We start from the raw sequence: 55,518 nt of genomic DNA, 5'->3' as shown, positions 1-55,518 counted from the left end.
ACGAGATGGCGGCCGAGCAGGTCGAGCTCGCCTCGGTGCCGTTCCTCACCTTCGTGGCCAACAAGACCGCCAAGGCCGAGACGGCGAACTACTCGTTCGTGTTGCGGGGTTACGTGCGCTACTGGCTCAGCCACGTCTGGGCCGAGTACGACCGCATCAAGCTGTCCGAGCATCTCGGCCCCCGCGACGTGGTTCCCCTGCGCGCCGGCCAGACCGGCTGAGGCGAACGCCGCTCCGCTTCGTTCGCCTCTCCGCGCGAGCCTCGTGCCCCGGACAAGGCGCAGCAGGCCGCAGGCCTGATGTGCCGCCGAGCCGGTTTCCAAGGGCGGCACGACACGCGCATCCGCGAGCGGCAGACCCAGAGCCTCATCCGGACGCCCTGGGTCCCGGGTCACGGCGCGGTGCGCCGCGCCCGGGACACGAGGCGTTCCGGTGCCGCGGCTTCAATCCGTGGAGAACGCCCCGTGCGGGCCCGCCCGGTGCGGCATCGGCCTTGCATAGTGGCGACCCGGTCGCGATAACGGCGCGCCTGCACCGCGGCGCCGGCCGTCGGGGGGCCGTGGCGGAGGCGACCCGTCGCAACCGCCCGATCGAAGATGCACGATTTCCTCTATCGCCTCGCCCGCCCGGCCCTGAAGCTGCTCGATCCCGAGCAGGCCCACCGGCTCGCCGTCGTCACGCTCCAGCGCGGCCTCCTGCCCGCCAGCGCCTCGGCCGACGACCCGATCCTCGCGACCCGCGTGCTCGGACTCGACTTCGACAATCCGATCGGGCTCGGCGCCGGCTTCGACAAGCACGCCGAGGTGATCGACGCGATGCTCGGCTTCGGCTTCGGCTTCGTCGAGGCCGGCACCGTGACGCCGCAGCCGCAGCCCGGCAACACCGGCCAGCGGCTGTTCCGGCTCGACGAGGACCAGGCGGTGATCAACCGCTTCGGCTTCAACAGCGAGGGCCTGGCGCCCTTCGTCGCCCGCCTGAAGGCGCGCCGCGCCGGCACGCCGCATCGCGGCGTCGTCGGCGCCAATATCGGCAAGAACCGCACGAGCGAGGACGCCGCCGCCGACTACGAGACCTGCCTCGCCGCGGTCGCGCCGCTGGTCGACTACGTGGTCGTCAACGTCTCCTCGCCCAACACGCCCGGCCTGCGCGGCCTGCAGGCGCGCGCCCCGATCGAGGCGCTGATCGGCCGCGTGCTCGCGGCGCGCGACCGCGCGGCCGGCCCCGGCGCTTCGGGCGAGGCGTCTGCGCCGAAGCGGCCGCCGATCCTGATCAAGGTCGGTCCCGATCTCGACGAGGACCAGCTGCGTGACATCGCCGAGGTGACGCTCGACACCGGGCTCGACGGGCTGATCGTCGGCAACACCACGGTGACGCGGCCGCCGACGCTGAAGAGCCGCTGGCGCGACGCCGAGGGCGGGCTCTCGGGCCGCCCGCTGATGGGGCTCGCGACCGACTGCCTGCGCGCCATGTACCGGCTCACCGAAGGCCGCGTGCCGATCATCGGCTGTGGCGGCGTCGCCAGCGGCGAGGACGCTTACGTCAAGATCCGCGCCGGCGCCTCGCTGGTGCAGCTCTACTCGGCGCTGGTGTTCCACGGCCCCGGCTTCGCCGTGACGGTCAAGCGCGACCTCGCGAAGCTCCTGCGCCGCGACGGCTTTGCCAGCGTGACCGAGGCGGTGGGCGCCGATCATCGCTGAGGCGAACCGTCGTCGCGCGGCCTGGTTGCAGGCGCCCGGTCGGCGCCCTATCCTTCCTGTACCGATCGGGAAGGACGCCGGTGACCCTGAACATTCGCAACCCTCGCGCCGACGCGCTCGCCAGACAGATCGCCGAGATCGATCGCACGAGCGTGACCGAAGCCGTGGTCGGGGCCTTGGAGGAGGCGCTCGCGGCGCGGCTCCGGAAGGAAAGCCCGCGGGAGACCGCGCGGAGAATTCTCGAACGGCGCGGCCTCGCTTTCGTGGCGGATCGGAAGCCGGTTCCGCCCGCGGCTTATCACGATCTCGATCACGAGAGAGATGGAGAGCATTGAGTGTTCGTCGACGCCTGCGCGATCGTATCGATGATGGCAGGCGACGACGATGCCGACGCCTACGAGGCGGCCCTGGCGGACGCGACGGCTCCAGTGACTTCGGCGCTCGCCGCCTGGGAGGCCATCATGGTCCTCGCCCGTCCCGACCAGCTGAACTGCCGCTACCGCGACGCCGAGGGCGCGGTAGTAGAATGGCTCGATGCGCGCGGCATCGCTCTCGTCGACACCACCTCGCCGCGCCGCGTCCTCGCGCATGCCGTCGCTGTCGCGGAGAAGCATGGCATCGGCAGGCGTGCGCTCAGCAACTTCGACTGCTTCCATTACGCTTACGCCAAGGATGCGGGCCGGCAGCTCCTCACGCTCGACAAGCTGTTGAGGGAGACGGACGTCGAGACCCGTCCATGACGTTTCTCACCGCGGCGGCGTGCCGTTGGCCGCGAGCACTTCGCCGGCGAGGTAGAGCGAGCCGGTGATCAGGATGCGGGGCGGCGGCTCGAGGTCGAGCGCGCCGACGCGGGCGAGCGCCTCGTCGAGGCTCGCGCAGGCGTCCGCGGCGAGGCCGAGGCCGCGCGCCGTGGCGGCGATCTCCTCGGCTGGCCGGCCCTTGTCCTGATGGATCGGCACCGCGATCAGTCGCAGCGCCAGGCCGAGGAAGTTCTGCAGGAAGCCTTCCACGTCCTTGGTCGACAGCATGCCGACGATCAGCACCAGCGGCCGCGACACGCGCTCTTCCAGATCGCCGAGCGCCGCCGCGACGGCGCGACCGCCCTCGGCGTTGTGGCCGCCGTCGAGCCACAGCTCGCTGCCGGCCGGCGCGCGCGCGACCAGCGTGCCGCCCGCGAGGCGCTGCATGCGGGCCGGCCATTCGGCCCTCACCAGCCCCTCCTCGAAGGCGGCGACCGGCAGGGCGAGGCCGGCCGCCCGCAGCGCCGCGATCGCCGTGCCGGCATTGTCGAACTGATGACGACCGAACAGGCGCGGCGCCGGCAGATCGAGAAGCCCGTCGGCGTCCTGATAGACGAGCCGGCCGCGCTCCTCCGCCGCCATCCACTCCTGCCCGGCGACGAACGGCACGGCGCCCACCGCATCGATGCGCTCGACCAGTACGTCGCGCGCGACGTCGATCTGACGGGCGATCACGGCCGGCACGCCGCGCTTGAAGATGCCGGCCTTCTCGACCGCGATCTTCGCCAACGTGTCGCCGAGGAATTCGATGTGATCCATCGACACGGGCGTGACGACGCTGGCGAGCGGATGGGCGATCACGTTGGTGGCGTCGAGCCGACCGCCGAGCCCGACCTCGAGCAGCAGCACGTCGGCCGGGTGGCGCGCGAACAGCAGAAAGGCCGCCGCCGTCTCGATCTCGAACACCGTGATGGGCGCACCGCCGTTGCGGCGCTCGCAGGTCTCGAAGACCTCGGAGAGCTCCTCGTTCGATACCAGCTCGCCGCCGCCCTCGCGGCCGAGCCGGAAGCGCTCGTTGACGCGCACCAGATTGGGCGAGGTGTAGACGTGAACGCGCTTGCCCGCCGCCTCCAGCATGGCGCGCATGAAGGCGACCGTGGAGCCCTTGCCGTTGGTGCCGGCGACGTGGATCACGGGCGGCAGGCGGCGCTCCGGGTGATCGAGCGCGGCGAGCATCCGCCACATGCGGTCGAGCGTCAGATCGATGCGGCGCGGATGGAGCGCGAGCAGGCGCGCCAGAATCGCGTCCATGGGGGCGGGCGAGGTCATGACGCCGGCCGCTCGCGCGGAAGCGGCTGGGCACCGCCTTGCTCCTCATGGTGAGGAGCGCTCCGCGGGAGCGCGTCTCGAACCATGCGGCCCCGATCGACAACGACGGGGGCCGCCCTCGCCCTTCGAGACGCCGCCTTCGGCGGCTCCTCAGGGTGAGGGCGGAGAGAGAGAGTCGCGATCCCTGCGATCACGCCGCCGGCTCGGGCGCCGGAGCGGCCTGCTGATCGGCGACGGCCGGCAGGTTGTTCGGCGGCTCGGGCGCCGGCTGCTTGGTGAGCAGGCGGCAGATCCGCGCGATGGTGGTGCGCATCTCGTGGCGATGCACTACCATGTCGACCATGCCGTGGGCCTTAAGATACTCGGCCTTCTGGAAGCCGTCGGGCAGCCGCTCGCGGATCGTCTGCTCGATGACGCGCGGGCCGGCGAAGCCGATCAGCGCGCCGGGCTCGGCGATGTGGACGTCGCCCAGCATCGCGTAGGAGGCCGTCACGCCGCCCGTCGTCGGGTTGGTCAGCACGACGATGTAGGGCTTGCGCACCTCGCGCAGCCGCTGCACCGCGACCGTGGTGCGCGGCATCTGCATCAGCGAGAGAATGCCCTCCTGCATGCGGGCGCCGCCCGACGAGACGAACAGGACGAACGGCGTCAGCTTGTCGATCGCGGTCTCGATACCGGCGACGATCGCCTCGCCGGCCGCCATGCCGAGCGAGCCGCCCATGAAGTCGAACTCCTGGACGCCGATCACCACGGGCTGGCCTTCCAGCTTGCCGTAGCCGAGCTTCACCGCATCGCCGAGACCGGTCTTGGCACGGGCGTCCTTCAGGCGGTCGGTGTAGCGGCGCGCATCGCGGAACTTCAGCGGATCGGCCGGCACGGCCGGCACGCCGACGTCGAACCAGGTCTCGCCGTCGAACATCGCCTTGAGGCGCGCGGTGGCGCCCATGCGCATGTGATAGTTCGAGCCCGGGATGACGAACTGGTTCGCCTCGACGTCCTTGTAGAAGACGAGCTGGCCGGTCTCCGGGCACTTGATCCAGAGATTCTCCGGCACCTCGCGGCGATTGAGGAAGCTGCGGATCTTCGGACGGACGACGTTCGAGATCCAGTTCATCGACGTGATGTCCATATCACCTACTCCGCGGCCGGACGCCGCGCGCTGCGCACGCCGGAGGCGAGCTCGCGCACCAGCCCGGCGGCAGCCTGGACGGTCGCGACCGTCGCGGCATCGTTGCTGTCGAGAGACGACTTGATCGCGGCGACCAGCGCCGAGCCGACCACCACGGCGTCGGCCCCTTGCGCGATCGCGAGCGCGTCGTCGGCGGTGCGCACGCCGAAGCCGACCGCGACCGGCAGCGGCGTCCTCGCCTTGATGGACGCGACGGCGCGGCCGACCGCGGCGAAGTCCGGCTTCGCCGTGCCGGTCACGCCGGTGATCGAGACGTAGTAGAGAAAGCCCGACGTGTTGGCGAGCACGGCCGGCATGCGGGCCGCGTCGGTGGTCGGCGTGAGCAGACGCACGAAGTTGATGCCGGCCTTCACGGCCGGCACGCACAGCTCGTCGTCCTCCTCGGGCGGCAGATCCACCACGATGAGCCCGTCGACGCCGGCCGCCTTCGCTTCGGCGAGGAAGCGATCGACGCCGTGCACGTAGATCGGGTTGAAGTAGCCCATCAGCACGATCGGGGTCGCGTCGTCGGTCTCACGAAAGGCGCGGACCAGATCGAGGGTCTTCGCCAGCGTCTGCCCTTTCGCGAGGGCGCGCTGCGACGAGGCCTGGATGGTCGGGCCGTCCGACATCGGATCGGAGAACGGCATGCCGAGCTCGATCACGTCGGCGCCGGCGGCCGGCAGCGCCTTCAGGATGGCGAGCGACGTCGCGGGATCGGGATCGCCGGCCGTGACGAAGGTCACGAGCCCGGCCCGGCCCTCGCGCTTGAGCGCCGCGAAGCGCGTGTCGATGCGGGTGGTCACAGCTTGCCCCCCAGGTGGCGCGCGACGGCGTCCAGATCCTTGTCGCCGCGGCCGGAGAGGTTGACGATCATCAGGTGGTCCTTGGGCTTCGTCGGCGCGATCTCGATCGCCTTGGCGAGCGCGTGGGCGGGCTCGAGCGCCGGGATGATGCCCTCGAGGCGCGAGCACAGCTTGAAGGCGTCGAGCGCCTCGTCGTCGGTCGCCGCGAGGTAGCTCACCCGGCCGACATCGGCGAGCCAGGCGTGCTCCGGGCCGACGCCCGGATAATCGAGCCCGGCCGAGATCGAGTGCGCCTCGTCGATCTGCCCGTCGGCGTCCATCAGGAGATAGGTGCGGTTGCCGTGCAGCACGCCCGGCCGGCCGCCCGTGATCGAGGCGGCGTGCTTGCCGGTCATGACGCCGTGCCCGGCCGCCTCGACGCCGTAGATCTCGACCGTCTCGTCGTCGAGGAACGGATGGAACAGGCCCATGGCGTTGGAGCCGCCGCCGATGCAGGCGACGAGCGAGTCCGGCAGGCGGCCCTCGGCCTCCTGCATCTGCGCCTTCGCCTCGATGCCGATGATCGACTGGAAGTCGCGCACCATCATCGGATAGGGGTGCGGACCGGCGACCGTGCCGATGCAGTAGAACGTGTCGGCGACATTGGTGACCCAGTCGCGCAGCGCCTCGTTCATGGCGTCCTTGAGCGTGGACGAGCCCGACGTGACGGGCCGCACCTCGGCGCCGAGCGCCTTCATGCGCAGCACGTTGGGCTGCTGCCGGTCGATGTCGACGGCGCCCATGTAGACGATGCAGTCGAGCCCGAATTTGGCGCACAGCGTGGCCGTCGCGACGCCGTGCATGCCGGCGCCGGTCTCGGCGATGATCCGCTTCTTGCCCATGCGCACCGCCAGCATGATCTGGCCGAGCACGTTGTTCACCTTGTGAGCGCCGGTGTGGTTGAGGTCCTCGCGCTTGAGGTAGATCTTCGCGCCGCCGAGATGGGCGGTCATCCGCTCGGCGAAATAGAGCGGCGACGGGCGGCCCACATAGGTCGCGAGATGGCCGTCCATGGTGCGCTTGAACGCCGGGTCGGCCTTGGCGGCCGTGTAGGCGGCCTCCAGCTCCAGCACGAGCGGCATCAGCGTCTCGGCGACGAAGCGCCCGCCATAGAGGCCGAAATGGCCGCGCTCGTCGGGCCCGGTCCGGAACGAGTTGGGTTTTTGGACGATGGTCATGCGGGTCCTGCGGATGCGGGGCCTGACGCGGCAGGGCCCGACGAAGCTCGGTTGCGCGCCGGTGCGCCGTGGGGAGCAGGCGTCCGCGGACCGCGCAGACCGCCCCGCGCCCGCGCGAGGTCACGCGGCCGTCATGGTCGGCCCCTTGCTAGCACCAAGCCGCCCGTCAGGGGAGAGGCAAACGCGTCACGCCCGCGGCCTTGCGACGGCAGGTGCCGAGGCCGCCGCGGCCCGTGCAGCCCGCACGAAATCCGCGACCTTTTGCGGGTCCTTGTCGCCCGGCGCCCGCTCGACCCCGGACGAGACGTCGACGGCCGGCGCCCGGGTGATCCGCAGCGCCTCGGCGACATTGGCGGGGTCGAGGCCGCCGGACAGCATGTGGACGAGGCCGGGATCGAGGTTGTCCAGCAGCCGCCAGTCGAAGGCTTGCCCGAGCCCGCCCGGCCGGGTCGCATCCTTGGGCGGACGGGCGTCGAACAGGATGCGGTCGGCGACCGCCGCATAGGCCGGCACGCGGGCGAGATCGGCGGCCGCGGCGATCCCGAGCGCCTTCATGACCAGGCGGCCGAACCGCTCCTTCACGGCGGCGACCCGCTCCGGCGTCTCCTTGCCGTGGAGCTGGAGCCAGTCGGGATCGAGCGCCGCGACGATGTCGTCCAGCAGCGCGTCGTCGGCGTCGACGGTGAGGGCCACCCGCAGCAGCCGTCCCTTCGCCTGCGCCGCCAAGGTGCGGCCGCGGGCGAGATCGACATGCCGGGGCGACGGCGGGAACACGACGAAGCCGGCCATGTCGGCCCCGGCCGCGACCGTCGCCTCGACCGCCTCCGATGTGGTGAGCCCGCAGATCTTGATCAGGAGGTTCATGGCGATGGCCGGGTCATGGCGATGGCCCTTCGACCAGAGCGATCAGCCTGTCCAAGCTCGCGACCAGCGGGTCGATCCTGTTCACGAGGACGTCGGCGATGAGCTCCAGGTCGATCTGCCAATAGGAATGCACGATGACGTTCCGTAAACCGACGATCGCTTGCCAGGGAATTTCGGGGGCTGCGGTCTTCACCATGGCCGAGACCTTGTTCAAGGCCTCCCCGCCGACGACCAGATCAAACAGGGCGGCGTGAAGCGGCTGCCTGGCTTCGGCCAGGACGTCCGCATCGAGACCGCCGGCGTTCCCCCAGGTGTACAACGCGAAGCTTCGCGCATCCTTCAGTCGGTCGATATCGGAACGGCTTTCGACCGGGCTCATAGGGGTTCGACGAGCCGTGGGAAGTCCACGGCCTCCCTGCCCTTCAGGCCACTGACGAGCACGAGCCCGACCGGACGCCCGAGGAGCTCGGCCAGATCGACCTCGGCCTGCGCCAGACCGAGCAGATCGAGCCCGGGCCGTTTCTCGGCGAGGAACTCCAGCGCGTTGTCGGCGAAGACGTGACCGATGCTGCCACGTGGCAGCAGCCCGAGGATTTTCAGCGGGTGCTTCGCCACGATCGCGGCGACGTGCATGCGCAGGATCGAGCGGTTGATGTCCGGGGCGTTCATGGCACCACCTCACCGACCGAGACCCGGTCCGCAACCGCGCTCGAACCCTCGGCTCCATCCCCGAGATGAGGACGCGCGATCGCTGCCGCAAGCTCACGGCAGCGATCCGGCGAGAACTATGGCCGAAGCGGACCTTCCGTGCCTCACGCGGCCGGGCGCGAGAGGGCGCGGGGCGGCCAGCGGCGGCCTTCGTCCTCGGCGTCGGCGACGCGCTGCTTGAGCTCGGCGATCTCGGCGCGGGCGGAGCCGAGCTCCCACTCGGCGCGGCGCGCGGTGCGGCGCCACTTGCCCTGGTTGAGCCAGGTCGCGACGCCGCCGACCAGGACGCCGAGGGCGACGAGGCCGAGCACCAGCACGAACAGCGGCACCTGCACGGCGTATTTCAGGTCGCCCGGATTGAAGGCGTCGAGCGAGATCGGCACGGTGTGGCGGTTGACCAGCGCCAGCGCGACGATGGCGATCGCCAGCGGCACCAGGACGACGACGGCGATAATCTTGCGGATCATGTCGAAATCACTTTCGATCGAAGTCCAAACGGGTGGCGCGGCCGACCGGATGCCCGGCGGGGCGAGCCGAGAGCGCGCCGCGAAGGCCGCGGCGGATCAGGACTGCGGCGGCTCCGGACGGTTCAGCCGCTCGCGCATCTCCTTGCCGGTCTTGAAGAACGGCACGCATTTCTGGTCGACCTCGACGTGCTGGCCGGTGCGCGGGTTGCGGCCCGTGCGGGCCGGCCGCTCCTTCACCGAGAAGGCGCCGAAGCCGCGCAGCTCGACGCGATCGCCGCGGGCGAGCGCCGCCGTGATCTCGTTGAGGATGGCGTTCACGATGTTCTCGACGTCCCGCTGGTAGAGATGCGGGTTCTGCGCCGCGATGCGCTGGACAAGTTCCGATTTGATCATCTGTCGTTTCCGCCGATCGTCGACGAGACCGGGCCGTCACGGCACCGCCAAATCTCGGCGATGCCCACCCGGAATGCGCGCGGGCGAAAACCGGCTCGTCCGGCCCGCGTCCCGCCGCCCTAGTCAGCCGCCGCAGGGTGCCAAAGCGCCAGCAGACCGTCAAGACTAAGGCGTTCAAAAGATTGAATTGTCCCGGTCCCCACGAGGCTGCGGGCGAGCGGCCCGAGGCCGACCGCCTCGGCCAGCGCGGCGGTGCCGAGATGCAGGAAGGACAGGTCGCCGAGCTTGGGGTCGAGCTTCCAGTCCTTGACCGGCAGCTTGGGGTCGATGCCCTTCTCCTTGGCGAGCCAAGCGACCGCCGTCTCCTCGGTGCCGATGGCGTCGACCAGCTTCAGCTCCACGCCCTGGCGGCCGGTGAACACCCGGCCGTCCGTCACCTTGGCGAGCAGCTCGCCGTCGAGGCCGCGGCGCTCCTTCACCATGGTGCGGAACCAGTCGTAAGAGTCGGCGACCAGGGCCGCGATGGCGGCGCGCGCCTCCGGGCTGGTCGGCTCGAAGCCGTTCGGCGCCGCCTTGAGGGGCGACGACTTCACCTCCTCCATGCGCACCCCGAGGGTCTTCAGGAGATCGGAGACGTTCGGGTACTGGAACAGGACGCCGATCGAGCCGACGATCGAGTTGCCCTGGGCGATGATGTGGTCGCCCGCCATCGCGGCGATGTAGCCGCCCGACGCCGCCATGCCGTCGACGACGATCACGGTCGGCTTCTTCTGGGCGAGCCGGCGCAACGCGGTGTGGAGCTGCTCGGAGCCGGCCGTCGTCCCGCCGGGGCTGTCGATGTGGACGATGACGGCCTTGGCGGCGCTCGCCTTGGACAGCTTCTCCAGCGCCTCGACGCGCTCCTGGTCGTTGCGGATGACGCCCTTGATGCCGATGCGGGCGATCTGGGCCGACCCCACCCCGCCGAGCCCCAGCTCGCCGCGCCCGCGCATCGCCGCCGTCACGGCGACGATGCCGACGACGGCGACCAGCACGGCCAGCACGCGCCAGAAGGTGAGCTTGCGCCGCATGCGGCGGCGGTCGACGAGAGCATCGGTGTCGAGCGACATCGGGAATTCCCTGGTCCGGCCGGCCCGCGCCCTAGCGCGCCGGCGCCGTCTCCCGCAATTATGCACAAATCGGGCGCCCGAAAGGCGGCCGCGACACGAGGGCGCCCCCGAAAATGCGGAACCGGCCGCTTTCGCGGCCGGTTCCTGAACAATTCGTTGATCTCTCCTCGCTGGTCGTTCCGGGCTCGGCTGCGACAGCAGTCGAGACCCGGAACCCAGCCGAGAGCACCGCGCCTGTTGTTGGATTCCGGGTTCGCGGGCTGCGCCCGCGCCCCGGAATGACAACAGTGCAGCGTTCGATCAGTCCTTCTTCTCGTTGGCGCGCTTGAGCGCGGTGCCGAGAATGTCGCCCAGCGTCGCGCCGGAGTCGGACGAGCCGTACTGGGCGATCGCCTCCTTCTCCTCGGCCACCTCGAGCGCCTTGATCGACACCTGCACCTTGTGCGACTTGCGGTCGAACTGGGTGACGCGGGCGTCGACCTTCTGGCCGACCGCGAAGCGGTCGGGGCGCTGCTCGGAGCGGTCGCGGGCGAGTTCGTTGCGCTTGATGAACGCGGCGAGGTCGGTGCCGACGATCTTCACGTCGATGCCGCCTTCCTTCACCTCGGTCACCTCGCAGGTCACCACGGCGCCCTTGCGGACGTCGCCGGCTTCCGCGAAGGGGTCGCCCTCGAGCTGCTTGATGCCGAGCGAGATGCGCTCCTTGTCGACGTCGACGTCGAGGACCTGGGCGCGCACGTGGTCGCCCTTCTTGAACTCCTCGATCACCTGCTCGCCCGGACGCTTCCAGTCGAGGTCGGACAGGTGGACCATGCCGTCGACGTCGCCGTCGAGACCCAGGAACAGGCCGAACTCGGTCTTGTTCTTGACCTCGCCCTCGACCACCGAGCCGGGCGGGTACTTCTCGACGAAGACCTCCCACGGGTTCCGCATGGTCTGCTTGAGGCCGAGCGAGATGCGCCGCTTGACCGGATCGACCTCGAGCACCTGCACCTCGACCTCCTGGGAGGTGGAGACGATCTTGCCCGGGTGGACGTTCTTCTTGGTCCACGACATCTCGGAGACGTGGATGAGGCCCTCGATGCCCGGCTCCAGCTCGACGAACGCACCGTAGTCGGTGATGTTCGTGACGCGGCCGTTGAGCCGCGTGTGGACCGGATACTTCGCCTCGATACCCTGCCACGGATCGGCCTGAAGCTGCTTCATGCCGAGCGAGATGCGGTGGGTCTCGTGGTTGATCTTGATGATCTTGACCTTGACCTGCTGGCCGATGTTCAAGACCTCGGACGGGTGGTTCACACGCCGCCAGGCGATGTCGGTCACGTGCAGCAGGCCGTCGATGCCGCCGAGGTCGACGAACGCACCGTAATCGGTGATGTTCTTGACCACGCCGTCGATGACCTGGCCTTCCTCGAGGTTCTGGACCAGCTCCTGGCGCTGCTCGGCGCGGGTCTCTTCCAGCACGGTGCGGCGCGACACCACGATGTTGCCGCGGCGCCGATCCATCTTCAGGATCTGGAACTGCTGCGGCACGTTCATCAGCGGGGTGACGTCGCGGATCGGGCGGATGTCGACCTGCGAGCGCGGCAGGAAGGCGACGGCGCCGTCGAGATCGACCGTGAAGCCGCCCTTGACCTGGTTGAAGATGACGCCCTGGACCTTCTCGTTGTTCTGGAACGCGCGCTCGAGCTTGCCCCAGCTCTCCTCGCGGCGTGCCTTGTCGCGCGACAGCACGGCCTCGCCGAGCGCGTTCTCGACGCGCTCAAGGTAGACCTCGACGGTGTCGCCGACCTTGACCTCGTTCTGCCGTCCGGGACCCATGAACTCGCGGAGCGCCACGCGCCCCTCGGTCTTCAGCCCGACGTCGATGACCGCGAGATCCTTCTCGATCGCGACGACGGTTCCCTTGATGACGGTGCCTTCGTGCAGGTTGCCCTGCGTGAAGGATTCCTCGAGCATGGCCGCGAAATCTTCGTGAGCGGCGTTCGTGGCGTGAGCGGTCTGAGCCATGTAGTCTCCTGACGGGACAGCCGGCGGGCTGGTGTTGGCGAAACGTCCGCATGACCGCTCGGGCCGAAGGCCCCGTAGCCTTCGGCTGCCACGCCGTCCCTTCCCTCCCGTCATGGGATGGGTCGAGATGCGTGGGCCGGCCCGATCTACCGAGCGGTCGGGACATGCTGAGCCCGGGTGCCGCAGCGTCGAGGCCGCGGGAGCCGGATCGATCCGTCGTGAGGAAAGACGATCCGTTTTCAACGCGACCAGCCGGCCTCGTCCGGCGGCGCCCTCGTGGGAGGCTCCGGACAGGTCGGCGCGGATGCGTCGGCTCGGGGCGCGCATCGAGGTTGTCGGCGGCCCGGACTGCGGCGTCTATATCGTATCCGCCGGGGTCCGAGCAAGGCGTCGCAATCGCCGTGGAAGACGTTAAGTTGTGCGCGCACTGTGCGCTGCAGCGCCGACCGACGCTCGGAGGCGCGAGCGCCGCACCCGACTACCGGAACGAGACCGCCGAGGCCATGACCGTCCTGAAGGTGCGCCACCTCACGACCTACCGGTATCGCAGGCCGGTCGGCTTCGGCGAGCACCGGATGATGTTCCGGCCGCGCGACTCCTACGACCAGCGGCTGATCGAGGCGACGATGACGATCTCGCCGCGGCCGAGCGCGCTGCGCTGGGTGCACGACCCGTTCGGCAACGCCGTGACGCTGGTCCGTTTCGATCGCGACGCCGACGAGCTCGTCTTCGAGAGCCGGATCGCGGTCGAGCACTTCCCCGACCCGATCGACTTCCAGAGCGAGGAGCGGGCCAAGACCTACCCGTTCTCCTACGCGCCCGAAGAGACGCCCGACCTCGCCCCCTACATGGTGCGCCAGTGCCCCGACCCGGATGGCGAGCTGGAGCGCTGGGCGCGGCGGTTCCTCCGCCCCGGTCAGGACACCCCGACCGGCCGGCTGCTGATGACCCTGACGGCGGCGATCGGCGAGAGCTTCGTCTACAACCGGCGCACCGAATCCGGCACCCAGGACCCGCTGACCACCCTGCATCTCGGCCGCGGCACCTGCCGGGACTTCGCCCTGTTCATGATCGAGGCGGTGCGCGCGCTCGGCTTCGCGGCGCGCTTCGTGTCGGGCTATCTCTATGTCCCGACCCGCGACGGGCCGCGCCATCTCGGCGGCGGCTCGACCCATGCCTGGGTCCAGGTCTACCTGCCGGGCGCCGGCTGGGTGGAGTTCGACCCCACCAACGGCATCATCGGCAACCGCGACCTCGTCCGGGTCGCCGTCGCCCGGCTGCCGTCGCAGGCCGTCCCCCTCTCCGGCACGTTCCACGGCAGCGCCGACGACGAGCTCGGCATGACGGTCGAGGTCCAGGTGACGTCGGAGGACCCGGCCGAGGGGTGAACGGATCTCTCTGCCTCCAAGAAGCTCGGAGCCCTGGGCTCACCCCCCTCCCCACCCCTCCCCCACAAGGGGGGAGGGAGCCGGCTGCGGCGGGCCGCCGGGCCGGAGTCAGACGACAAGACGCGCCGACGACGGAACGTGCACTCGGACCGAACCGCGAATGCGCCGAGGTGGCGCCTCCTGCGTCCCTCCCCCCTTGTGGGGGAGGGACAGGGAGGGGGGTGAGCCACGAGCCTGGCGCTCGATGTGGCCAATTCCGCCGTGCCGTCGAGCAGGGCCGAAACATCAACCGCCAGCTCGGCGTTGGCACCCCGCTTGCATTTTCCGTCGAGACGACCGTGCCCCGCTAACCGGAGACCCTGTCGCGTGAAAATCCGTGCCGGCTACGACATCGCCTTCGACTGTCCGCAGCCCACCCCGATGATCCTCCTGGTGTCGGTGCACGCCTCGCGCATCGGCGACCTCCTGAGCCCGCAGCACATCACCTTCGACCCGCCGCTGCCGACCCGCACCTACGAGGACCCGTTCGGCAATGCCTGCACCCGCATCGTCGCGCCGGCCGGCCGGGTGCGGTTCTCCGCCGACTTCCTGGTGGCCGACAGCGGCCGGCCCGACGAGGTGGCTCCCGACGCCCCCCAGGTCGCCGTCCAGGATCTGCCGGACGACACGCTCGTCTACCTGCTCGGCAGCCGCTACTGCGACACCGAGCATCTCGCCGAGCAGGCGTGGTCGCTGTTCGCCGGGACGCCGCCGGGCTGGGCCCGGGTGCAGGCGATCTGCGACTACGTCCACGACCACCTGACCTTCGACTACATGCAGGCGCGCTCGACCCGCACGGCCGCCGAGGGGCATTCCGAGCGGCTCGGCGTCTGCCGCGACTTCGCCCATCTCGCCATCACGTTCTGCCGCTGCATGAACATCCCGGCGCGCTACTGCACCGGCTATCTGGGCGACATCGGCGTGCCGAAGGACCCGCAGCCGATGGATTTTTCCGCCTGGTTCGAGGCCTATCTGGGCGGCCGCTGGTACACGTTCGACGCCCGCCACAACGTGCCGCGCATCGGCCGGATTCTCGTCGCCCGCGGCCGCGACGCGACCGACGTCGCGATCTCGACCTCGTTCGGCCGCGCCGATCTGGCGAACTTCACGGTGATCACCGACGAGGTGGAGTGAGGACCCGAAGCGCCGAGGGTCACCTCCCCCCTTGTGCGGGGAGAGGTCGACGCGCGCAGCGCGGCGGGTGAGGGGGCGTCTCCACACGACGGCCGGCGCCGTTGCCCCTCACCCGACTCGCCGCTTCGCGGCGAGCCACCCTCTCCCCGCTTCGCGGGGCGAGGGAAACAACCCGCGCAGCGGGGAGAGGGAACGGGCGGCGCCCGTCAGCCCCGCCGCGCCTCGACCAGCGCGATCGCGGCGGCCACCGCCGCCTCGACGTCGAGCGCCGTGGTGTCGAGCACATGCGCGTCGGCGGCGGCGACCAGCGGGGCGACGGCGCGGCCGGAGTCGCGCGCGTCGCGCCGGCGAATGTCGGCCAGCACCTCGGCCTCCTCGATCGCGAGCCCGCGCGCGGAAAACTCCAGCCAGCGGCGATGCGCCCGCGCTTCGGGTGAGGCGGTGACGAAGATCTTCACGTCGGCCTGCGGGCAGATCACCGTGCCGATGTCGCGGCCATCGAGCACGGCGCCGGGCGGGGTCGCGGCGAACTCCTGCTGGAAGTCGAACAGGGCGGCGCGCACCTCCGGGATCGCCGAGACGATCGACGACGCCTCGCCGACGACTTGGCTCTTCAGCACCGTCTCGTCGAAGCCGGTCGGATCGAGCGCCTGCGCGGCGGCCGCCGCCTTCTCGCGGTCGTCCGGGGCGTGACCGGCCGCGAGGACCGCGTGCGCCACGGCCCGATACAACAGCCCGGTGTCGAGATGGCGCAGCCCGTAATGGATGGCGAGGCGCTTGCCGAGCGTCCCCTTGCCGGACGCCGCCGGCCCGTCGATGGCGATGATCATGTCTTGTTCGTCAACCCGTTGCACCAGCCGCGGGGCGCCGGGGGTCGCCGTCGGGCCGGCAGGCTATTCCATGCCGGACACACTTCTGCAATATCCCCCCGCCCGGTTGTATCCCGGGCCGTTGTGAAGGGGGACATCATGGACGCGGCCGCACGGCGCCTCGACAGCTTCGGAAAGCTCCTCGCCCATGCGCGCGAGCGGCTGGCGCTCGACATCGGCTTCGTGCTGTGGGACGGCGCACGGGTGCCGGACGATCTCGCGCCCGAGGCGCTGGCGGTGCGGATCGCCGACGAGGGCGCCGTCGCCGCGCTGGTGCGCCGGCCGAACCTGGAGACGCTCGCGAACCTGTGGGCGGCCGGGCGCATCGCGCTCGTCAACGGGACGATCTTCGATCTCGTCAAGCAGCGCCCCAAGGTGCGCACCAAGGACTTCCTGAAGACCCTCGACAAGACGCTGACGCTGACGACCGCGGCGCGCTTCTTCACGGTGTCGCGCGGCGGCCCGTGGCCGCTCGAGGAGACGCCCGACGAGGCGCCGAGCAGCGGCGCGCCGTCCGAGAACAAGAAGAACATCGCCTATCACTACGACGTCTCGAACGCCTTCTACGCGCTCTGGCTCGACCGCGAGATGGTCTACACGTGCGGCTACTGCACCGACTGGGACAACGACGTCGACACCATCCAGCGCGACAAGCTGGAGCACATCTGCCGCAAGCTTCGCCTGAAGCCGGGCGAGCGGCTCCTGGACGTCGGCTGCGGCTGGGGCGCGCTCTCTTGCTACGCGGCGCAGCACTATGGCGTGATCGCGCACGGCGTCACGCTCTCCGAGCAGCAGGTCGCCTGGGGCCAGGAGAAGGTCCGCCGCCTCGGGCTCGAGGACCGCGTGACGATCGAGCTGCGCGACTACTCGACGGTCGACGGCCAGTACGACAAGGTCGCGGCGATCGGCATCCAGGAGCATATCGGGATCGACAACTACCCGACCTACTACGACACCGTGAACCGCGTGCTGGTTCCGGGCGGGCTGTTCCTGCACCACGCCATCACCCGGCCCGCCAAGCGCGACGACAAGACCTTCCGCAAGAAGCGCGCCGAGTTCGCGCTGCTGACCAAGTACATCTTTCCGGGCGGCGAGCTCGACCACATCGGCAACACCGTGACGATGCTGGAGCGGCACGGCTTCGAGGTGCACGACGTCGAGCAGCTGCGCGAGCACTACTGGAAGACCTGCAAGCTCTGGCACGACCGGCTGGTCGCCAACGAGGCGGCCGCGGTCGCCGAGGTCGGCGAGGTCAAGACGCGGATGTGGATCGCCTATCTGGCGGCCTGCGCGATCGCCTTCGAGCGCAACACGGTCGGGCTCTACCAGACGCTCGCGTCGAAGCGCCGCCGCGGCCCCTCCGGCCTGCCGCCGACCCGGGCGGATCTGTATCGCGACACGGCGGCCGGAGCGCCGTCGGCGGCCCCGAACGGCGGCCGCGCCGTGCCGACCCCGGTGCGATCGAGTGTGAAGCCGCGGTGAGACGGCGGCGTAGCCCGCATGGAGCGCAGCGGAATGCGGGACGGCCCTGCCCCCGCATTCCGCTTCGCTCCATGCGGGCTACGATTCGCTCCTACCCGATGTCGGCGCCGAGCCCGCGCATCGTCTCGACGAAGCCCGGGAAGCTCGTGGCGATGAAGGCGGCGTCGTCGACCGCGACGGGCCTCTCGGTGGCGAGGCCCATCACCAAAGCCGACATGGCGATGCGGTGATCCATGTGGGTGGCGACCGTGCCGCCGCCGGGCGGACGGCCCTTGCCCCCAAACCCCTCGACGATCATGTCGTCGCCGTCGATCGTCACCGTGACGCCGTTGACGCGCAGCAGATCGGCCGTGGCAGCGAGCCGGTCGGATTCCTTCACCCGCAGCTCCTTGAGGCCGCGCATCACCGTGGTGCCGCGGGCGAAGGCGGCGGCGACGGCGAGCACCGGGTACTCGTCGATCATGGCCGGCGCCCGCTCGGGCGGCACCTCGACGCCGGTGAGCTGCGAGAACCGCACCCGCAGGTCCGCCATCGCCTCGCCGCCGTCCTCGCGGGCGTCGACCTCCTCGATCGACGCGCCCATCTCGCGCAGCGTGGCGATCAGCCCGGTGCGCAGCGGGTTGGTCATCACGGTCTCCAGCACGATGTCGGAGCCCGGCACCAGCAGCGCCGCGACCAGCGGGAACGCCGCCGAGGACGGGTCGGCCGGCACCACGACGTCGGCGCCGTGCAGCTCCGGCTGACCCTTCAGGGTGATTCGCCGCCCGTGCGCGCCGTCCGGCACCACCGTCACGGTCGCCCCGAAGTGCAGCAGCATCTTCTCCGTGTGGTCGCGGGTCGCCTCGCTCTCGATCACCACGGTCTCGCCCGGCGCCGACAGGCCGGCGAGCAGCACAGCCGACTTCACCTGGGCGGAGGGCACCGGCGTCGCGTAGACGATCGGCAGCGGGTCGCGGGCGCCGGCGAGCATGATCGGCAGGCGATCACCCTCGGCGGCCTGCAGCACGGTCGCGCCCATCTTCACCAGCGGATCGAGGATGCGGCGCATCGGCCGGCGGCGCAGCGAGGCGTCGCCGTCGAACATCGCCGTCACCGGGCAGCCGGCGACGGCGCCCATCACCAGCCGGGAGCCGGTGCCGGCATTGCCGAAGTCGAGCGTCTCGGGCGGCGCCGCGAAGCCCCCCACCCCGACGCCGTCCACGGACCAGGCGCCCGGCCCGGTGCGGGCCACGGTGGCGCCGAGCAGGCTCATCGCCTTGCCGGTCGCCAGCACGTCCTCGCCCTCCAGCAGGCCCGTGACGGTGGTGCGGCCGACCGACAGCGCGCCGAGAATCAGTGCCCGGTGCGAGATCGACTTGTCGCCGGGCACGCGGACGCGGCCGGCGAGCGGGCGGGCACCGCGGGCGGTGAGAGGCATGAGGGCGGCGGTCGAGGACATGAGCGGGACCCCGGGAAACGGCGGCGAGCAATCGGAAAGCGGGCTGTCTTACCGGGGATCGCCGGTCCCGCCCACAGGAATCTCGGAGCCGCCGCCGGGCGGGACCAGGCCGCCGACTCCGCCGACGTCGACCTTTCACCCGGAGCGCGGCAGCCCCATAGGGCGACCGGCCGACCGACCGCCGGCAGGGCCGGCACGAATCACCCGACATGGCTGTCCGGCACCGCGCCGGCGCTATTGACAGGGGACATCCGAGTCGCCAGACGAAGGGTCCGTTTTTTCCGACTTCCGCTTCAAGGATTTCCGACCGTGGCAAAACCCGAGCTCGGTACGAAACGCCTCTGCGCCTCGTGCGGCGCCAAGTTCTACGATCTGTCCAAGGACCCGATCGTCTGCCCGAAATGCGGCACCGTCTACGAGGTCGCCGCCCCGGTGGCGCCGAGGACGTCGATCTCGACGAGAGCCTCGACGACGACGCCTTCATCGCCGAGGACGAGGAAGAGGACACGGACGTGTCGGAAATTCTCGGCGGCGACATCGAGGACGAGGAAGAGACTTGATGTCCGGCCCAAGGTGTGGTTCTAAGCGCGGCGCCGACGCGCCGGGCCTTGAACCGGCCGGCGACCGGGCCTAGAACGCTCGGGACGACACCCCGGCGGGACGGACCGCCGATCTGGCCGAAAGGCCGGCGGACGACACCGGGGTGAGACGTTCAAGGGTGAGACTTTCGACACGGAACGCCCAAGCCCGTGTCGCGCGTGGGGCCATAGCTCAGTTGGGAGAGCGCTTGAATGGCATTCAAGAGGTCAGGGGTTCGACTCCCCTTGGCTCCACCAAAAATACCTCTGATTATTCACCGGTTTAGGTCGCGGCTCGTATGAGCGACCGCGGCGCGGCTGCGCCGTTTCTCCCTTCTGGAAGCACATTGGAAGCACGGCGCGAATCGTAGGGCAGTCGCAGCCGTTCTTTTTTCAGGGCCGAACGTTCCGAGGCGAATCGCGGATGACGCCCCGGCGGACCGCATACCGGTCCCGCGTCATGGCCGGCAGGGATCCCGAGCCCACCCCATTCGCACCCGCCAGACCCTGGGTTCGTCGTGCGGCGGGGCATACGATTCGCAGCCACGCTCCCCCTTCACGCCAGCATGCGCTCCAGGGCGAGCTTCCGCCTCTCCCACTCCGGCATCATCTGAGCGAGCAGGTCGAAGAAGGCGCGGCCGTGGTTCGGGTGGCGGGCGTGGGCCAGCTCGTGGACGATCACGTAGTCGATGCAGGGCAGCGGCGCGCGGACCAGGTCGCGATTGAGCGTGATTCGGCCTCTGCCGCTGTGGCTGCCCCAGCGGCGCTTCATGGGCCGGATGGCGAGGCTCGGCGTCCGCGCCGCGATTCGCGAGAAGCGCGCGACGATCGCCTCGAAGCGCTCCTGCAGCTTGCAGTCGGCGCGCTCGCGATACCACGCCTCCAGCAGCACGCGAACGCGCTCCGGCGACGGCGTGCCGGCGACCGTGATTCGGAAGTAGCCGCCCTTCAGGCGCACCCCCTCCTCGTCGCCGCTCTCGACCTTCAGCCGGTACTGGCGGCCGAGATAGAGGTGCGTCTCGCCGCCGACGTAGCGCCGCTCGGGCGTGCGCGGCAGGAACTGCTCGAACCAGCGGCGCTGCTGCAGCACCCACCCCGCACGCCGCAACAGCCGCTGTTCGATGACATGCCGATCGGTGCCGGCCGGCGCGACGACCTCGACGGCGCCGTCCGGGTGGACCGAGATCGCGAGCGTCTTGCGGGCCGAGTGGCGGGCCGAGTAGTCGATCCTTTGGCCCGCATAGGCGATCGATCCGTGCATCCTCAGGCCATCCGCGCGCGTGCGACCTTGAGCACGGCATCGACGATCGCGTCGATCTGCTCCGGCTCCAGCGCGATGCCGTGCTGGTCGCGCACGACGTCGAAGAAGTAGTCGTCCATGCGGTTCCGCATGGCATTCTGGACGTCGACATTCTCGGTCCAGTTGACGACCTTCAGCGTCTTGACGATCGACACCAGCTCCAGCGCGGCGGCGGCCAGCACGGGCCGGATATTGCCGCCCTGCGGTCCGGTGATCCCGCTCATGGCGTTCTGGAGCGAGTTGAACACCGCGACGGCATGCTCGTCCGCCCGGACCTCGGCGGGAACGTCGTCGTGCTTGGGCCGCCGGACCTGAGGAGAGTCGCCAATTCCGTCCAGTAAGGCGGCGGGTTACAGGCGCCAACTCGGACAGCCCGTCAAATTCTCTCAACCCTAATCCGTCTGGCCTGCTGCAATCAAGTCGTGGCGCCTCAGCCGCGATTTCTCGCTTTTCTGATCGCCGTTTCCGCGCACGGGTAGATCTCTTCCCAGCAAAGTTAAGGAACAACAGGAGAGATAACCAGTCTTCCCGCCACCTACACCTCCACCCAGCCGAATCGAACCACCGGTTTCACGGGACGTCGCAGCGGCCGGGCTGCAAAAGACCGACCAAGCTCGATGCTTTCGTCGGTAAACGGCACCGAACTTCAAGAGGCGTAGCTGATGCAGCATGCGGCCAGGACGTATGGCCCTTTCACCACCGGACGAAGACGCGCGCCACGCCCCAGCCGACCACGGTCACGACCAAGATCGCGACTGGATACCAGGCGGCGACGAACAGGGGCGAGTCGTCCGGGCAGTGGCTGGCATAGAGGAAGGCACCAAGACCGCCGCCCAGCAGGCCGGCGAACACGCCGGCAAGATCCGGCCGGGTCGGCGCGCCCCTTCTCAGGAACAGGATGACGGCCGCGAGGATCGGAGCCGAGAGCAGCGGGATGCAGAGCAGGCAGGCGACGGCGTTCTCGCCGATCAACCGAGTCCGCCATGCCGCGGCGTCGACCACGGCCAGCTCGACCAGCACGCCGATCGCGAGCAGGAGGGGTGCGATCAGCACCGCCAGCGTGGCGCGCCCGGGCTGCCCGTCCGGCCGCGCGAGCCGCCCGACGATCGGCACCGCAGCGAGGGCGAGCGTGAGTGCGACGATCAGCTTGAAATCGAACCGAGGCTGGAAAAGCGCCGTCGAGAGATCGCGCGGCGCCAGAGTCGCGGCATAGACAAGCAGAGAACCGACCAGCCCGAGTCCCACCGCGCCGGCCAGCGCGCCGGACCCGAACGGCTCACGCGTCTCGCGATCGGCCACGAGGGCTTGAATGAGCTCATCGGTCTTCATGTTACGCCCGCCGTGCTGTTGAGCGATTTGAGAGCGCGGTGGAGCGCGACCCGCACCGCGACCGCCGTCATCGAAAACTTCGCCGCGGCCTCGCCGATCGACAGTCCGTCGATGGCGATCGCCTGAATGACCTGTCTCTGGCCCGGCGGCAGCGCATCGAGGCGGCGCTCGACATCGCGCTCGAGGGCCGGGCGTGCCGGCTCGTCGGCCACCAGCAGGTCACCGAACTCGTCGATCGACACGTCGTTGCCGCGCCCGCGTGGAAGCCGGAGCGTGTCGATCAGCTTGTGCCGCGCGATCGCACGGATCCAGGGCCCGATCGGACGCGCCTCGTCCCAGGTGTGCCGCTTCAAATGAAGCGCGAGCAATGTGTCCTGCACGATGTCCTCCGCATCGGCTCCCGACCGGCCGGAGCGAACGAGTTCGCGTCGGATGATCGGCCTCAGCCACTCGGCGACGTCCCGCAGCAATCGTGTGTAAGCGGCAGCGTCGCCGCGCGACGCCGCTCTCATGGCCTCCGCTAGGTCGTGCTCGCTGCGGTCCACCCGCACGTTCATAGTCCTTTTCGGCTCGATCGCGCCGATGTTACGCCGGGCCGGAATTAATCTTCCCGCACCCGGCATGGCGGGTGCCTAGGTACTACACCCGACCCCGTCGGACCAGTAACACCGGCCACCATCCGCCGAAGAATAGGATGGACGACGCCAGCCCTCGCCGGTCTCCGACCGCACGAGGGCGACCCCCGGCCGCGCCGCCCGCTGATTCACACGCGGAGGCAGACATGATTTCGATCCTCGTGCCGCGCCGGCACAGGCTGCAACTCGGGCTCGCCGCGGCGATGTCCCTCGCCCTGGCCGGCACGGCCCTTACCCAGCAAGGCGGCGGAATGCCGGCGCCCGGCCCGATGCCGCCGGCCCCCATGGCGACAGCCCCGATGGCCCCGATGGCTTCGATCGACCGCGCGAAGATCCTCACGGACCTCGGCGTCTTCGGGGACTTCGCGGTCTACAAGCTGCGGCCCGAATACGCGATGCTGCCGGCTGCCGACCGCAAGGCGGCCGCGGCCGAGGTGCTCGCCGTCGTCGCGAAGCACAAGGACAAGGTGATCGTCGACGCCTACCTGACCCGCGGCTTCGACGCCAAGAGCGACTATTTCCTGCGCGTGCACGCCTACGACCTCGCCGCCGCGCAGAAGTTCCTCACCGACTTCCGCGCCACCAAGTTCGGCTCCTACTCCGACGTCACCGAGAACCTGGTCGGCATCACCAAGGGGCTCAACTACATCACCAAGCAGAAGTCGGAGACGCTCAATGCCGGGCTGTTCGCGGCCACCTACACGGATCCGGCGCCCCGCTACGCGATCATGATCCCGGTGAAGAAGAACGCCGAGTGGTGGAACATGACGCCCGAGCAGCGGCTGAAGGAGATCGAGGTTCACACGGCGCCGACGCTGCAGTATCTCGTCAACGTCAAGCGCAAGCTCTATCACTCGACCGGCCTCTCCGACACCGACTTCATCACCTATTTCGAGACAAACGATCTCGGTGCGTTCAACAATCTGCTGATCGCGCTCGCCCAGGTTCCGGAGAACAAGTATCACGTCCGCTGGGGCAACCCGACCGTGCTCGGCACGATCCAGTCGATCGACTCCGTGGTGAACACGCTCTCGGACGCCGACCGCTCCATGTGACCGGTCGTGAGCGGTGGCGGGTGTCCGCTGCCGCTCACGCCGGAGACTCCGCCGTTCGCCGGTCCGCGTTCGCGCGGGCCGGTGGTTCGACCTCCCTCACCCCCATCACGACCGCGATCCGACATGCCCCCGACATGTCCGCGAGGTCCTGTCCCGGTCCGGCTCGCCGCCCCCGTCCGCGATCCGCCCCGTTTCGATTGCCGGCCTTCTCGCTCGCGTGACGCCGTCGCGCGCGCGTCATCCTGTCAAACTCTTCCGCCGGGAGATTCTCCATGTCGAAGACGACCCGCAGGGATCTGCTGAGATTGGGCGGTGCCGCGTATCTGGGCACGCTGTTCAGCGGCCCGTTCGCGTTGAAGGCGCTGGCCCAGGCGCCAGCGGCCTCGCCGCAGATGCAGCACGACTACGCCGGCTGGGAGCAGCTCTACCGTGACAAATGGAGCTGGGACACCAAGACGCGCGGCGCGCATCTGATCAACTGCACGGGCGCCTGCCCGCACTGGGTCTACACCAAGAACGGCATCGTGCTCCGCGAGGAGGCCTCGAAGGACATGCCGCCGCTCGCGGGCGTTCCCGAATACAATCCGCGCGGCTGCAACAAGGGCGCCTGCGGGACGGACTATCTCTACGGGCCGCACCGGGTGAAGTATCCGCTGATCCGCACCGGCGCGCGCGGCGAAGGAAAGTGGCGCCGTGCGAGCTGGGACGAGGCGCTCGGCATCATCGCCGACAAGATGCTCGACACGATCCGGGACCACGCGGTCGACTGCATCAGCGTCTACACGCCGGTGCCGGCGGTCGCGCCGGTGTCGTTCTCGGCCGGGCATCGCTTCGCCCACCTCATCGGTGCCCACACGCACACCTTCTTCGACTGGTACGGCGACCACCCGACCGGCCAGACGCAGACCTGCGGCGTCCAGGGCGACACCGCCGAGACGGCGGACTGGTTCAACGCCAAGCTGATCCTGCTGTGGGGCTCGAGCCCGGCCGTCACTCGCATTCCCGACGCGCACTTCATCAGCGAGGCGGCGCTCAACGGCAGCCGGGTCGTCAGCATCGCGCCGGACTACAACGCGACGACCATCAAGGCCGATACCTGGATCCACCCCAAGCCCGGCACCGACACGGCGCTGGCGCTCGGCATGGCGCACGTCCTGATGCGCGACAAGCTGGTCGACGTCGCCAACGTCAAGGAGCAGACCGATCTCCCCTATCTGATCCGCACGGACACCAAGAAGTTCCTGCGCGAGGCCGACGTGGTGCAGGGCGGCTCGGCCGCGAAGTTCTATGTGTGGGACACCAAGACCAAGAAGCCCGTGATCGCCAAGGGATGCTGGGGCGAGGAGCCGCCCGGCGGCCGGCCGGCCGCTCAGCCCGCCTACCTGGGGCGCAACACGCACACCTTCCCGGACGGCACCATCGCGCTCGGCGATCTCGACCCGGCGCTCGAGGGCAGCTTCAAGGTCACGCTCAAGGACGGCAAGTCGGTCGACGTGAAGCCGGCCTATGCGCTCTACGCCGAGCGCATCATGCGCGACTACACACCCAAGAAGGTGTCGGAGATCACCGGCGTCGCCGAGAAGGCGATCGTCGATCTCGGCAAGTCCTACGGCACCGTCAAGCCGGCGATGATCATCAGCGGTGGCGGCACCAATCACTGGTACTGGAGCGACATCGAGATCCGCGCTTTCCATCTGCTCTCGTCGCTCACCGGCAACGAGGGCAAGAACGGCGGCGGCGTCAACCACTACATCGGCCAGTGGAAGCCGGTCGCGGTGCCGGGCGTCCTGGCGCTGTCGTTCCCGCAAGGCGCGGCGCGGCATCGCTTCACCCAGACGACGATCTGGACCTACGTGCACGCCGACGCCTACGACGCCATGGAGACGGTGGGCATCGACACCCGCAAGTATCTGCGCGCCAGCCTCGACCAGAAGATGATGCCGATCTATCCGCGCGAGGGCCGCGATCCCAAGGTGTTCATCGTCTATCGCGGCAACTTCCTGAACCAGGCGAAGGGCCAGAAATACGTCCTGCAGAACCTGTGGCCGAAGCTCGACCTGATCGTCAATCTCAACCTGCGCATGGACTCGATGGCGCTCTATTCCGACATCGTGCTGCCGGCCGCGCACTGGTACGAGAAGCTCGACCTGCAGATGACGGAGGAGCACACCTTCGTCCACATGACCGAGCCGGCGATCCCGCCGATGCACGAATCGAAGCACGACTGGGACGTGTTCGCGCTGCTCGCCAAGAAGATGCAGGACCGCGCGGTGGCGCGCGGGATGTCGCGCGTCTTCGACGAGCAGTTCAACGTCTCGCGCGACTTCTCCACGCTCTACGCGCAGCAGACCGACAACGGCAAGCTGGAGAGCGCCGCCCAGGCGGCGCAGTTCATTCTCGACAACGCGCCGGCCACCAAGGGCCTCACGCTCGACATGATCCGCGAGCGGCCGCAGCGCTTCAAGGCGAACTGGACCTCGCCCATCAAGGAGGGCGTGCCCTACACGCCGTTCCAGTTCTACACCGAGAGCAAGAAGCCGTGGCCGACCCTCACCGGACGGCAGCAGTTCTACATCGATCACGACTGGTTCATCGAGATGGGCGTCGAGCTGCCGGTCTACAAAGCGCCGGTCGACGCCGACGCGTTCCCGCTGCGATTCAACACGCCGCACAGCCGCCACGCCATCCACTCGACCTTCAAGGACAACGTGCTGATGCTGCGGCTCCAGCGCGGCGGCCCGGTGCTGGAGATGCCGCCCGGCGAGGCGAAGGCCCGCGGCTTGCGCGACAACGACTGGGCCGAGGTGTGGAACGACCACGGGCGGATGATCTGCCGGGTGAAGATCCACAATCGCGAGCCAGAGGGGCGGGTCACCATGTGCCACACCCCCGAGCTCTACATGGATCTGATCGAGGGCTCGACCCAGAGCGTCTGCCCGATCCGCATCAACCCGACGAGCCTGGTCGGCAACTACGGTCATCTGCTGTTCCGGCCCAACTACTACGGGCCGGGCGGAACCCAGCGCGACGCCCGCGTCCAGGTGCGCCGCTACACGGGTCTGATCCCGAGCTGAGCGGCACGACGCCACGGGACGGCCGCCCTCGACGGCGCGCCGTCCCCGAACCAGGGTTTCGAGGACGACGATCATGGCCAAGCAGATCACCAAACCGGAAAAGCAACTCTCCTTCGTGGTCGATCTCAACAAGTGCATCGGCTGCCAGACCTGCACGGTCGCCTGCAAGAAGCTGTGGACGAACCAGCGGGGCGAGGATCCGATCTACTGGCGCAATGTCGAGACGCGCCCGGGCAAAGGGTATCCGCGCAACTGGGAGAACGAGGGCGGCGGCTTCAACGCCGCCGGCGAGGTCCAGCGCGGCCGCATGCCGACCGCCGGCGACTACGGCGTGCCGTTCGAGTTCGACTACGAGGCGCGGCTGTTCCAGGGAAATCCCGGCCGGGTGCGCCCGCGCCCCGCCGCGACCACGGCGGGCTTCGCGTCCTGGGCGCCGAACTTCGACGAGGACCAGGGCGAGGGCACCTATCCCAACAACTACTATTTCTACCTGCCGCGCCACTGCAACCACTGCAGCAAGCCGGCCTGCCTGGAAGCGTGCCCCAACGACGCGATCTACAAGCGTGCGGCCGACGGCATCGTCCTGATCGACCAGACCAAGTGCAAGGCGGCGCGCAACTGCGTGCAGGCCTGCCCCTACGACAAGACCTACTTCAACACGGCTGTCCAGAAGGCGAGCAAGTGCATCGGCTGCTATCCGCGCATCGAGAAGGGCGTCGCCACGGCGTGCGTCGCCCAGTGCGTCGGCCGCGCCATGCATGTCGGCTTCATGGAGGACACGGCGAGCTCGGTTCACCAGCTCACCAAAGTTTGGAAGGTCGCGTTGCCGCTCTACGCCGGACGCGGCACCGAGCCCAACATGTTCTACATCCCGCCGGTCCTCGGTCCGGCGACGGAGGATGAGCAGGGCAATCTCCGCACCGACAAGAAGATCCCGATGGAGTATCTGGTCAAGCTGTTCGGCAACGACGTGCCGCGCGTGATGAAGGTCCTCAACGACGAGCGCGGCAAGCGTCTGATGAGCCAGCCGTCCGAGCTGATGGACATCATGATCGGCCGGCGCAGCGCCGACATGATGCTGAACCCGCTGACGTGATCAACGAACCGGACGGGCCGGATCAGGGCGAAGGCTCCGGAGGAGGAAGAATGAAGAGCATCCTGCCGATCGGCGTCGCGCTCGCGATCCTGCTCGTTCCGGGCCTGGCGCCCGGCCAGGAGGTCGAGGGCGTGAGCGTCTGCCGCAAGTGCCACATCGATCAAGCCGAGAGCTGGGCCCAGACCTCGCACGCCAAGGCGTTCGAGTCGCTGAAGCCCAAGGTCAAGGCGGCGGCCAAACAAAAGGGCAAGCTCGATCCGGACAAGGACTACACGACCGATGCGGCCTGCATCGGCTGTCACACCACGGGCTTCGGCAAGCCGGGCGGTTTCTCGGCCGCGACTCCGGCGTCCGAGCACAAGAACCTCGCCGTCGTCGGCTGCGAGTCCTGCCATGGCGCCGGCAGCAAGTTCCGGGTCGAGCACGGCAACGCGGAAGAGCGGTGGAAGACGGGCAAGGGCGAGACCGCCCGCGACGTCCTGGTGAAGCTCGGCCAAAATTTCGACTACAAGACCGCCTGCGCGACTTGCCACCTCAACTACGAAGGCTCGGGCTTCGCCGGCGCGCACCCGCCCTTCAAGGTGTTCACGCCGGCGCTCGATCCCAAATACGCCTTCGACTACGACAAGGAGGTCCTCCGTTCGGGCCCCGGCACCGGCGTGCACGAGCATTTCAAGCTGAAGAACGTGTTCATGGGCGAGCCGGTCCCCGCCATCCGGGACCAGCTCCAAGCCGACGCCAAGGACCCCGACTGAGCGACGAGGATCATTTGACATGACGGAAACGTCGCGGTCCGCCATCGTGCGGAGCAGCATCTACGGAGAGCTGTCGCGCGGCTTCGCCTATCCGGGCGCCGAGTTGCTCGACGACATCGAGGCCGGCGACTTCGGCTTTGATCTGATCGATCTCGTCACCGATGTTCATCCCGATCTGATGGGAATGCTGGCGAGCGTGCGTCCCGACCTCGAGACGCGGCCCGCCGATCTCGTGGCGCTCGAGGGCGATTATCTGGCGACGTTCGAGGCCGGGCCGCGCAAGCCGCCGCTCTCCCTTTACGAAGGCAGCTACGTGACCGATCGCCCGCGCGCGGACCTTCTCTTGGAGATCGACGCCTTCTATCGGCATTTCGGGCTCGTGCCCGGTGAGGCGCCGCGCGACTTCGTCGACAACGTGACGGCGGAGCTCGAGTTCCTCCAGTTCCTGGTCGCGAAGGAGGCGCAGGCGGTCGAGCAGGCGCTCGACGCCGCTCCGTACCGGCGCGCGCAACACGATTTTCTCGACCGGCATCTCGTGCCGTTCCTGATCGCTATGGACGAGACGCCGGGCGAACGCACCGCGCCCTTCTATCGCGGGCTGGTCCGCTGCGCCCGCTGCTTCGCCGAGGCGGAGTCGGTCGCGGTGGCCCGCCGGCTCTCGGCGTCCGCCGCCTGACGGCCCGCACGATCTCCATGGAGTGATCATGTCGGAACCCCGGATCACCGTGCCGGCGCGCTCGTCCGCCAGCGGCCGGATGAAAGAGCGGCTCGCCTCGACCGGCGCCCGATGGGCGCTGGGAGGCCTCCTGGCCGCGGGATTCGTCGGCGGCGTGCTGTTCTGGGGCGCCTTCCACACCGCCGTGGAAGCGACCAACACGCTCGAGTTCTGCACCGGCTGTCACGTGATGCGGGACTTCGTCTACAAGGAATATGCGACGACCATCCACTATCAGAACCGCACCGGCGTGAAGGCGACCTGCTCGGACTGTCACGTGCCGAAGGAGTGGTTCCCGAAGATGATGCGCAAGGTGCAGGCCACCAACGAGCTGTGGCACTGGATGCTCGGCACCATCGACACCAAGGAGAAGTTCGAGACCAAGCGGCTGGAGCTCGCCACCCATGTGTGGGACCGGATGAAGCAGACGGATTCGCTCGAATGCCGCAACTGCCACACCCTCCAGTCGATGAACCCTGAGTTCCAGAAGCCGCGGGCCCGGAAGGTCCATATGGACGCCTTCGGGTCGGGCCAGACCTGCATCGACTGCCACAAGGGCATCGCCCACAACAGCCCGCGCGAACGCCTGACGACGGCCCAGATCGAAGCGCTCGAAAAGCCGAATCCGGCCTTCATCCGTCCGATCCCGCAGACCTTCGTCGACGGGCTGGCGCGGGTCACGGCGCGCGAGGAAGCGGAAGCCAAGGCGCGTGACGAGGCGGCGCGGGCCGCCGAGCAGGCGCTGCGGGCGCGCATCGAGGCGGAGCTGTCCCGCAAGGCAGCGGGGGACGCCGCCGGCGCGGCGTCGGTCGACACGTTCGGCGTCGATTGGGCCGCGGTGCCGGCCAAGACCGTGACGCTGTTCTACCCCGGCGTCAGCTCGTTCGAATGGATCCAGGTGGCACGCGATCACACCGGCGCCCGCGGCTTCCTGCGCACCGGTGAGCGGTGCAGCGAGTGCCACGGCAAGGAGGTCAAGGAGATCGGCAGCAAGCTCGTGTCCGGCGCCAAGAACGAGCCGACGCCGATCCCCGGCAAGCGGCCGTGGATCGACCTCTCGGTCCAGGCGGCGCAGGACGGCACCGATCTGTTTCTCCGCTTCGAGTGGAGCGACACGCCGCACGCGCCCGCGCCGTTTGTCGAGGGCGGCAAGATGGACCCGCAGCACGCCAGCAAGCTGTCGATGATGATCGCGGGACCGGCCGTCGCGCGCGGCGAGCAGGGCGGATGCTGGGTCACGTGCCATCACGACGTGCGCTCGATGCCGGACGCTGCCCGGGTCGATCCATCGGGTGCGCCGGGGCTCGTCGCCGATGCGCGCGACGCGGCCATCGCCCAGGGCCTCACCAAGTATCTGGCCGAGTCGCGCGAGCGGATCGACCTGCAGGGCAAGGACGGCCCGCGCGGGGGCGGCATCGCGGTGAAGTCGGCGTCCGACCTCGCGGCACTGCGCGCTGCCGGGACCCGGATGGAGCTCTTGCGCGTGCGCCCCGGGCGTCCGGCCGAATCCGGCAGTGTCCTGGCGCAGCGTCTGATGGAGGGGGGCGTTCCGATCGGCGGCAGCATCGCCCAGGTCGGCGACCGCTGGGTCGCGACGCTGCGACGGCCGCTGAAGCCGGCGGACTCCGGCGACATCGGCATCGTACCCGGCGCCGTCTACACGGTCGGCTTCGCCGTGCACGACGACTTCGCCGATGCGCGCTTTCATCACGTGTCGCTCGAGCTGCGGCTGGCCCTCGACGGGACCGCGTCGGAGCTGCCGATCACCTCGATCGCCCCGCCGCCGCGGCGATGAGGCGCGGCGAGCGCCGGAGGGTCTCATGCACGGAACGTTGGTTGCGATTGGCCGTTCGGGGACGCAGACGACGCCGGCGTCACCTGGACCGCTGGTCGATCCGTTCGGCCGCGCCATCACGTATCTGCGCGTCTCGGTGACGGACCGCTGCGATCTCCGCTGTGTCTACTGCATGTCCGAGCACATGACGTTCCTGCCGCGGGCGGACCTGCTCAGCCTGGAGGAGCTCGACCGGCTGTGCTCGGCCTTCGTGGCGCGCGGCACCCGCAAGCTGCGCATCACGGGCGGCGAGCCGCTCGTGCGGCGCGGGATCATGACGCTGTTCCGGGCGCTGTCGCGCCATCTCGCGACCGGCGCGCTCGACGAGCTGACCGTCACCACCAACGGCTCGCAGCTCGGCAAATATGCGGCCGAGCTTGCCGCCTGCGGGGTGCGCCGCATCAACGTCTCGCTCGACACGCTCGACCCGCAGACCTTCCGCGACATCACCCGCTGGGGCGATCTCGTCCAGGTGAAGGCCGGTATCTCGGCGGCGCAGCGGGCCGGCCTGAAGGTGAAGATCAACGCCGTCGCCCTGAAGGGCGTCAACGAGCACACGCTCGCCGACCTGATGGTGTGGGCGCACGGCGCGGGCATGGACCTCACGATCATCGAGGTGATGCCGCTCGGCGAGATCGGCGAGGACCGGCTCGACCAGTATCTGCCGCTGTCCGCCGTGCGGGCGCGGCTCGCCGAGCGCTTCACGCTGACAGAAACCGACTACCGCACCGGCGGCCCGGCCCGCTACGTGCGGGTCGCCGAGACCGGCGGCCGGCTCGGCTTCATCACGCCGCTCACCCACAATTTCTGCGAATCCTGCAACCGCGTCCGCCTCACCTGCACAGGTTCGCTCTACATGTGCCTCGGCCAGGAGGACGCGGCGGATCTGCGCGCCGTGCTGCGCGCCTCGCCCGACGACGCGCAGCTGCACGCGGCGCTCGACGAGGCGATCCACCGCAAGCCCAAGGGCCACGACTTCGTCATCGACCGCACCACCCGGCGCCCCGCCGTCGCCCGCCACATGAGCGTGACGGGAGGCTGAGCCAGGAGAATCGAGGATCGGCGGATCGTGCGCTAACGAAGGGTCGGCACCCGCAGCAGCATGTCCGAGCCGCCCGCGGAGCGGCCGGATATCGGCACGGGAAGCACAGCGGACCCGCGACGCAGAGCGAGGCCACCAATCACGAGGACCCCGACGCCGAGCATCACCTGGAGCGTGAGGGTCCAGTTCTCGACGCCTTCACCCGCCCAAGCCGCGAGGACCGGGATCTTCCGGAAGGCCTGCACCACCGCAGCGCTGGTGTTGAACCAAAGCGCGACCAGGGCCGCACCGACATAGACGAAGCGCCATGCCTGCTTGAGTTGCCCGACATAGAGCGCGACCAGCGCCGTGGTCAGCAGAATGATCGAAACCGCGCCGACGACGTGACGGATTCCGACCCCGTTCGCGGGATACAGGAACCCACTGGCGCTGGTCGCGAACGTGGTTGCCAGAAAGACGAAAGTCAGGCCCGGCATACGACGTCCGACCGACATCCCGGCCATTGCTACGATGCCCGAGAGCACTCCAGTGAGGCTGATCACCACGTGCAGATAGGTGAAGGTTTCCATCGGCAGGCCGACAATCATGCCGCTTCTCCCGATCGTTCGACGGGTGTCGTGGGGCCGCGCGTCCAGTTCTTCGCGATGTTCGTACGGGCGGGAAGCTTAGACTAGGCGATACGGGAGGTGAGCGGTCAATACCGAAAAATACGAGTCGACACCCACGTTCGTGTTTGTCGGTCCCATCTGACATGCACAACGGCGGAGCGGGAGCCGGTCACCTGGTGGTAGCCGACGCCGGAGAAGCCTCTGAACCGGGTGTTGGCGGGCGACGGCCTTGATCTAGCCGAACGCTTCCTCGCTCCCCTTGCGGATGCACTGGCTGGCCGCATAGCCGGCGTGGCGGGTTGTCCGCCCGTCAATGGCGGAGCGCCGGACGCTGGTGTTCTGCGCCACGTGCGGCGTCAACCGGCGTCGAACTCGCTCACGATAGGCACTTCGATGCAAGATCGCACCGAGTGCATACCGCGGCGTCGATCGATCGGGGATTCGTTCTGAACCTCAAGTCATGAGACGTGTGCGCGGGTTGCGAAATCGGCTGATTTTCGCGGTTTTCGCTATCGACCGCGGAGATGAGGCAGATCGGCGGGCGTGGTGGCGTTCAGGCTTGCTGGTTCGGCTCGGATGGCCATTACTATCCACATCGACATCGCCGCCGTGGCGGTGTCACGTCCGCCCGATTGGGTCAGGCGACGGTCGTGATGGCCATTGCCCGTTTCAGATTGTAGGCGATGGCGGTGAGGTGGATTAGGAGCGTCGCCTTGGCCATTCCGCGCCATCGCATGCGACGCAGTCCATAGCTGCGCTTCCACGTCCCGAAGATCTTCTCGATCCTTTGCCTGATCGGTGGATCGGCCGGTTCCAGGCGTCGAGCCGGGCGAGAGTCTCGGCCTCGTCGCGACCCCACATGCTGGTCGCAGCGATCCGTGGCGTGCCGCCCTTGGCGCGAACGACGTCACCGAAGTGGCGTCCTCTGTAGGCACTGTCGGCGAAGACTTCACCCGGATCGTCCGGCACGGCCGCGGGACCGGCTTTGCTGTCGGCGACATTGGCCGAGGTCACGGCGATCTGTTCGACGAGACTGTGATTGGAACGCAGTCGATAAGCGCCGCCAGCGCGTCGAGTGGCGACCGGCCGCGACTTGGTCCAGAACCGAATTGAAGCGTCTCCTGACCGATCCGTCGCCGTGACATCGCCCGCTCCCGATCCGCTCTGAAGATCAGCGAGTCAGCAATTCGATGCGTCGTCCAGAGCTATCCGCGCACAGGTCTCATCATCCCGTGTCGGCGTGGCGGACTGGGGACTACACTATGACGAGACCTACCAGTCAGACCGCATCAATGCAGCCTACGGTGACACGAAGGCCTCTTTTCCAACGCTTGGTTATCAATTCCCGCTCGTTCCGCGACGGCATGACTGCCACGGCCACTACACCACGGCACCGGCGGCCCACGAGGGCTGGCGCGCCGCGCAGCTCGCCGCCGCCGCGGCGGGGCGGCCCGCCCCGCCTTACCCGGAGATCACGGACGACGAGATCCGGGAGAGCATCGCGGCCGGCCAGCTCGCCATCCAGAAGCAGCGCGGCATCGACCTCACGCTGTTCTCGCCCAAGGCCTCCGCGATGGGGCATCATCTCGGCGACCACGCGACGAGCGCGGCGTGGACGCGGCACTGCAACGACCTGATCCGGCGAGTGTGCGGGCTGTTCCCGCGGAATTTCGTCGGCGTGGCGCAGCTCCCGCAGGCGGTCGACGCGGCACCGGCCGATTGCATCGCCGAGCTCGAACGTGGCGTGAAGGAGCTCGGCTTCGTCGGCTGCAACCTCAATCCGGATCCGTCCGGCGGCCACTGGCGCGGGCTGCCGATCACCGACCGCTCCTGGTATCCGCTGTTCGAGGCCATGGTGGCGCTCGACGTGCCGGCGATGATCCATGTCAGCGGCGCGTGCAATTGCAACTTCCACACCACCGGCTCGCACTACATCAACGGCGACACCACGGTGTTCATGCAGCTGGTCGAGGGAAACCTGTTCGCCGACTTCCCGACCCTGAAGCTGATCATTCCGCACGGCGGCGGCGCCGCGCCGTATCACTGGGGCCGCTATCGCGGGCTCGCCCAGCAGCTCGGCCGGCCGACGCTCGACCGGCATCTGATGAGCAACCTGTTCTTCGACACCTGCGTCTATCACCAGCCCGGCATCGACCTGCTGACCCGGGTGATCCCGGCCGACAACATCCTGTTCGCCACCGAGATGCTCGGCGCCGTGAAGGGCGCCGACCCGCAGACCGGCTTCAACTTCGACGACACCGGCCGCTATGTCGCGGCGGCGCCCACCCTGGACGATGCATCGCGCAAGAAGATCTTCGAGACGAACGCGCTGAAGGTCTACGGCCGCCTGGCGGCGCAGATCGCGCGGCAGACGACGTGAGCGCCATGGGCCCAGCGCTGCGTTCGCCGAGAGGCTGCCCGGCGAACTCTGCATACCAACGCGCACCCCCTCCCGGGCCACCATTGCGGTCTGCGAGGGAGGCCGTCACGCTCTCCCCCGCGACACAGCACCGGCCTCGACGCCGGGCGCCGACAAGAACGTCCTTGGGAGAGAAACGCATGCCAATCCAGATCCGGACCTGCGCCCAGGGCGCAGGCTTGGCGCTCGTGCTCGCGGGTGCCGCCGCGCTGTCGACCCCGCCGGCCGTCGCCCAGTCGGTCGTCGCCCAGTCGCCGGCGCCCGCACCGGCGGCCGCCCCGGCCGTGAAGCCCGGCGCCCTGCCCGGCGGCCGCATGGTGACGCAGGGCCAGGCGAAGGTGACGACCGAGAACCTCTACAAGTGCCCCGTGACGGTCTCCAACCATCGCGTCAGCGCGGTCGGCACCATCACGGCGACCGACGGCACCGTGATCACGATGCCGGCGCCCGTGCAGTACGGCAAAGGGCCGATCGCCGCCGATCTCTACAACGAGTGCACCCAGGTCACGCCGGCCAAGAGCGCCGACGTCGACGCCTCCAAGGTGCCGGTGGTCGAGATCGACCCGGACGGCGAGGTGATCACGGGCTACATCGTCGCCGACAACTATTTCGAGCTCTACGTGAACGGCAAGCTGGTCGGGATCGATCACACACCCTACACGCCGTTCAACTCTGCGATCGTGAAGTTCAAGGCGAAGAAGCCCTACACGATGGCGTTCCTGCTGGTCGACTGGGACGAGCAGCTCGGCCTCGGCATGGAGCTGTTCCAGGGCAATCCGCGCCATCCCGGCGACGGCGGCCTGATCGCCCGCTTCTCCGACGGCACCGTGACGGATTCGAGCTGGAAGGCGCAGACCTTCTACATCGCGCCGCTGAACACGCCCGACGAGGTGGTCGAGATCCGCAACGTGCACGACACGACCAAGCTCGGCCGCGTCCACCCGGTCGCCAAGAAGCCGCCCTGCGCCGATGCCTGCTATGCCGTTCACTACAAGATCCCGGACGGATGGCAGGGCAAGGCCTTCGACGACGCCCCATGGCCGCGCGCCTACGAGTACACCGACACGGATGTCGGCGTGAACGCGCTGCCGGCCTACACGCGCTATCCCGAGCTGTTCGACGGGGCACGCTGGATCTGGTCGTCGAACCTGGTGTTCGACAACGTGGTGATCGCCCGCAAGACGGTGCGTTGACGAAATCTCCGCGCGCCGTGGGACGTGTCCACGGCGCGCGGAGGCTCGACGTGATCAGGAAGGACACTGCATGCCGACGACGACGCCCGCTCGCCCCCGCGTGATCGCCATCGAGGAGCACTACTGGGACGCCGAGATGGCGGCACTGTTCACGGGATCCGAGGCGGCGCGCCCGGGGCCGCTCGCCGACAGCCTGCACGATCTCGCCGACGCCCGGATCGCCGCCATGGACGCGGCCGGCATCGACGTGCAGGTGCTCTCGCACGGCGCGCCGTCGGCCCAGAAGCTCGACGGTCCCGAGGCGGTCGCGCTCACCCGCCGGGTCAACGACCGCCTCGCCGCCGCGGTCGCGGCGCATCCGACCCGCTTCGCCGGCTTCGCGGCGCTGCCGACCACCGATCCGGCGGCCGCCGCCGACGAGCTTTCGCGCTGCGTCGAGACGCTCGGCTTCAAGGGCGCCATGCTGCACGGGATGGCGCACGGCCTGTTTCTCGACGATACGCGCTTCCGGCCCATCTACGCCCGCGCGGAAAAGCTCGGCGTACCGATCTACCTGCACCCGTCGCTGCCGCATCCGGCCGTCACGGCCGCCTATTACGACGACTACGCGGCCGACTTCCCGACCGTCGTGCGGCCCGCCTGGGGCTTCACGGTCGAGACCGCGACGACGGCGCTGCGACTGATCCTCTCGGGCGTGTTCGACCTGCATCCGGGCCTGCAGATCGTGCTCGGCCATCTCGGCGAGACGCTGCCGTTCCTCCTGTGGCGGATCGAGAGCACGCTGGCGCGGCCGGGACAGAAGCGCGTCGCCTTCCGCGAGATTCTGACACGGAACTTCTCGGTGACGACCTCCGGCTTCTTCTCGACGCCGGCGCTGATGTGCTGCGTGATGGAGCTCGGTATCGACCGGATTCTGTTCGCGGTCGACTGGCCGTTCGCCGACAACCGCGACGCGGTCGCCTGGATGGACGGCGTGCCGCTCGCCGCCGCCGACCGACAAAAAATCCTAGCCGGCAATGCCGAGCGACTGTTGCGGATGTGAGGCACAGTGACGCCGGCCGACCGGCCGCGAGCCGGTCAGGCAGCCGCCGGTCAGACGGACGGCCGCGTCACCAGGCGCCGACCCACTGGCCGACGTCGTAGACCGCCGCCGCCGTGACGCAGACGGCGAGGCCGCCCCAGACGAGCGCCAGCGCGATGGTCCGGTTGGCGCGGATCAGGGTGTCCTTCTCGACCATGTGATGGGCCATGGTGGCCTCCGCGGGTCGTCGACGACGGGAACTCGGGCGACGCGAGCTGGGTCGACAGAAGCTGGATCGACGAGATCTGGATCGACGAGAGCTGGCGACAATAAACAACGTAAACTGTCGATGAATGTTCCGGTGATCGAACCGGTTAGCGCGCCGGCCGGGCGCCCGCAATCCGCAGTTGCACGAGAATCTGCCTGCCAACGCCCCTTGTTCGGGCGCCGCGTCGCAGAACCCTCCGATGCTGAAAAATCAGCGCCTATACGTGCCCGTCGTCGGGGCCGTCGTCGTCCCGAACGGCCCGTAAGTCGGGAAGATCAGGTCGTGCGTCGCACCCGGCGTCGCGGTCGCGACGGGCGCCGGCGCCGGGCGATAGACGACGCGCGGCTTCGGCTTCTTGCGCGGCGCGGGCTTCCCGGCACGCTTCGATTTCGTGCCAGTCTTGGCGGCAGGCTTGTCGATCGGCTTGGCCACCGGCGTCGCGGCCTGGGCCGCGGCTGCGGCCGGCGCCACCACCGCCACGGCAGCGTCGGTGACCTCGGGCGCCGGCGGGGCGACGAGGGAGGGCGGCGCGGCCGGCGCCGCCGCAAAGCCGAGCGGCACCGGCTCCTCCATGGGCGCGGTCATGGCGGGGGCCGACGCGCGAACACCCGCCCCGAAGCCGAGCCGCTGGACCGTGTCGTCCGCCGTCGTCTCGACCGCGGCCACGGGACCGACCGCGACGCCCGGATCGCGCGGCGCCGGCTCGGGCGTCTCCGGAACCACGGCCCGGATCAGGTCGCCGAGGGGATCGGCGGAGCGGGGTGTGGCGACCTGACGGCCGCGATCGTCGGCGGCGACCAGCGGCAGCGGCGGCACGGCGGGCCCGTCGGCGGCGGTGCCGCTCGTCGTCGCCGTCGCGGCCGCGATCGCACCGACCCCGCCCGCACCGACCTCGCCTGCACCGACCTCGCCTGCACCGACCTCGCCTGCACCGTCGGCGTCCGACGCCGGCAGCGGGTTGGCGGCGAGCCGCAGCCGGTGCTGGGTCGCGTCGGTCGGGATCGCCGAGATCTGGAGAAGCGAGCGGCTCACGGTCGGCACCTCGCCGATGCGCGTCACCGCATCGGGATAGGCGACGAGACCGCGCGCCGCGACCATCAGCACGACGATCACGACCACGGTGGCGACCAGCATCAAACGAAACGTCGGAAGCATGACGACCCCGCCCACCGCCGTCCTGGCGCACCCTGTCCGCCCGTCCCGGTCGCGGATCGATTCGCGCAAGGCTAGCAGAACCGGATTCCCCCGTGAATCGTCTCCGGCGTGATCGCGCGGCGCGAACCGGCGGAGCGATGACTCGATTTTGGGCAATGGCTCGGGCAGCAGATGCGTAGCAGGCGCAAGCGCCCGGTCGGCCGCAGACACTGCCCATCCGCCGCGGGCTCCGCACGGTGCCGACGCACCACGGCGCCCGTTGTTCTCGCGTCCCGCCGCTGCTACGGTTCGCCGCCGTCCGGCCACGCCGAATCCGGCCCCGGGCCCGTAGCTCAATGGTCAGAGCCGGTGGCTCATAACCGCTTGGTTGCAGGTTCGAGTCCTGCCGGGCCCACCACCCAGTCGGTCTCGTGATCGCCGAGACAATAGGTGCAGCGACAAGGGCAGCGATCGTTGCAGCGATCGTTGCAGCGGTCCGTCACCGAGACGCGCAGACAGGAGATCCGGCGCCGAAGGCGTCGACGAGGTGCGGCGCCTCCCGTGGGAGACGCCGCCGCGACGCGGGTGAACTGGACCAGGCGAACCGGCGCGTCCGGGCCGTCGGCTCAGCGCGGGGTCACGCGCGGGCCGGTCGGCTCGGTTCCGGGCGGTGTCCGCGGGGCTGGTAGCGGCGTGATACCGCCGAGACCCTTGCGGTAGATGGCCCAGTACACGAACCCGACGAAGCCGGCGCCGCCGACGATGTTGCCCAGCGTCGCCGCGACGATGTTGTGCAGGATGCCGGACAACGTGATCAGCGAGGCGTCGACGCCCGCGGGGACGTGGCCGGTCATGGAGATCACCCAGGCGAGCGGCAGGAAGTACATGTTGGCGATGCAGTGCTCGAAGCCGGCGGCGACGAAGCAGGCGACCGGCAGCACCATGCCGGCCATCTTGTCGGACACGGAGCGGCCCGCATAGGCGAGCCACACGCCGAGGCAGACCAGCACGTTGCACAGGATGCCCTTGAAGAAGATCGTCACCATGTCGGGCTGGATCTTGCTCGCGGCGAGCTTGACGGCGGCGGTCGCGATGGCGCCGTTGTTCATGTCGGGATGGTGCGCCATGACGACCAGGAAGACGAGGCCGAGGGCGCCGACGAGATTGCCGAACCAGACGATCGCCCAGTTCTTGATCACCTCCGCGGTGCGGATCTGGCCGTTCCACCAGGCCATCACGATCAGGCAGTTGCCGGTGAACAGCTCGGCGCCGCCGATCATCACCAACGCGAGGCCGAGCGAGAACACGACGCCGCCGAGCACGCGCTGGATCGCGAAGCCGAGCGTCGGATCGGCGAGCACGATGGTGAAGAACATGCCCCCGAGCCCGATCGAGCCGCCGGCCACCATGGCCAGCATGAACTCGGGCAGGAACGGCATGCGCGCCTTCTTGACGCCGAGCTTCTCGACCTTGTCCTGGATTTCAGCGGGCGAATAGGCATCCGAACCGAAGAACTGGTTATCCGCTGCCATGACCGTCTCCTGGGTCGTCATCCGGTCGGCGGCGAGCCGAGGCGCTCGCGGCCGTCGCGTTTCGTCTCCGCGAAGGAGACGAAGGGGCCGTCGCCGTCTTCGGGTCCGAGGCGCGTGACGAGGCCCGTGCGGAGCCTGCAGGGGCGGTCGAGGCGGCGATCCGGGGCGTCGGATACTGTGTCGTCGGGCAGCATCTAGCAGAGCACCGGACAATCGGAGAACAACGGCGCCGGCATTGCCGACCTGCGCACGGCCGGTGCGCCTCCCGGTCGGCCAGGCGATGCGGATCGTCGACAATCCTCGGTCGCCGACGCGCCACCATACCACTTTCGCGCGATCCACGACGTCGCGAGCCGCACGAGCCCCGCCCGAGGGCCCGCAAGCCGAGCGTCGCCCCTGACGGGACGCAAGCCCCGCGGGCCGCGAGAACGTCTTTCCGTTCGGGAGCTTCGGGAAGAACAAACCGGTCGGGGCGGCACCGGAACCGATCACCATCTCGCTTTTTCCCGCGGGACCTTGAGTTCCGCCGGTCGTGCCGTCTCTCTTGAGCGCGAAAGCGGCGCTGCCGTGCAGGGTGCTGCCGGTGCTGCATCCGGCCCGACCGCCGCGACACGAGGACCAGCGATGGCGCGGTTTCGCTACTTTCCGGTGTCCTACGACGTCGCCGGCCGGAGCGTGGTGGTCGCCGGCGACGGAGAGGGCGCGCTTCAGAAGCTCCGTCTGTTGGTGCGGACCGAGGCACGGCTGGTGCTGAGTGCACCCGATCCGACGCCGGCGCTCGCGGCGTTCGTGATGGATCACGGCATCACTTGGGTGGCCGCGGCGGTCAGTGCCGCGATGCTGCGCGACGCCGCGCTGCTGTTCGTCGCGACGGGCGACGCGGACGAGGACGCCCGGCTCGCGGCGCTCGCGCGCGAGAGCGGCGTGCCCGTCAACGTCGTCGACCGCCCGCATCTGTGCGACTTCGCCACGCCCGCGATCGTCGACCGCGCGCCTGTCTCGATCGCCATCGCGACCGACGGCCACGCGCCGGTGCTGGCCCAGATGGTGCGGGCCAGAATCGAGGCGCTGCTGGAGCCCTCCTTCGGCCGCCTCGCCGCGCTCGCCGAAGCGCTGCGCGAGACCGTGCTGGACCGCCTGCCCGACAACGCGGCGCGCCGGCGTTTCTGGACGTCGATCTTTTCCGGCCGCGCGGCCGCAGCGGCCCTCGCGGGCGATAACGACCGCGCCCGCGTGATCGCGCTGAAGGCGCTCGCCGACGCCGAGGCGACGCCGGTCCCCGGCGGAAAGGTCTATCTGGTCGGCGCCGGGCCGGGGGCCGCGGATCTGATCACGTTGCGGGCGCATCGCCTGCTGACCGAGGCCGACGTGATCGTCCACGACGCGCTGGTGCCGGACGCCGTGGTCGCGCTGGGCCGGCGCGACGCGACACGCATCCCGGTCGGCAAGCACAGCGGGCCGGCGCCGGAGGCAGCGGATGTCGCTGCGCTCCTGATGCGCCTCGCCCGCGAGGGCCGCCGCGTCGTGCGTCTCGCGGACGGCGACCCCATGGTGCTCGGCCACGCCGGCGAGGAGACCGCGGCGCTACGCGCGGCCGGCATCGATCACGAGGTCATCCCCGGCGTCCCGTCGACGCTCGCACCCGCGGCTAACCACGCCGCCACCGGTCAAGCCGCACCGGCCGCCGCCTGAGGACCCTGCGATGTCGAAGCGCCCGAAGACGTTTCACCCGGTGGTCGCGACCGCCAACGACCTCTCGACCGGCACCGTGGTGTTCCGCGGCCGCGACGGCGCCTGGTCGCGCGACATCGCCGACGCCGAGATCGCCGCGACGCCGGATCAGGCCGAGGCGCTGCTCGCCCGCGCCCGCACCGACCAGGACGCCCGTCATCTGGTGGTCGACGTGGCTGCGATCGAGGTGGTGCGCGACGGCGCCTTCGTGCGGCCCGCGGCGCTGCGCGAGCTGATCCGGACCAGCGGGCCGACCATCGTGCTGCCGACCGACGGTCCGCAGGCCGGGGCGCCCGCCGCCGCGCCCCGCGCCCCCGGCGCCTGAACCGGAGGAGCCCGATGTATCGCTACGACGAGTTCGACCGCACATTCGTCGCCGAGCGGGTCGCGGAGTTTCGTGATCAGGTCGCGCGGCGACTCTCGGGTGCGCTGACCGAGGATCAGTTCAAGCCGCTGCGGCTGATGAACGGCGTGTACCTGCAGCTCCACGCCTACATGCTGCGCATCGCCATTCCCTACGGGACGCTCTCCTCGCGCCAGCTTCGGCTTCTCGCGACCATCGCGCGCGACCACGACCGCGGCTACGGCCATTTCACCACGCGGCAGAACCTGCAGTTCAACTGGATCGCCCTGAAGGAGGTGCCCGACATCCTGGAAAAGCTCGCGGGCGTCGAGATGCACGCGATCCAGACCTCGGGCAACTGCATCCGCAACGTCACGGCGGACCACTTCGCCGGCGCCGCGGCCGACGAGGTCGCCGACCCGCGCCCGTATGCCGAGATCCTGCGGCAGTGGTCGTCGCTGCATCCCGAGTTCACGTTCCTCCCGCGAAAGTTCAAGCTCGCCGTGACGGGCGCACCGCACGACCGTGCGGCGATCCAAACGCACGACATCGGCGTGCAGGTGACGCGCGACGCGCGCGGTGCGCTCGGCTTCGTCGTCCATGTCGGCGGCGGCCAGGGCCGCACCCCGATGATCGCGCGGACGCTACGCGACTTCCTGCCCGAGGAGGATCTGATCGCCTACTGCGAGGCGATCCTGCGGGTCTACAATCTGGAAGGGCGGCGCGACAACAAGTACAAGGCGCGCATCAAGATCCTGGTGCACGAGACCGGCGAGGCGGCGTTCAAGGAGGCCGTGGAGGCCGAGTTCGCGGCACTGAGGGGCAAGGCGCTGCGGCTGCCGACCGACGAGGTGGCGCGCATTCGTGATTACTTCGCCCCGCCCGCCTTCGCGGCACTGCCGGCCCGCTCCGCCGTGTTCGATCGTGCCGTCGCGAGCGACCCGGACTTCGCCCGCTTCGCCGCCCGCAACGTGCACGAGCACAAGGCGCCCGGCTACGCGATCGTGACGGTGTCGCTGAAGCCGGTCGGCGCGCCGCCCGGCGACGCGACGGCGGCCCAGATGGAGGCGGTCGCCGACATCGCCGCGCACCACTCCTTCGACGAGATCCGGGTGAGCCACGAGCAGAACCTGGTGCTGCCGCACGTCCGGCGCGACGATCTGCCGGCCGTGTTCGCCGCGCTGAAAGCCGCCGGGCTCGCGACGCCGAACGCCGGGCTCGTCACCGACATCATCTCGTGCCCCGGGCTCGACTATTGCGCGCTCGCCACCGCGCGCTCGATCCCAATCGCCGAGCGGATCTCGCAACGCTTCGCCGATCTCGACCGCCAGCGGGACATCGGCGACCTGAAGATCAAGATTTCCGGCTGCATCAACGCCTGCGGGCACCATCACGTCGGCCACATCGGCATCCTCGGGCTCGAGCGCAAGGGCGAGGAGTTCTATCAGATCACGCTCGGCGGCTCCGGCGATGAGACCTGCGCGATCGGCGAGATCGTCGGTCCGGGCTTCTCGTCGGCGACCATCGTCGACGCGATCGAGACCGTCGTCGACACCTATCTGGCCTTGCGCACCTCGCCGCAGGAGACGTTCCTCGCCGCCTATCGCCGCATCGGCGAGGCCCCGTTCCGGGAGGCGCTGTATGCCGCGGCGGGATGATCCAACTCCGGCGGAGGTCGGGGAAACGCTGTTCCCCCCACCCCCGGCGCGCTCCGCGCGCCAGAGCCCTCCCCGCCACGCGCTTCGCGCGCGGGGGGAGGGGAGCCGCAGCGCCTCGGCATCATCACGCAAGGAGGACAGGAGTGCTTCGGCATCGACACGCAATGAGAGCAGAAGCGTCTCGACTCCCCTCCCCCCATTCGCACTTGCGAATGGCGGGGAGGGCTTTGGTGCGCGGAGCGCGCCGGGGGTGGGGGGCAGCAGCGCCGCCGAAAGCCTCGCGGCCGCGTGGGCCAGTGCCACGCCCCAGGCGATCGTCCTAGCGGCGCTGGAAGAGTTCGCCGGCCGCATCGCGCTCGTCTAGTCCTTCGGCGCCGACGCGGCCGTGCTGCTGCATTTGGTCGCACAGGTCGATCCGGCGACGCCGGTGATCTTCGTCGACACGCTGAGGCTGTTTCCGGAGACGCTCGCCTACCGAGATGCGCTGGTGGCACGCCTCGGTCTCACGAACGTGCGCACGACCAGGCCCGACGCCGGCGAGACGGTGCGCCTCGATCCGGATCTCACCCTGGCTGGTCGTGATCCAGACGCCTGCTGCGGATTCAGAAAAGTCGCGCCGTTCGAGCAGGCCATCGCGCCTTTCGCGGCGTGGCTCAACGGCCGACGACGTGATCAGGGCCCGACACGCGCGGCCCTCCCGGCGGCCGAGTGGGACGGCACGCGCATGAAGATCAACCCGCTCGCCGCGTGGACAGCGGCCGACGCCGCCGCCTATCGCCGCGCCCACGGACTCCCGGTGCATCCGCTCGCGGCGCAGGGCTATCCGTCGATCGGCTGCGTGCCGTGCACGTCACGGGTCGATGCCGGAGAGGACGGCCGCGCCGGCCGTTGGCGCGGCTTCGACAAGACCGAGTGCGGCCTGCACACGCGGCGCGCCGGCGCCGCTCAAACGCATGGATCCTGATCATGCCGCTGTTCCGCCAAAACCGTCTCGTCGACGACTACTGGCGTTTTCCGGAGGACGACAGCCCGCTCCCGGCGACCGGCAAGATCGCATTGCCGAAGGCCCGGTACCTGGCCGAGCGCGGAACTCTGTCGCGGCGCGACGACGCGGTCGGCGTCGTGCTCACCGCCGGCGACACGCTCGAGGACATCGTCGTGGAGCTACCGCGGCTCGCCCTCGTCGTGATCAGGTTCCCGAAACACAGCGACGGCCGGCCCTACTCGCTCGCCCGCCTGCTGCGCGACCGCCACGGCTTCGCGGGTGAGATCCGCGCGACCGGCGACGTGCTGCGCGATCAGATCGTGCTGATGCTGCGCGCCGGCTTCGACGCCTTCGACGTCACCCATCCCGGCACGATCGAGGCGCTCCGAGACCAGCGGATCATCGCGGTCCGCCACCACTATCAGCCCGCCTCCGCCGAGACCTCCGAAACCAGGCCGGACGCGCGCCCGTGGCGGCGCGTCTCGACCGCGCTCTCCTGAGGATCGCCATGCGTGCCGCCGAAAGCCTCGCCGAACGCCCTCCCGAACCGCCCGCGGAGGAGCCGCCTCCGGCAACGGAGCCGCGCTCGCGCCTCTCGCCGCATCTGAGACGGCTGGAGGCCGAGGCGATCTTCATCATGCGCGAGGTGGCGGCCGAGCTCCGCAACCCGGTGATGCTCTACTCGGTCGGCAAGGACTCCTCGGTGATGCTGCACATCGCCCGCAAGGCGTTCTTCCCCGGCCGTCCGCCCTTCCCGCTCCTGCACATCGCCTCGGGCTGGGACTTTCGCGAGGTCGTGCTTCATCGCGACCGCATGGCGGCGAGCTACGGCCTCGATCTGCTGGTCCACACCAACGCCGAGGCGGCCGCCGCCGGTGTGAATCCGTTCGATTCCGAGACGGGCGAGTACTCGCGCCTGATGCTGACCGAGGCGCTCAAGGCCGCGCTCGACGCGCACGGATTCGACGCCGCCTTCGGCGGCGCGCGACGCGACGAGGAGAAGGCCCGCGCCAAGGAGCGCATCTTCTCGCACCGGCGCGGCCATGTCTGGGATCCGCGCCACCAGCGCCCCGAGCTTTGGAGACTGTTCAACACACGGCTCGCCCCGGGCGACTCGATGCGGGTGTTCCCGCTCTCCGACTGGACCGAGCTCGACGTGTGGGACTACATCCGGGCCGAGAGCATCCCGATCGTGCCGCTCTATCTCGCCGCCGAGCGCGGCGTGGTGGCGCGCGACGGCGCGCTCCTGGTCGTCGACGACGACCGGATGCGGTGGCGACCGGGCGAGCGGCCGGAGACGCGCCGGGTGCGGTTCCGCACGCTCGGGTGCTGGCCGCTGACCGGGGCGGTCGAGTCCGACGCGACCGACCTCGACGGCATCATCGCCGAGATCGTCGCCTCGCGGGTCTCCGAGCGCAACGGTCGGCTGGTCGACGGCGCCGTGCAGGCCTCGATGGAGGCCAAGAAGCGCGAGGGATACTTCTGATGCCGACCGTTCTCCGATCGATCGCGCCGGCCTCCGGGCTCGTCGTCGGCACCCCGGCTGCCGCAGCCGTGCCGGTGCGGGCGCGCGGCGCCCTGCGCTTCATCACCTGCGGCTCGGTCGACGACGGCAAGTCGACGCTGATCGGCCGCCTGCTGCACGAGGCACAGAGCGTGCTGGACGATCAGCTCGCCACCGTGACGCGCGACAGCCGCCGCTTCGGCACCACGGGCGAGGACGTCGATTTCGCGCTGCTGCTCGACGGGCTGGAGGCCGAGCGCGAGCAGGGCATCACCATCGACGTCGCCTACCGGTTCTTCTCGACGCCGCGCCGCGCCTTCGTGGTCGCCGACACGCCCGGGCACGCGCAATACACCCGCAACATGGCGACCGGCGCCTCGACATCGGATCTCGCCGTGCTGCTGGTCGATGCACGAAAGGGTCTTCTGGAGCAGACCCGCCGGCACGCGGCCATCGTGTCGCTGCTCGGCATTCGCCACGTCGTGCTCGCGATCAACAAGATGGATCTGGTCGGCTGGTCGCAGCTCCGCTTCGCCGAGCTGGTGGCGGTGTTCCGTGAGTTCGCGGCGCCGCTCGGCTTCCGCACCGTGACGCCGATCCCGCTGTCGGCGCGCTTCGGCGACAATGTCGTGCGGCCGAGCCCGAACGCCCCCTGGTTCGACGGCCCGCCGCTGCTCGATCATCTCGAGACGGTGCCGATCGCGGACGAGACCGAGGCCGATCTCCGCTTTCCCGTGCAGTGGGTGAGCCGGCTGCACCCGGACTTCCGCGGCGCCGCCGGGACGGTCGCCAGCGGCCGCGTCGCAGTCGGCGATCCGCTCGTCGTTGCCGCCTCGGGACGGGCGACGCGCGTCGCCCGCATCGTCACCATGGACGGCGACCGCGACGTCGCGACCGCGGGCGACGCCGTGACGCTGACCTTCGCGGACGAGATCGACATCGGCCGCGGCGACGTGCTGGTGCCGCCGCGGGCGCGCCCGGCGGTGACGCGACGTTTCTCGGCCGATCTGGTGTGGATGACCGACGAGGAGATCGAGGCTGGCCGGAGCTTTCGCCTGAAGATCGGGACCGCGACGGTCGCGGCCACGGTCACGCGCATCGCCGACCGGCTCGATCTGGAAAACCTCGGCCGGGTGCCGGCCGATCGCCTCGCCCTCAACGCCATCGGCCGCGTCCACATCGAGACCGCCGTGCCAGTGGCGATCGATCCTTATGCCGAGAACCGCTCGACCGGCGCCTTCATCCTGATCGACCGCGCGACGCACGCGACCGCCGCGGCCGGCCTGGTGGCGGGACCGCTCGGCGCCGCGCGCGACGTGCACGTCCATGCGGGCACCGTGCAGCCGTCGCTGCGCGCCTTCGTCAAGGCGCAGCGGCCGCTCGCCGTGTGGCTCACCGGCCTGCCCGGCTCCGGCAAGTCGACCATCGCGGATCTGGTGGAGCGCCGCCTCGTCGCGCTCGGCCATCACACAATGCTGCTCGACGGCGACAATGTCCGCCAGGGCCTCAATGTCGATCTCGGCTTCGACGCCGCGTCGCGGGCCGAGAACGTGCGCCGCGTCGGCGAGGTGGCGAAGCTGATGACCGAGGCCGGGCTGATCGTGCTGGTGTCGCTGGTGTCGCCGTTCCGCGCCGACCGGGACAAGGTGGCGGCGCTGTTTCCGCCCGACCGCTTCCTCGAGGTGTTCGTCGACGCGCCCCCGGAGACCTGCCGGGCCCGCGATCCCAAGGGCCTCTATGCCAAGGCCGACGCCGGTCGGATCGTCGACTTCACCGGCCGCGACCAGCCCTACGAGCCGCCGCTCGCCCCCGCCCTGGTGCTGCCGACCGACGCGATCGCACCCGAGATCGCGGCCGAGCGTCTCGTCCAGGCGATCCTCGATCGCGGCCGCCCGCAGCCGGCGAGCGCGCTCGACGGCGCGCAGCTGTGAGGTCACGTCCGGGCACGGCAGCGCGCCGTGCCCGGACACGAGCCCGAGGAGCAACGTCTCTCCCGATCGGCCGGCAGCTCTCAGAACACCGGCACGGCTTCGATGCGTAGGCTGACGGCGGGTGCGGAGGCAGGCGGGCGCGCCGCGGCGAGGTGACGGTGCAAGTCGGCGGCGATGTCGTCGAGCGACGCACCGGGGCGCGGGCCCGCGAAGGAGGCGAGGCGCGGATCGGCGCTCTCCAGCCAGTCGAGGCACCACCGGGCGCCGTCGTGCCGCAGCGTGCCCTGCAGGTCGCCGTTCCACGAGATCATCCAGATCCCGAGCGTCCAGTCGTTCACGAAGCCGACCGACAGGGATCTGAACCTGCGGCCCAGCCCAGTGAGGCCGCGCGCGATGCGGCTCGGAACATCGAGGAGGTGAAGGCTGCGGCTCGCGATCATGTCGCGCAGCATGCGGGGCGAACACCCGCGCGACAACGCGAACGCCTTCGTTATTTGCTGCGCCGGCGGAGAAGACGCACGCTGCATGCGCGGCCGGGGGAGAACACGTCACGCGCGGCGGCGACGACGCGCTTCCATCCGACGCCGGCGAAGAACGGCTCGTCCGCCTACGCAAGGGCTCGCCCCGGCCGACGAGCGCCGCGGCTCGGAGCGATGCGCCGTCCCGTGCGGCGGCCGGAACCGACGGACGGGGCCGCCGATTGTCGGTTCGCAGGACGGAGACCCGCATGAGCATCCCGGTCGAGGCCACCCCGAACGCCACTCCCCCGGACGAGACAACCCATGCCGGCTACGTGATCGCGCCGTTCGAGCGGGCCCCCGGGCTGTGGCGCGCCGTCGTGCGGCGGGCGGACGCTGCGGCCGCGACGACGGCGAGCGCCGATCTCGACGCCTTCACGACCTCGGCCGACGCGCCGTCGCGCGACGATGCCGTCGGGCTCGCGAAGGCCGCGATCGACGCCGGGATGGCATGCTGAACGGCCCTGCCGCGCCGGCCTGGCGGGCCGTGCAAAATCCGCCTGAAACGCCGCGATCTCGCCCGCTATCTGACTGATTATTCATCGAATATTTTGGTTCGCGAGACGAACCTGAACGCTCCCGGCACGCCCCAATGGTCGAAGCCCCTGCAAGACACGCCGTCTCCGGGGCGAGTGCCCGAAACCCCGACCAGAGGAGCGTGCCATGACACTCTCGAAGACCTCCGCCCTGAAGACCGTCCTGATCGCCGGCGCCCTCGCCGCCACTGCCTCGGCCGCGATGGCCGGCCCGATCGACGACCGCCAGGCCCGCCAGGGCCAGCGCATCTTCCAGGGCGTGCAGAGCGGCCAGCTCACCTATGGCGAGACTGCCCGGCTCCTGCAGCGGCAGCAGCAGATCCAGGCGATGAAGCTGCAGGCCCGCTCCGACGGCTTCGTCGACCCGTGGGAGCGCGCCCGGATCAACGCCGCGCAGAACTGGCAGTCGCTGAACATCTGGGTGAAGAAGCACAACTGATCACGTCCGCGCCCACGCCGCAGGTCGGCGGCCCGCACCGGACCCGGGTGCGACTCGTGCCGGCCTGTCACCTTTCGGCACGAGAGCCTGTCGGGACCGGCATCGCGGTCCCGGCCCGGCCCGGCGCACAGGCGCCGGCCAGGAACGCCACCACGGCGGCTGCGTGCGGCCCGAGGGCATCGCGCAGGTCGTGGTCGCCGTCGATCGCGAGGAGGGTCGCAAGCGGCGCCGCGGCGACGAGCCGCTCGGCATCGGCGAACCGCACCGTCGCGTCGTGCCGGCCGTGCACGACGAGCACCGGACAGCCGACGCGGCGGATCGTCTCCACCGGCGCGATGTCCGCGAAGCGTGCCCCGATGGTGTGCTCCACGTGACGCAGCACGTACCAGCCGAGGCCCGGATAGGGGATGCGGACCCGCGCCAGCCAGACCCGCATCAGCTCACCCGGATGGGCGAAGGCCGAGACGCTGACCACGGCCGCGACGGCGGGATCCCGGCAGGCGGCGAGCAGCGCCGCGCCGGCCCCGACCGAGTGGCCGATCAGCGCGATGCGGGCCGGATCGATCCCGGCTTTGGCGCGCAGAAAGCCGAGGCCGGCCGCGATGTCCTCGGCGAAGCGCGGCATCGAGGCGAAGTCCTCGTCGTCGCTGCGGCCGTGGCACCGCGCGTCGAGGAGCAGCACGGCGAAGCCGGCGGCGCGCAGCGGCGCGACCACGGGCAGCATCATGGCGGCGTTGGAGCCCCAGCCGTGCATCACCAGCACGGCCGGATGGAGCGGGGACAGGGCCGCGTCGGGCAGCGCGCCGGCCGTTGTGTCAGGCGCCGCGTCGGGCGTCACCAGCCAGGCGAACAGGCGCTTTTCGCGCGGGCCTTCGATCGAGAGCTCCCGTACGCAGTCCACCGGCAGGCCGAGATCGAGCGGCCCGCAGTCGTGCGCCACCCGCGGCGCCCGCAAGCCCCGCAGCAGCGCCCGGTGGAGGATCCAGCGCAGCCCGAGGACGCCGCAAGCCGCCGCGGCAAGGCCGATCAGGAGGGGGCCGAACGGGATGGTCACGTTCTTCTCACCTCCGCAGGAACGCTCGCCCCCCTACCCCGCCCCCTTCAGCCAACGGCCGATGCGGGCGACCGCCTCGATCATGTCGGCTTGCGAGCGGGCGTAGGAGAAGCGCACCCAACGGTGGCCTTCGGCGGGATCGAAGTCGAGGCCCGGGGTCGCGGCGACGCCGGCCTCCTCCAGCAGCGCGCGGGCGAAGGCGTGGCTGTCCGGCGTGAAGGCGGAGACGTCGGCATAGAGATAGAACGCGCCGTCGACCGGCAGGAAGCGGTCGAGGCCGCAGGCCGGCAGGCCGGTCGTGAGGATCTCGCGATTGCGCGCATAGCCGGCCTTGACGGCCTCCATCTCGGCGCGCCCGTCGAACGCCGCCTCGGCCGCCACCTGCGACAGCGTCGGCACCGAGATGGCGAGGTTCTGGTGGAGCCGCTCCATCGGCCGCACCAGCGCGTCGGGCGCGACGATCCAGCCGACCCGCCAGCCGGTCATGCAGAAGTATTTCGAGAACGAGTTGATCACCACGGTCTTGCGCGACGTCGTCAACGCCGTCGTCGCCGGGAAGGCGTAGTCGAGCCCGTGATAGATCTCGTCCGAGATCACCGCGATGCCGGCGTCCTCGGCCGTCGCGACAAGGCGCGCCAGCGCATCGGACGTCATCATCGTGCCGGTCGGGTTCGCCGGCGAGGCGATCAGCACGGCCTTGAGCGGTGCCTCGCGATGGGCGGCGAGCAGCGCCTCCGTGGTCATCGCATACCGCGCCTCCGGCCCGGTGCGGATCAGCACCGGCACGCAGCCGAGCGCGGTGAGGATGTGACGATAGGGCGGATAGGCCGGCACCGAGAGCGCCACCCGGTCACCCGGCTCCAGCAGGGCCAGGAAGGCGAGCACGAAGGCGGCCGACGAGCCGGTGGTCACCAGCACGCTCGCAGGATCGACGGCCTCGCCGTAGGTCTCAACGTAATGGCGGGCGATGCGGACGCGCAGGCTCGGGATACCGAGGCTCTCGGTATAGCCGAGCGCGGCGCCGCTGCCGGACAGCGCCGCGCGGGCGGCGGCGAGCGCGGTCGAGGGGGCCGGGGCCTCCGGCTGGCCGACCTCCATATGGACCACGTGGCGGCCGGCCTGCTCCAGGCGGGCGGCCGCGGACATCACGTCCATGACCATGAAGGGGGGAACGTCGCTGCGCGCCGACGGCAGGCACAGGCGGGCGCGGTCGGATGTCATGAAAAGCCTCGGACGATTTCGGCGAATCGCATACGACGGCGGCGCGGCGGCGGCCTCGGATGCGATGTCTGATGGGCCGTGGCGGCACGGCCGGTGGCGCCGCGCTGTTGCCGCATTCTGCAGGTTGTTGGGCGCGACCGGGTCGCGTCACGGCCCGTTGTGGATCGCCCGACCACCCGCGTATCCTGACGGTGGCGGCCAAGCACCGGTTCGAATGAGCGCAGCGAGCGACCCTGTCAAGCGCCGGCCCGGGTCCGAGCGCCGGCTGATCCTGCGGGCGCCCCGCGCCGTCGCGGTGGCGGTCGCCTGCGCGATCGCCGCGACGACGATCCCGACCCCGGCGGCGGCGCAGCGCATGCCGCTGATCCGCGACGCCGAGATCGAGCAGGTGCTGCGCGACTACACGCGGCCGATCCTCAAGGCGGCCGGGCTCACCCAGCAGAACATCAAGGTCATCATCATCAACGACCGCGCCTTCAACGCGTTCGTGATGGACGGCCGCCGCATCTTCGTGAACGCCGGCGCCCTGATGGACTCGCAGACGCCGAACCAGATCATCGGCGTCCTGGCGCACGAGACCGGCCACATCGCCGGCGGCCATCTCGCCAAGCTCCGCACCGAGCTCTCCAACGCCAGCACCATCGCCATCATCACGATGCTGCTCGGCCTCGGCGCGGTCGCGGCCGGCGCCCGCTCGAGCCAGGTCGGCGGCAACCCGGCCGCCGTGGCGATCGCCGCGCCGTCGGCGATGATCCAGCGCTCGCTGCTCGCCTACCAGCGCCAGCACGAGGAGCAGGCCGATCGGGCCGGCGTCAAGTTCCTCACCGAGACGGGCCAGTCGGCCCGCGGCATGGTCGAGACCTTCAAGCGCTTCTCCGACCAGCAGCTGTTCGCCGCGCAGGGCGCCGACCCCTACCTGATGTCGCATCCGATGCCCCGCGAGCGCATCGCCGCGCTCCAGGAGATCGGCCGCACCCAGTACTGGGACAAGAAGGATTCGCCCGAGCTGCAGCTCCGCCACGATATGATGCGGGCGAAGCTCTCCGGCTTCCTCGACCAGCCGGGCGTGGTGGCGCGCCGCTATCCGCTCTCCGACCAGAGCCTGCCGGCCCGCTACGCCCGCGCCATCTCGACCTACAAGCACAGCGACCTGCGCCAGGCGCTCGCCCAGATCGACGCGCTGATCCAGACGCAGCCCAACAATCCCTACTTCTACGAGCTGAAGGGCCAGGTGCTGCTCGAGTCGGGCCGCGCCGCCGAGGCCGTGGCGCCGCTGCGCCGCGCCGTCGCCGGTGCGCCGAACCCGCTGCTCATCCAGGTGATGCTCGCCCAGGCGCTGATCGCCACCAACGACAAGAAGGCGGCCGACGACGCCATCGCCTATCTGCGCCAGGCCCTCGTCGCCGATCCCGACATCGCCGACGGCTACGCCCAGCTCGCCAAGGCCTATGGCCAGAAGGGCGACATCGCCCAGGCCGACCTCGCCGCCGCCCAGGCCGCGATGGCCCGCGGCGACACCCGCACGGCTCGCCAGCTCGCCATCCGGGCCAAGGAGCGCCTGCCGGTCGGCTCGCCCGGCTGGGTCAAGGCCGACGACATCGCCAGCTTCCGCCCGCCCACCGAGGGCGCGCGCCGCCGATAACTCTCGAAAAGGATCTCCCGATGCCGCTCCGCCCCCTGCGTGCGCTCGCGATCGCCGCCGCTCTCCTGCCGGCGCTCGCCGCGCCGCTCGCCGCCCAAAACCTCTCGGCGCCGCAGCGCGGCGAGATCGAGCAGATCGTGCGCGACTATCTCTTGAAGAACCCGGAGCTTCTGCAGGAGGTCCTGGCCGAGCTGGAGAAGAAGCAGGCAGTGGCCGAGGCCGAGAAGGCCAAGCTCGCGGTCCAGAAGCACGCCGAGGCGCTGTTCAACTCGCAGCGCCACGTGGTGGTCGGCAATCCGCAGGGCGACGTCACGCTGGTCGAGTTCTTCGACTACAACTGCGGCTACTGCAAGCGTGCGCTCAACGACCTCCAGGGCCTGATGCAGGCCGACCCCAAGCTGCGCGTCGTGCTCAAGGAGTTCCCGGTGCTGGGCGAGGGCTCGATCGAGGCGGCCCGGGTCGCCGCCGCGGTGCGCCTGCAGGACAAGTCCGGCAAGAAGTACTTCGACTTCCACCAGCGCCTGATGAACGGCCGCGGCCAGGCCGACAAGGCGAAGGCGCTCGCCGCCGCCAAGGAGGCCGGCCTCGACCTCGCCCGCATCGAGCGCGACATGGGCAGCGACGAGGTGCGGGCGAGCCTGGAGGAGAGCCTGCGGCTCGCCGAGGCGCTCGGCCTCAACGGCACGCCGAGCTACGTGATCGGGTCCGGCGCGAACGCCGACGTCGTGGTCGGCGCGGTCGGCCGCGGCGCCCTGCAGCAGAAGATCAACCTCACCCGCTGCGGCCAGGCGACCTGCTGATCACGAAGGTACGCTGAACTTCGACCTCGGTCATTCCGGGGCGCGGGCGTAGAGCCGTAGGGTGGGCAAAGGCGCGACGTGCCGTGCTCACGCGGTGCGTCCCAGACATGCCTCGTGTCCCGGGCGCGGCGCATCGCGCCGTGACCCGGGACCCAGGGGCGATCAAACAAAGTGATTGCCGTGCGGCCATGGGCCCCGGCTCTGCGGCGCATCAGGCCTATGGCCTGACGCGCCTAGTCCGGGGCACGCGGATTCGGCGGCTCACCCCCGCGGGGCGGCGCGGCCGATGCTCGTGTAGGCGAAGCCCGCGGCCGCCATTTCGTCCGCCCGGTAGACGTTGCGCAGGTCGACCATCACGGGCTGCCGCATTGCGCTCTTGAGCCGCTCCAGGTCGAGGGCGCGGAACTGCTCCCACTCGGTGACGATGACGACCGCGTCGGCGCCCTGCGCGCACTCGTAGGCATTGGCGCAGAAGGTGACGAGGCCGTCGAGGTCGCGCTTCGCCTGCTCCATGCCGGCCGGATCGTAGGCCCGCACCTTGGCGCCCATGTCGTTGAACGCCGTCACCAGCGGGATCGACGGCGCGTCGCGCATGTCGTCGGTGTTCGGCTTGAAGGTGAGGCCGAGCACCGCGATCGTCTTGTCGCGCACCGACCCGCCGAGCGCCGCCGCGACCTTGCGGGCCATGGCGCGCTTCCTCTGGTCGTTGA

General features: G+C 69.9%; 54 protein-coding genes, 2 tRNA genes and 3 pseudogenes (1 of these 59 only partly in view). 31 read left to right on the top strand and 28 right to left on the bottom strand.

Annotation, left to right across the window (positions count from 1 at the left end; genetic code table 11):
• From ABTU92_RS09780 to ABTU92_RS09765, 4 genes are all read left to right on the top strand, one after another.
• A protein-coding gene (locus ABTU92_RS09780; protein ID WP_408090039.1) for a hypothetical protein crosses the window boundary here: on the top strand, positions 1–221 show its final stretch. 535 nt of this gene lie to the left of the window's left edge; the window shows 221 of its 756 coding nt (coding positions 536–756); its start codon lies beyond the left edge, outside the window; its stop codon occupies positions 219–221.
• 375 nt (positions 222–596) lie between these two features.
• Positions 597–1,697 carry a quinone-dependent dihydroorotate dehydrogenase gene (locus ABTU92_RS09775; protein ID WP_408090037.1) on the top strand — a complete coding sequence of 367 codons (1,101 nt, stop codon included), beginning with the start codon at positions 597–599 and terminating at the stop codon, positions 1,695–1,697.
• An 80-nt stretch (positions 1,698–1,777) separates the two neighbouring features.
• Positions 1,778–2,032 (top strand): type II toxin-antitoxin system VapB family antitoxin, encoded by a 255-nt coding sequence (locus ABTU92_RS09770; protein WP_408090035.1) that lies wholly within the window; start codon positions 1,778–1,780, stop codon positions 2,030–2,032.
• Positions 2,033–2,437, top strand: coding sequence for a type II toxin-antitoxin system VapC family toxin (locus ABTU92_RS09765; RefSeq protein ID WP_408090033.1), 405 nt, complete (start codon positions 2,033–2,035; stop codon positions 2,435–2,437). It begins immediately after the preceding gene.
• Positions 2,438–2,443: 6 nt separating this feature from the next.
• Here ABTU92_RS09765 and ABTU92_RS09760 read toward each other — a convergent pair whose 3' ends face one another.
• From ABTU92_RS09760 to rpsA, 11 genes are all read right to left on the bottom strand, one after another.
• A complete protein-coding gene (locus tag ABTU92_RS09760) occupies positions 2,444–3,766 on the bottom strand; it encodes a bifunctional folylpolyglutamate synthase/dihydrofolate synthase (protein WP_408090031.1) in 1,323 nt (440 codons plus the stop codon).
• A 190-nt stretch (positions 3,767–3,956) separates the two neighbouring features.
• Positions 3,957–4,880: an acetyl-CoA carboxylase, carboxyltransferase subunit beta gene (gene accD / locus ABTU92_RS09755; RefSeq protein ID WP_408090079.1), complete on the bottom strand. Its 924-nt coding sequence runs from the start codon at positions 4,878–4,880 to the stop codon at positions 3,957–3,959.
• A 20-nt stretch (positions 4,881–4,900) separates the two neighbouring features.
• Entirely contained in the window at positions 4,901–5,740 is an 840-nt protein-coding gene (gene trpA, locus ABTU92_RS09750; protein WP_408090029.1) for a tryptophan synthase subunit alpha, read from the bottom strand.
• On the bottom strand, positions 5,737–6,957 hold the full coding sequence (trpB, locus tag ABTU92_RS09745; RefSeq protein WP_408090027.1) for a tryptophan synthase subunit beta: 1,221 nt from the start codon (positions 6,955–6,957) through the stop codon (positions 5,737–5,739). Before trpB ends, trpA begins: the two co-directional genes overlap by 4 nt.
• A 186-nt stretch (positions 6,958–7,143) precedes the next feature.
• Positions 7,144–7,821 carry a phosphoribosylanthranilate isomerase gene (locus tag ABTU92_RS09740; RefSeq protein ID WP_408090025.1) on the bottom strand — a complete coding sequence of 226 codons (678 nt, stop codon included), beginning with the start codon at positions 7,819–7,821 and terminating at the stop codon, positions 7,144–7,146.
• Between the two features lie 13 nt (positions 7,822–7,834).
• Complete coding sequence (locus ABTU92_RS09735) at positions 7,835–8,200, bottom strand: DUF86 domain-containing protein (RefSeq protein ID WP_408090023.1); 366 nt, start codon at positions 8,198–8,200, stop codon at positions 7,835–7,837.
• Positions 8,197–8,490 (bottom strand): hypothetical protein, encoded by a 294-nt coding sequence (locus tag ABTU92_RS09730; protein ID WP_408090021.1) that lies wholly within the window; start codon positions 8,488–8,490, stop codon positions 8,197–8,199. The genes ABTU92_RS09735 and ABTU92_RS09730 overlap by 4 nt, the downstream gene beginning before the upstream one ends.
• Before the next feature lie 143 nt (positions 8,491–8,633).
• Positions 8,634–8,996 (bottom strand): LapA family protein, encoded by a 363-nt coding sequence (locus ABTU92_RS09725; RefSeq protein ID WP_408090019.1) that lies wholly within the window; start codon positions 8,994–8,996, stop codon positions 8,634–8,636.
• A gap of 96 nt (positions 8,997–9,092) precedes the next feature.
• A complete protein-coding gene (gene ihfB / locus ABTU92_RS09720; RefSeq protein WP_111357548.1) occupies positions 9,093–9,389 on the bottom strand; it encodes an integration host factor subunit beta in 297 nt (98 codons plus the stop codon).
• 119 nt (positions 9,390–9,508) lie between these two features.
• On the bottom strand, positions 9,509–10,498 hold the full coding sequence (gene sppA / locus ABTU92_RS09715; protein WP_408090017.1) for a signal peptide peptidase SppA: 990 nt from the start codon (positions 10,496–10,498) through the stop codon (positions 9,509–9,511).
• Between the two features lie 300 nt (positions 10,499–10,798).
• A complete protein-coding gene (gene rpsA, locus ABTU92_RS09710; protein ID WP_111359828.1) occupies positions 10,799–12,508 on the bottom strand; it encodes a 30S ribosomal protein S1 in 1,710 nt (569 codons plus the stop codon).
• Between the two features lie 503 nt (positions 12,509–13,011).
• On the opposite strand from rpsA, the gene ABTU92_RS09705 reads away from it, so the two are divergent.
• Complete coding sequence (locus ABTU92_RS09705) at positions 13,012–13,896, top strand: transglutaminase N-terminal domain-containing protein (protein WP_408090015.1); 885 nt, start codon at positions 13,012–13,014, stop codon at positions 13,894–13,896.
• 366 nt (positions 13,897–14,262) lie between these two features.
• Entirely contained in the window at positions 14,263–15,069 is an 807-nt protein-coding gene (locus ABTU92_RS09700; RefSeq protein ID WP_408090013.1) for a transglutaminase-like domain-containing protein, read from the top strand.
• Between the two features lie 206 nt (positions 15,070–15,275).
• On the opposite strand, the gene cmk is transcribed toward ABTU92_RS09700, so the two are convergent.
• Entirely contained in the window at positions 15,276–15,899 is a 624-nt protein-coding gene (gene cmk, locus ABTU92_RS09695; RefSeq protein ID WP_408090011.1) for a (d)CMP kinase, read from the bottom strand.
• A gap of 138 nt (positions 15,900–16,037) precedes the next feature.
• Here cmk and ABTU92_RS09690 point away from each other — a divergent pair, with 138 nt between their 5' ends.
• Complete coding sequence (locus ABTU92_RS09690) at positions 16,038–17,420, top strand: class I SAM-dependent methyltransferase (protein ID WP_408090009.1); 1,383 nt, start codon at positions 16,038–16,040, stop codon at positions 17,418–17,420.
• Positions 17,421–17,511: 91 nt separating this feature from the next.
• On the opposite strand, the gene aroA is transcribed toward ABTU92_RS09690, so the two are convergent.
• Entirely contained in the window at positions 17,512–18,858 is a 1,347-nt protein-coding gene (aroA, locus tag ABTU92_RS09685) for a 3-phosphoshikimate 1-carboxyvinyltransferase (protein WP_408090007.1), read from the bottom strand.
• A gap of 309 nt (positions 18,859–19,167) precedes the next feature.
• On the opposite strand from aroA, the pseudogene ABTU92_RS09680 reads away from it, so the two are divergent.
• Together ABTU92_RS09680 and ABTU92_RS09675 are read left to right on the top strand one after the other, a co-directional pair.
• Positions 19,168–19,418: pseudogene (locus tag ABTU92_RS09680) on the top strand (TIGR02300 family protein).
• 200 nt (positions 19,419–19,618) lie between these two features.
• Positions 19,619–19,694 (top strand) — tRNA-Ala (locus ABTU92_RS09675).
• Between the two features lie 298 nt (positions 19,695–19,992).
• On the opposite strand, the gene ABTU92_RS09670 is transcribed toward ABTU92_RS09675, so the two are convergent.
• From ABTU92_RS09670 to ABTU92_RS09655, 4 genes are all read right to left on the bottom strand, one after another.
• Positions 19,993–20,697 (bottom strand): M48 family metallopeptidase, encoded by a 705-nt coding sequence (locus ABTU92_RS09670; RefSeq protein WP_408090005.1) that lies wholly within the window; start codon positions 20,695–20,697, stop codon positions 19,993–19,995.
• A gap of 2 nt (positions 20,698–20,699) precedes the next feature.
• Complete coding sequence (locus ABTU92_RS09665; RefSeq protein WP_408090003.1) at positions 20,700–20,984, bottom strand: hypothetical protein; 285 nt, start codon at positions 20,982–20,984, stop codon at positions 20,700–20,702.
• 445 nt (positions 20,985–21,429) lie between these two features.
• Entirely contained in the window at positions 21,430–22,065 is a 636-nt protein-coding gene (locus tag ABTU92_RS09660; RefSeq protein WP_408090001.1) for an NrsF family protein, read from the bottom strand.
• Positions 22,062–22,622, bottom strand: a complete 561-nt coding sequence (locus ABTU92_RS09655; protein ID WP_408089999.1) for a sigma-70 family RNA polymerase sigma factor — start codon at positions 22,620–22,622, stop codon at positions 22,062–22,064. Before ABTU92_RS09655 ends, ABTU92_RS09660 begins: the two co-directional genes overlap by 4 nt.
• 224 nt (positions 22,623–22,846) lie before the next feature.
• On the opposite strand from ABTU92_RS09655, the gene ABTU92_RS09650 reads away from it, so the two are divergent.
• The 7 genes from ABTU92_RS09650 (at position 22,847) to moaA (ending at position 32,271) form a co-directional block, all read left to right on the top strand.
• Positions 22,847–23,755 (top strand): chlorite dismutase family protein, encoded by a 909-nt coding sequence (locus ABTU92_RS09650; protein WP_408089997.1) that lies wholly within the window; start codon positions 22,847–22,849, stop codon positions 23,753–23,755.
• 272 nt (positions 23,756–24,027) lie between these two features.
• On the top strand, positions 24,028–26,829 hold the full coding sequence (locus ABTU92_RS09645; protein WP_408089995.1) for a molybdopterin-dependent oxidoreductase: 2,802 nt from the start codon (positions 24,028–24,030) through the stop codon (positions 26,827–26,829).
• 73 nt (positions 26,830–26,902) lie between these two features.
• Positions 26,903–27,925 (top strand): 4Fe-4S dicluster domain-containing protein, encoded by a 1,023-nt coding sequence (locus ABTU92_RS09640; protein ID WP_408089993.1) that lies wholly within the window; start codon positions 26,903–26,905, stop codon positions 27,923–27,925.
• A gap of 50 nt (positions 27,926–27,975) precedes the next feature.
• Positions 27,976–28,680, top strand: coding sequence for a cytochrome c family protein (locus tag ABTU92_RS09635; RefSeq protein WP_408089991.1), 705 nt, complete (start codon positions 27,976–27,978; stop codon positions 28,678–28,680).
• A gap of 19 nt (positions 28,681–28,699) precedes the next feature.
• Complete coding sequence (locus tag ABTU92_RS09630; RefSeq protein ID WP_408089989.1) at positions 28,700–29,356, top strand: molecular chaperone TorD family protein; 657 nt, start codon at positions 28,700–28,702, stop codon at positions 29,354–29,356.
• A 28-nt stretch (positions 29,357–29,384) separates the two neighbouring features.
• Positions 29,385–31,190, top strand: a complete 1,806-nt coding sequence (locus tag ABTU92_RS09625; RefSeq protein ID WP_408089987.1) for a NapC/NirT family cytochrome c — start codon at positions 29,385–29,387, stop codon at positions 31,188–31,190.
• A gap of 25 nt (positions 31,191–31,215) precedes the next feature.
• Positions 31,216–32,271, top strand: a complete 1,056-nt coding sequence (gene moaA / locus ABTU92_RS09620; RefSeq protein ID WP_408089985.1) for a GTP 3',8-cyclase MoaA — start codon at positions 31,216–31,218, stop codon at positions 32,269–32,271.
• A gap of 32 nt (positions 32,272–32,303) precedes the next feature.
• Here moaA and ABTU92_RS09615 read toward each other — a convergent pair whose 3' ends face one another.
• The 3 genes and pseudogenes from ABTU92_RS09615 to ABTU92_RS09605 form a co-directional block, all read right to left on the bottom strand.
• Entirely contained in the window at positions 32,304–32,858 is a 555-nt protein-coding gene (locus tag ABTU92_RS09615; protein ID WP_408089983.1) for a hypothetical protein, read from the bottom strand.
• A gap of 255 nt (positions 32,859–33,113) precedes the next feature.
• Positions 33,114–33,242: pseudogene (locus tag ABTU92_RS09610) on the bottom strand (IS5/IS1182 family transposase); the annotation flags it as partial.
• A gap of 274 nt (positions 33,243–33,516) precedes the next feature.
• A complete protein-coding gene (locus tag ABTU92_RS09605) occupies positions 33,517–33,738 on the bottom strand; it encodes a transposase (RefSeq protein WP_408089981.1) in 222 nt (73 codons plus the stop codon).
• Between the two features lie 381 nt (positions 33,739–34,119).
• On the opposite strand from ABTU92_RS09605, the gene ABTU92_RS09600 reads away from it, so the two are divergent.
• From ABTU92_RS09600 to ABTU92_RS09590, 3 genes are all read left to right on the top strand, one after another.
• A complete protein-coding gene (locus ABTU92_RS09600; protein ID WP_408089979.1) occupies positions 34,120–35,259 on the top strand; it encodes an amidohydrolase family protein in 1,140 nt (379 codons plus the stop codon).
• Positions 35,260–35,438: 179 nt separating this feature from the next.
• Entirely contained in the window at positions 35,439–36,491 is a 1,053-nt protein-coding gene (locus ABTU92_RS09595; RefSeq protein WP_408089977.1) for a hypothetical protein, read from the top strand.
• A 70-nt stretch (positions 36,492–36,561) separates the two neighbouring features.
• Positions 36,562–37,533, top strand: a complete 972-nt coding sequence (locus ABTU92_RS09590; protein ID WP_408089975.1) for an amidohydrolase family protein — start codon at positions 36,562–36,564, stop codon at positions 37,531–37,533.
• Between the two features lie 67 nt (positions 37,534–37,600).
• On the opposite strand, the gene ABTU92_RS09585 is transcribed toward ABTU92_RS09590, so the two are convergent.
• Both ABTU92_RS09585 and ABTU92_RS09580 read right to left on the bottom strand, forming a co-directional pair.
• On the bottom strand, positions 37,601–37,741 hold the full coding sequence (locus ABTU92_RS09585) for a hypothetical protein (RefSeq protein WP_408089973.1): 141 nt from the start codon (positions 37,739–37,741) through the stop codon (positions 37,601–37,603).
• A 249-nt stretch (positions 37,742–37,990) separates the two neighbouring features.
• Positions 37,991–38,935, bottom strand: coding sequence for a hypothetical protein (locus tag ABTU92_RS09580; protein WP_408089971.1), 945 nt, complete (start codon positions 38,933–38,935; stop codon positions 37,991–37,993).
• Between the two features lie 321 nt (positions 38,936–39,256).
• Between ABTU92_RS09580 and ABTU92_RS09575 the strand changes: the two genes are divergently transcribed.
• A tRNA-Ile gene (locus ABTU92_RS09575) sits at positions 39,257–39,332 on the top strand.
• Between the two features lie 208 nt (positions 39,333–39,540).
• On the opposite strand, the gene ABTU92_RS09570 is transcribed toward ABTU92_RS09575, so the two are convergent.
• Both ABTU92_RS09570 and ABTU92_RS09565 read right to left on the bottom strand, forming a co-directional pair.
• The gene (locus ABTU92_RS09570) at positions 39,541–40,446 is read right to left on the bottom strand and encodes a formate/nitrite transporter family protein (RefSeq protein WP_408089969.1); all 906 of its coding nucleotides are present in this window, start codon (positions 40,444–40,446) and stop codon (positions 39,541–39,543) included.
• Positions 40,447–40,463: 17 nt separating this feature from the next.
• Positions 40,464–40,640: a hypothetical protein gene (locus ABTU92_RS09565; RefSeq protein ID WP_408089967.1), complete on the bottom strand. Its 177-nt coding sequence runs from the start codon at positions 40,638–40,640 to the stop codon at positions 40,464–40,466.
• 430 nt (positions 40,641–41,070) lie between these two features.
• Between ABTU92_RS09565 and ABTU92_RS09560 the strand changes: the two genes are divergently transcribed.
• The 7 genes and pseudogenes from ABTU92_RS09560 (at position 41,071) to cysN (ending at position 48,598) form a co-directional block, all read left to right on the top strand.
• Positions 41,071–42,138, top strand: a complete 1,068-nt coding sequence (locus tag ABTU92_RS09560; protein WP_408089965.1) for a siroheme synthase — start codon at positions 41,071–41,073, stop codon at positions 42,136–42,138.
• Positions 42,139–42,148: 10 nt separating this feature from the next.
• The gene (locus ABTU92_RS09555) at positions 42,149–42,502 is read left to right on the top strand and encodes a DUF2849 domain-containing protein (RefSeq protein WP_408089963.1); all 354 of its coding nucleotides are present in this window, start codon (positions 42,149–42,151) and stop codon (positions 42,500–42,502) included.
• A gap of 14 nt (positions 42,503–42,516) precedes the next feature.
• A complete protein-coding gene (locus ABTU92_RS09550; protein ID WP_408089961.1) occupies positions 42,517–44,178 on the top strand; it encodes a nitrite/sulfite reductase in 1,662 nt (553 codons plus the stop codon).
• Between the two features lie 376 nt (positions 44,179–44,554).
• Positions 44,555–45,142: pseudogene (locus ABTU92_RS09545) on the top strand (phosphoadenylyl-sulfate reductase); the annotation flags it as partial.
• Positions 45,143–45,144: 2 nt separating this feature from the next.
• On the top strand, positions 45,145–45,663 hold the full coding sequence (locus tag ABTU92_RS09540) for a DUF934 domain-containing protein (protein WP_408089959.1): 519 nt from the start codon (positions 45,145–45,147) through the stop codon (positions 45,661–45,663).
• Positions 45,664–45,671: 8 nt separating this feature from the next.
• Positions 45,672–46,649 (top strand): sulfate adenylyltransferase subunit CysD, encoded by a 978-nt coding sequence (gene cysD, locus ABTU92_RS09535; RefSeq protein ID WP_408089957.1) that lies wholly within the window; start codon positions 45,672–45,674, stop codon positions 46,647–46,649.
• Positions 46,649–48,598: a sulfate adenylyltransferase subunit CysN gene (gene cysN, locus ABTU92_RS09530; RefSeq protein ID WP_408089955.1), complete on the top strand. Its 1,950-nt coding sequence runs from the start codon at positions 46,649–46,651 to the stop codon at positions 48,596–48,598. Before cysD ends, cysN begins: the two co-directional genes overlap by 1 nt.
• A gap of 80 nt (positions 48,599–48,678) precedes the next feature.
• Here cysN and ABTU92_RS09525 read toward each other — a convergent pair whose 3' ends face one another.
• The gene (locus tag ABTU92_RS09525) at positions 48,679–49,050 is read right to left on the bottom strand and encodes a hypothetical protein (protein WP_408089953.1); all 372 of its coding nucleotides are present in this window, start codon (positions 49,048–49,050) and stop codon (positions 48,679–48,681) included.
• A 275-nt stretch (positions 49,051–49,325) separates the two neighbouring features.
• Between ABTU92_RS09525 and ABTU92_RS09520 the strand changes: the two genes are divergently transcribed.
• Both ABTU92_RS09520 and ABTU92_RS09515 read left to right on the top strand, forming a co-directional pair.
• Complete coding sequence (locus ABTU92_RS09520; RefSeq protein ID WP_408089951.1) at positions 49,326–49,574, top strand: hypothetical protein; 249 nt, start codon at positions 49,326–49,328, stop codon at positions 49,572–49,574.
• A 205-nt stretch (positions 49,575–49,779) separates the two neighbouring features.
• Positions 49,780–50,091 carry a hypothetical protein gene (locus tag ABTU92_RS09515; protein ID WP_408089949.1) on the top strand — a complete coding sequence of 104 codons (312 nt, stop codon included), beginning with the start codon at positions 49,780–49,782 and terminating at the stop codon, positions 50,089–50,091.
• Between the two features lie 67 nt (positions 50,092–50,158).
• Here ABTU92_RS09515 and ABTU92_RS09510 read toward each other — a convergent pair whose 3' ends face one another.
• Both ABTU92_RS09510 and ABTU92_RS09505 read right to left on the bottom strand, forming a co-directional pair.
• Positions 50,159–51,145, bottom strand: a complete 987-nt coding sequence (locus ABTU92_RS09510) for an alpha/beta hydrolase (RefSeq protein ID WP_408089947.1) — start codon at positions 51,143–51,145, stop codon at positions 50,159–50,161.
• Positions 51,146–51,178: 33 nt separating this feature from the next.
• Entirely contained in the window at positions 51,179–52,366 is a 1,188-nt protein-coding gene (locus tag ABTU92_RS09505) for a pyridoxal phosphate-dependent aminotransferase (RefSeq protein WP_408089945.1), read from the bottom strand.
• A 214-nt stretch (positions 52,367–52,580) separates the two neighbouring features.
• Between ABTU92_RS09505 and ABTU92_RS09500 the strand changes: the two genes are divergently transcribed.
• Together ABTU92_RS09500 and ABTU92_RS09495 are read left to right on the top strand one after the other, a co-directional pair.
• On the top strand, positions 52,581–54,008 hold the full coding sequence (locus ABTU92_RS09500; protein ID WP_408089943.1) for a M48 family metalloprotease: 1,428 nt from the start codon (positions 52,581–52,583) through the stop codon (positions 54,006–54,008).
• 20 nt (positions 54,009–54,028) lie between these two features.
• Positions 54,029–54,808, top strand: coding sequence for a DsbA family protein (locus ABTU92_RS09495; protein WP_408089941.1), 780 nt, complete (start codon positions 54,029–54,031; stop codon positions 54,806–54,808).
• Positions 54,809–55,069: 261 nt separating this feature from the next.
• Here the strand turns inward: ABTU92_RS09495 and ABTU92_RS09490 are convergent.
• Positions 55,070–55,518: UDP binding domain-containing protein (locus ABTU92_RS09490; RefSeq protein WP_408089939.1), on the bottom strand; the 449-nt coding region annotated here is incomplete at its 5' end.

This window comes from Rhodoplanes sp. SY1 (assembly GCF_046000175.1).
Classification (GTDB): Bacteria; Pseudomonadota; Alphaproteobacteria; order Rhizobiales; family Xanthobacteraceae; genus Rhodoplanes.
This window is presented reverse-complemented; position numbering and strand designations above follow the sequence as displayed.

Excerpts from the sequence above, each read along its gene's own strand:
- ABTU92_RS09775 (WP_408090037.1), top strand. The coding sequence starts at position 597 with ATGCACGATTTCCTCTATCGCCTCGCCCGCCCGGCCCTGAAGCTGCTC.
- ABTU92_RS09760 (WP_408090031.1), bottom strand. The coding sequence starts at position 3,766 with ATGACCTCGCCCGCCCCCATGGACGCGATTCTGGCGCGCCTGCTCGCG.
- accD (WP_408090079.1), bottom strand. The coding sequence starts at position 4,880 with ATGAACTGGATCTCGAACGTCGTCCGTCCGAAGATCCGCAGCTTCCTC.
- trpB (WP_408090027.1), bottom strand. The coding sequence starts at position 6,957 with ATGACCATCGTCCAAAAACCCAACTCGTTCCGGACCGGGCCCGACGAG.
- ABTU92_RS09740 (WP_408090025.1), bottom strand. The coding sequence starts at position 7,821 with ATGAACCTCCTGATCAAGATCTGCGGGCTCACCACATCGGAGGCGGTC.
- ABTU92_RS09735 (WP_408090023.1), bottom strand. The coding sequence starts at position 8,200 with ATGAGCCCGGTCGAAAGCCGTTCCGATATCGACCGACTGAAGGATGCG.
- ABTU92_RS09730 (WP_408090021.1), bottom strand. The coding sequence starts at position 8,490 with ATGAACGCCCCGGACATCAACCGCTCGATCCTGCGCATGCACGTCGCC.
- ABTU92_RS09725 (WP_408090019.1), bottom strand. The coding sequence starts at position 8,996 with ATGATCCGCAAGATTATCGCCGTCGTCGTCCTGGTGCCGCTGGCGATC.
- ihfB (WP_111357548.1), bottom strand. The coding sequence starts at position 9,389 with ATGATCAAATCGGAACTTGTCCAGCGCATCGCGGCGCAGAACCCGCAT.
- sppA (WP_408090017.1), bottom strand. The coding sequence starts at position 10,498 with ATGTCGCTCGACACCGATGCTCTCGTCGACCGCCGCCGCATGCGGCGC.
- rpsA (WP_111359828.1), bottom strand. The coding sequence starts at position 12,508 with ATGGCTCAGACCGCTCACGCCACGAACGCCGCTCACGAAGATTTCGCG.
- ABTU92_RS09705 (WP_408090015.1), top strand. The coding sequence starts at position 13,012 with ATGACCGTCCTGAAGGTGCGCCACCTCACGACCTACCGGTATCGCAGG.
- cmk (WP_408090011.1), bottom strand. The coding sequence starts at position 15,899 with ATGATCATCGCCATCGACGGGCCGGCGGCGTCCGGCAAGGGGACGCTC.
- ABTU92_RS09690 (WP_408090009.1), top strand. The coding sequence starts at position 16,038 with ATGGACGCGGCCGCACGGCGCCTCGACAGCTTCGGAAAGCTCCTCGCC.
- aroA (WP_408090007.1), bottom strand. The coding sequence starts at position 18,858 with ATGTCCTCGACCGCCGCCCTCATGCCTCTCACCGCCCGCGGTGCCCGC.
- ABTU92_RS09670 (WP_408090005.1), bottom strand. The coding sequence starts at position 20,697 with ATGCACGGATCGATCGCCTATGCGGGCCAAAGGATCGACTACTCGGCC.
- ABTU92_RS09660 (WP_408090001.1), bottom strand. The coding sequence starts at position 22,065 with ATGAAGACCGATGAGCTCATTCAAGCCCTCGTGGCCGATCGCGAGACG.
- ABTU92_RS09655 (WP_408089999.1), bottom strand. The coding sequence starts at position 22,622 with ATGAACGTGCGGGTGGACCGCAGCGAGCACGACCTAGCGGAGGCCATG.
- ABTU92_RS09650 (WP_408089997.1), top strand. The coding sequence starts at position 22,847 with ATGATTTCGATCCTCGTGCCGCGCCGGCACAGGCTGCAACTCGGGCTC.
- ABTU92_RS09645 (WP_408089995.1), top strand. The coding sequence starts at position 24,028 with ATGTCGAAGACGACCCGCAGGGATCTGCTGAGATTGGGCGGTGCCGCG.
- ABTU92_RS09640 (WP_408089993.1), top strand. The coding sequence starts at position 26,903 with ATGGCCAAGCAGATCACCAAACCGGAAAAGCAACTCTCCTTCGTGGTC.
- ABTU92_RS09635 (WP_408089991.1), top strand. The coding sequence starts at position 27,976 with ATGAAGAGCATCCTGCCGATCGGCGTCGCGCTCGCGATCCTGCTCGTT.
- ABTU92_RS09630 (WP_408089989.1), top strand. The coding sequence starts at position 28,700 with ATGACGGAAACGTCGCGGTCCGCCATCGTGCGGAGCAGCATCTACGGA.
- ABTU92_RS09625 (WP_408089987.1), top strand. The coding sequence starts at position 29,385 with ATGTCGGAACCCCGGATCACCGTGCCGGCGCGCTCGTCCGCCAGCGGC.
- moaA (WP_408089985.1), top strand. The coding sequence starts at position 31,216 with ATGCACGGAACGTTGGTTGCGATTGGCCGTTCGGGGACGCAGACGACG.
- ABTU92_RS09615 (WP_408089983.1), bottom strand. The coding sequence starts at position 32,858 with ATGATTGTCGGCCTGCCGATGGAAACCTTCACCTATCTGCACGTGGTG.
- ABTU92_RS09595 (WP_408089977.1), top strand. The coding sequence starts at position 35,439 with ATGCCAATCCAGATCCGGACCTGCGCCCAGGGCGCAGGCTTGGCGCTC.
- ABTU92_RS09590 (WP_408089975.1), top strand. The coding sequence starts at position 36,562 with ATGCCGACGACGACGCCCGCTCGCCCCCGCGTGATCGCCATCGAGGAG.
- ABTU92_RS09585 (WP_408089973.1), bottom strand. The coding sequence starts at position 37,741 with ATGGCCCATCACATGGTCGAGAAGGACACCCTGATCCGCGCCAACCGG.
- ABTU92_RS09580 (WP_408089971.1), bottom strand. The coding sequence starts at position 38,935 with ATGCTTCCGACGTTTCGTTTGATGCTGGTCGCCACCGTGGTCGTGATC.
- ABTU92_RS09570 (WP_408089969.1), bottom strand. The coding sequence starts at position 40,446 with ATGGCAGCGGATAACCAGTTCTTCGGTTCGGATGCCTATTCGCCCGCT.
- ABTU92_RS09565 (WP_408089967.1), bottom strand. The coding sequence starts at position 40,640 with ATGCTGCCCGACGACACAGTATCCGACGCCCCGGATCGCCGCCTCGAC.
- ABTU92_RS09560 (WP_408089965.1), top strand. The coding sequence starts at position 41,071 with ATGGCGCGGTTTCGCTACTTTCCGGTGTCCTACGACGTCGCCGGCCGG.
- ABTU92_RS09555 (WP_408089963.1), top strand. The coding sequence starts at position 42,149 with ATGTCGAAGCGCCCGAAGACGTTTCACCCGGTGGTCGCGACCGCCAAC.
- ABTU92_RS09550 (WP_408089961.1), top strand. The coding sequence starts at position 42,517 with ATGTATCGCTACGACGAGTTCGACCGCACATTCGTCGCCGAGCGGGTC.
- ABTU92_RS09540 (WP_408089959.1), top strand. The coding sequence starts at position 45,145 with ATGCCGCTGTTCCGCCAAAACCGTCTCGTCGACGACTACTGGCGTTTT.
- cysD (WP_408089957.1), top strand. The coding sequence starts at position 45,672 with ATGCGTGCCGCCGAAAGCCTCGCCGAACGCCCTCCCGAACCGCCCGCG.
- cysN (WP_408089955.1), top strand. The coding sequence starts at position 46,649 with ATGCCGACCGTTCTCCGATCGATCGCGCCGGCCTCCGGGCTCGTCGTC.
- ABTU92_RS09525 (WP_408089953.1), bottom strand. The coding sequence starts at position 49,050 with ATGCTGCGCGACATGATCGCGAGCCGCAGCCTTCACCTCCTCGATGTT.
- ABTU92_RS09520 (WP_408089951.1), top strand. The coding sequence starts at position 49,326 with ATGAGCATCCCGGTCGAGGCCACCCCGAACGCCACTCCCCCGGACGAG.
- ABTU92_RS09515 (WP_408089949.1), top strand. The coding sequence starts at position 49,780 with ATGACACTCTCGAAGACCTCCGCCCTGAAGACCGTCCTGATCGCCGGC.
- ABTU92_RS09505 (WP_408089945.1), bottom strand. The coding sequence starts at position 52,366 with ATGACATCCGACCGCGCCCGCCTGTGCCTGCCGTCGGCGCGCAGCGAC.
- ABTU92_RS09500 (WP_408089943.1), top strand. The coding sequence starts at position 52,581 with ATGAGCGCAGCGAGCGACCCTGTCAAGCGCCGGCCCGGGTCCGAGCGC.
- ABTU92_RS09495 (WP_408089941.1), top strand. The coding sequence starts at position 54,029 with ATGCCGCTCCGCCCCCTGCGTGCGCTCGCGATCGCCGCCGCTCTCCTG.